Genomic DNA, 57,671 nt, shown 5'->3' on the forward strand with positions numbered 1-57,671 from the left:
AAAATCCCGATCTGCCGCAGGCTGGCTGCATCATTTTTGACGAATTTCATGAACGCTCGCTTACAGCAGATACCGGACTGGCGCTTTGTCTTGAAAGTCAGGCGGTTTTGCGTCCTGATCTGCGCATTCTGGTTATGTCCGCCACGCTTGACGTTCAGGCCGTTTCCGACCTGATGGGACATTGTCCGGCAATTCAATGCCAAACGCGCGCATACCCTGTGGAAATACGGCACATACCCCCGCGCGCCCGATCAGGGCGGATTGACGGGGCAGCGGCTGGTCTGGCGGGCGCTTTTACCCTGTGGCAGCATATGGCCCATGTGATTCTTGCGCTGCTGCGTGAAGAAAAGGGCAGTCTGCTGGCATTTCTGCCGGGCGCTGGCGAAATACGGCAGGTCATGAATCTGCTGGAAGATCGCCTGCCGCCGGATGTGCTGCTCTGCCCCCTATACGGAAACCTGTCGTCCGCCAGCCAGAATGAAGCCATAGCGCCTGCCCCGGCGCACAAGCGCAAGGTGGTGCTGGCGACCTCCATTGCCGAAACGTCGCTGACCATTGAGGGCGTCCGCATGGTGGTTGATGCGGGGCTGGCCCGGCTGTCACGGTTTGACCCGTCCAGCGGTCTGTCAAGACTGGTGACGGAGCGCGTATCTCTGGCAGGGGCGGCCCAACGCGCCGGGCGTGCCGGAAGAACAGAACCCGGCATCTGCTGCCGCCTGTGGCCCGTTGAAGAAGAAAAAGGCATGCGCACGCATATCCGGCCGGAAATTCTGGATGCCGACCTTACGGGCCTGCTCCTGCAGTTATCGGCTTGGGGTGCTTCTGACCCGGCCGCAATGGCATGGCTGGATGTGCCGCCCTCGGCGCATCTCGCCGTGGCGCGCCAGTGCCTTGAATTTCTTGAGGCGCTTGACTGCGCAGGAAAGCCCACGGATATGGGCCGTCGCATGGCAAAGCTGCCGCTGGCTCCACGAACCGCCCGCATGCTGCTGTGGGGCGCAGCGCACGGGCACGGTCCCCTGGCATGCTGCCTGGCGGCATTGCTTGAAGAAAGGGACCCTCTTGCCGTTGCCGCCGCGCCTGGCGGCCAAAAGCACGCTCTTCACAGCAGACAGGATTGCGATCTGACGCGCCGCCTTGATTGGCTGTGCCGCCAGCCAGACAGCCACCGGACAGACAGCTGGGAGCCGCGCCGGGACAAAGATGACCGGGGGCAGCAGGGACTTCGCCAGCGTATTCGCCGCCAAAGCCTTCGGCTGACCCGTTACGCAGCCACCGGTGAACCCGGTTCCGCATCCGATGTCCCCGATGATCGCCCGAATGGCGCTACGGATGTGTTATTTGCTGCCTCCCTTTCGGATATGGAATCAGTGGGCATGCTGGTTGCCGTTGCCTGGCCGGAGCAGGTGGCCATGCTCCAGGCGGGCAGCCTCAACACCGTGAACAGCGCGGGTTCGCCCATGGCTGCCTACCGCATGCGCAACGGGCGATCGGCCCTTGTTTCGCAAACGGACACACTGGCCCGTCAGGACTTTCTGGCGATTGCGCATGCGGACGGCGCGTTGCCGCACGGCCGCATCCGTCTGGCTGCGGCCCTGGATTCAGAAACCATCGACAGCCTTTTTGCACAGCAAATCGTTGAGAAAGACACGGTGCGCGTCAGTGACACAGGCCAGGTATCGGCACGCCATCAGCGAACGCTGGGCGCACTGCTGCTTGAGGATACGCCCCTGCCCCGCCCCAAGCCGGAGCAGGCGGCAACGGCCCTGTGCGCCTACGTGCGCGATCAGGGGCTGGACTGCCTGCCCTGGGACGACCCAAGCCGTCAGTGGCGAGCCCGAGTGAGCCTGTTGCGGCAATTGGACGGCGACCCCTGGCCGCTCATGGACGATGCCGCCTTGCTGGACAACCTTGAAGACTGGCTTGCGCCTGCCTTGGGTGGCTGCTCGTCGCTGGCGGGCCTGACAACTGCCGCATTTTTTGACGCCCTGTGCGCACTGCTGCCGGGGCATCTGCGGCGACAGCTTGAAACACTCGCCCCTACGCACTGGCAGGTTCCTTCCGGCGCGCAAAAAGCCATAATATATGATGAGGAAGGCGGCCCTGCGCTTGACGTGAAGTTGCAGGAAATGTTCGGCAGCAAGGAGACTCCAACCATTGCCCAGGGGCGTGTGCCACTGCTCCTGCGCCTGAATTCTCCCGCAGGGCGGCCATTGCAGATCACGCGCGATCTGGCGCATTTCTGGCGCAACGGCTACCCCGCTGTGCGCAGTGAAATGCGCGGCAGATACCCGCGCCATCCCTGGCCTGAAGACCCCTTTACAGCCACGGCCACAGGCCTGACCAAGAAAAAACTGGCGGCAAAAGGCAAGGGGTAGCAAAGGTTTTCGATGACACTATACCCTGACGGCTGCTCGATCTGGCATTCACCGTGCTGACGTGGCGCGTTTTATTCATGCTGAAACTACCTGGGGCAAGCGCGAGGCACGTTCTGGAACCCCCGGGGTATTTTCAGTTGAAAATGCCCTGCTCCATGAGACCACGCACAAAATCCTGCGCGCGCCGTTCGCTGTGGTACATGCCGCCAGCCTGGACAAAACCCACGTGCCCGCCATGGGCTGAAACTTCAAGAAACAAATGTCGGCTTGAGTGCGCCGTGTCCCACGGGTAGCAGGAAGGCGCGCAGAAAGGGTCGTCCGCCGACAGCAAAAGATAGGTGGGAACGGTAATGCGCGGTAGGTCGGGCAGTACCGTGTTTTTTTCCCAATAGTCCTCCGCTGAGGAAAATCCGAATGTCGGGGCGGTAAAACGCCTGTCAAACTCGGCAAACGTGCGGATGGACTCCAGACCCTCCACAGACGGATATTCAGGAAAACGGGTGGCCTTGTAGCGTACTTTTTCGCGTAGTGTCCGTAAAAAATACCACATATAGATGCGGCAGGCAGGGCCATCCATAACCGGTGCGGCAGCAGCGAGATCGCACGGCACCGAGATGACTACAGCCGCCTTGACCTGCGGCGAAGCCGTATTGCCGCCAAGGTAGCGGCATATCTGGTTGCCCCCCATGCTGAAGCCCGCCAGCAGCAAGGGGCGGTTGAAGGCCTCGGCAAAGCGCACGACCGTGGAAAGGTCTTCGGTTTCGCCCATATGGTACAGACGTGACGTGCGATTGGGCTCGCCGGAGCAGGAGCGCATGTTCCAGGCCAGCACGTCAAAATCCAGGGCCCGCAGCGCAGTGGCCATGCCAAGGACGTACTTGCGGCGGCTGTTGCCTTCAAGACCGTGGGACACAATGGCAATGCCCCGACCCATGCCGAATCTTCCACCTGGCGCGTACGGAGCCGGATGCAGGTCAATGTCCAGAAAATCGCCGTCAGGCGTATCAATGCGCTGTCGTGACACCTTGGGCGTAACAGGGGGCTGCAGCCGGAAAAGCGACGGCCACATGGTGTTGACATGGGCATTGGTCATAAACCTGGGGCAGGCGTAGGTTGTGGCAAGTACTGGCATGATCCTCTCAATCCGTGAGCATTTTTCTTGTCAGCCCGGGGCACGTCCTGCCAGGCGCACCATGGGACGCCTTGGCAGACCTTGCGGACTCGTATATTTTTATTCCATGCAGACAACTCATTTACATAACGCTCCACGAAAAGCGCTGTCAAATTTCAGTGGCGAAACACCGTCCGCGCTTCCCACTTCCCTGCGTCATCCGCACGCCCATGACGGGCGCAGCCGTCACACTGGCAAGGGCGCCACAGACGTGCTGATCCTGGGGGCAGGAGCCTCCGGGCTCATGTGCGCCAGAGAAGCTGCCGGGCGAGGCCTCAAGGTGGTCGTGCTCGAACGAGGTGCGGCCCCTGGCCGCAAACTGGCCGTCAGCGGGGGCGGCAAGGCCAATTTTACCAACCGTCGGGTTGACATGGCGAGCTATCGCTGCTGCGGCGCGCCGGACAGCAATTTTTGCGCCCCTGCCCTGCGGTCTTTTACCCCGGCACACATGGTGCGCCTTGTGCGCCAATGGCATTTGCCTTTTGAAGAGCGGGAACACGGGCAACTTTTCTTGACGGTTCCAGCGCAGAAGCTGGTCAATGCCCTGCTGGAAGATTGTCGTCAGCGCGGATGCCGCGTGGAATGCAAAAATCCTGTGGAATCCGTCACCATTGTTGACGGCATGTTTGAAGTGCAAACAGCTTCGGGTGTCTGGCAGGTAAAAAATATCGTCCTTGCCATGGGCAGCCCGGCGTGGCCGCAAGTTGGCGGCAGCGGTCAGGGGTACAGGCTGGCCCAGAGCCTCGGACACAGCCTGGTGCCGCCGCGCCCGGCCTTAAGCCCGCTGATTCTGCCGCAAAGCCACCCTTTGACGGCCCTGACGGGCATCAGCCTGCCGGTGTGCATTTGCGTGGAGGAACGGCAGTGGCAGGACCACCTTCTTTTCACCCATGAGGGATTGAGCGGGCCAGCCGCACTCAAGGCATCCCTGTACTGGGAAGAAGGAATGGAGGTGTGCATCGACTTTCTCCCTGATCAACAATTCAAGGCGCTTCTGGACAATCACGAGTCTGGCAGACAAACCCCACGGGCTTTACTGGCCCGGCTGCTGCCGCAACGACTGGTTGACGCCCTGTTGCCGCAGGAAAGCGCACGACGTAAGGCGGCAGAACTGTCGCGCGCTGTCCGCGCTTCACTGCAAGAGGCTGTTCACAGGTACAGGATCCTGCCCGCAGGCGTGGCCGGACTGAAAAAAGCTGAGGCATGCCTTGGCGGCATAGCCGTCAGCGAAGTAGACCCGCAGACCATGGCCAGCCGGTGCTGCCCCAATCTGTATATTACGGGAGAAATCCTTGATGTGGCCGGTCTGCTGGGGGGGTACAACCTGCATTGGGCCTGGGCCAGCGGTATGGCCGCTGGCAGAGCAGTGGCCGGAGTCGGCCCGCAAACTGCCAGCCTGCATCCAGAATAAAGCTGATTTCAGATTCTGTTGCAGTACACGTTTTCCAAAAAGCTTTCCATGGCGTCGTCAGCCTGCTTGATATATTTCTGCAAGGGGAATTCCGCCTTGCAGGACGGGCAGCGCATGAATACTTCATGGCAAGTGCGCGTGATATGAAGTTTATCAGCGCAGTTGGGGCAGGCAATGGTAGTTTTGGCATCGCGGGAAGCTGAAAAAGCCATGATGACTCACAAGGTAGCATGGTGAAAAAATGGCGGCAGTGCGCCTGTGCAAATGTGCCTGTGGGCAATGTTCACGAACCGTGGAACAACATTGCCCAAACACGCTGACCGAGATGTTTAACCACTGCCTGGTCCTTGTCAAATATGCCGTCTGCCAGTCCGCCACCACGCCAGCGCAATTCCCCTCCTGAGACCACGCTGGCAGTTGTGTGAAAGGCGTTCGTCATGGAGGCGTTTGCGTGTTTACCTGCGGTGTTACGCGCCGGATTTTACGTGTTAACGGCTCCAGAGCATTTTACCTTTGATAAAGATTAAATCTTCTAATACCCCTGCAGTGTTGACATCACGGGCCGCAGGTTTGTGTGGTTATGCACTCGGCCCCGCAGCCTCATGCCCCACCGGGACTTGCTGTTTTGCATGAATTTGCAGTATCATTAAAGAAGTGATGACTTTCCTCAACTTTAATCAGGAGGCCGTGGCATGCAGCGGCGCGCATATCTTCCTCTCACCATACTTCTTGTGGGCAGCCTGCTTTTTTCAGGCTGCACCAGCCGCTACGGCGAGCAGAAAACCAAGGTAAATTACTACCCCCAGTGCTATGAACCTGTAGCCCAGTTGCGCCAGGACGAAAACAGCACCGGCAAAAGCACGGCGGCTGGCGCTGCTGGCGGCGCGCTGCTAGGCGCGCTTATCGGCGGGCTCGCCACAGGCAAGGTGCAGGGGGCGCTGGCTGGCGCAGTGGCCGGTGGCGCCGCAGGCGCTGTTGGCGGCAACATCTACGGCAAGTCGCAGGAAAGACAGCGTGACGCTGACTATCTGGCGCAATACAACCGCCAGATGGGAGCCGATGCTGCCAGCATGAATCGCGCCACAGCCGCCGCCAAGGTGGCTACCAAGTGCTACGACCAGCAGTTCAAGCTGGCGGTCGATCAGTACAAGGCTGGCCAGCTCACCCGCTTTGACCTTCAGGACCGTTATAATGAAATCCGCAGCGGCCTTGAAGAAACGGCTTTCATTCTCAAGGACACGTCGGCTGCCATGGCGCAAAAAGACAGTGAATACGAGCGCGTGCTGGCTGGCGAATCCGCCAAGGAACAGCCGGTTGCCTCTTCACCCGCGTCTGGCTCAAAAAAGTCCAAACCCGTTGCCAAACAGGCCACTTTGAGCCCGCAGGCGTCAGAATGGAAGTCCTCACGCAACGATCTTGAAAATACGCGTACCGATGTGGACGCCCGCATGAACAGCTACGAACAAACCGTCAACAACCTGCTTGGTTAGTCGCCCGTTCGCGTTGCCCTGCCCTTTTTCGGGCAGGGCGCGCGAACATTTTTTGCGGCTGTGCGCCGCGGAGTCACCATGAGTCAAACGCCCAGTCCCGCTGCCCCGGAGCAGGAAAAGCACAACGGAACGCTGCCAGCCTCCGTAGTGCCCTGGTATCGCCGTCCCCTGTTTTGGGGACTGTTGTTCTTTTTGGCCCTCCTGCTTCTGGCCGCCTGGCTTTTCTGGAAAGAATGGCAGACGGCGGAGAACCTTAAAGGACAAATAGCGTCCGAAACCGCCGCGTTGCAAAAGCAGAACCAGGCCCGTGAAGATTTTCTCGCGCGCTTGCGTCAGCTTCTTAAAGAAGAACCCTGCGAAGTGCAGCGCAAGCTGCCCCTTGTCTCGCCACCGCCAGGCATCGCTTGGCCTCCTCTGGCCAATGACGCGGCAAGATCTGGCGGCGTTCTGCCTGAAGCCTCCGAACCGGCCGCACGCCCCACCCCCGCAAGCCCGCAGGCTTCGCAGCCTGCCAAGACGCCGCAGGGCTTTGCCGCCCTTATGGAGCAGGCAACTGTTCTTGTGCTGGCCTTGCGTGAAGAAGGACTGTCAATGGGTTCCGGCTTTTTTGTGTCTCCGGGGCATGTGGTGACCAATGCGCATGTGGTCGGGTCTGCGCAAAAAGCGGTTGTGGTCAACAAGGCCACAGGCGCTCCCCTTTCTGCCCGCGTCCTGAGAGCCGTGCAAAGCAATGGCCGTGATTTTGCCCTGCTGGAGGTTGAGGGCGGGCCTGCCATCACGCCTCTGACGCTGTCCACTGACGTCTGGCGTACGGAAAGAGTCAGCGCATGGGGTTTTCCGGGCGCAGTGACCAACGACGATCCCCAGTTTTCGGCCCTGCTCAAAGGCAACGCTGCGGCGGCCCCCGAAGTGGTATACACCGACGGCGTGGTCAGCGTCATTCTTGAACGCAAGCCAGCCCTTATCGTCCATACGGCGACGGTTTCCCAGGGCAACAGCGGCGGCCCGCTTGTAAATGACAAGGGCGAGGTTGTGGGCATCAATACCTTCATCAAGCTGGACGACGAGTCCTACAGGCAGTCCAGCCTGGCCATTGTAAGCGCCAGTCTGGCAGAATTTTTGAAGGCAGCCGGAGTGCCCGTCACCATGGCTGCGCCGTCTGGCCCGGATCAGGGGGCATCACAACCGGCCGTCCAAACCGATGGGGCAAAGCCCGCGCAAAAGTCCGATCAGGCGCAAACTTCGTCTGACGGGGTCAAGGGCGCGCAAGGAGGCAAGCCATGAGCATACGCATAGCCGTAAGCCAGCGCGGGCCCATGCGGGCGCTTGCCAGCCAGGGAATCCTGGCCACTGACTGCCACGCCCAGCTCAAGGCCATTTTGCTGCAAAAACTGGGACCGGAACACGCGGCCCTGCTGGCCGAGCCACAGCACGATGCCGACGGCAATACGGTAGACTGGTACGCCGAGGGACAGGGGCAGGCGACCCCCCTCAAAGACCTTACGGATACCGAAGCCAATGCCCTTCGCCTCAAGGCTGCGGCCCTTGCCCGGGACATCGCCGCCCTGGCGCAGAATCTTACCGCCGATGTCCAGGCCCGACAGGCCCTTTCTGGGCAGTTGCTGCAACAGGCATTGCAGCATCCCTCGGATGAAGACGTCTGGTCTGTGAACGGCCAGCCTGTGCTGATCAACTGGGGTTTTGCCCCTGGCAGCCCCGGAGCCCAGCCCCAGGACCTGACGCGACTTGGCGCTGCGCTTCCGCCTCCGCCACCTGCGGCCCCGGTCATTCCGGTCGCTGCCCCTGCGAGGGGCGGCTGCCTGCCCTGGCTGCTGCCGCTATTGCTGCTTTTACTTTTGCTCTGGCTTCTGGGCGCGGCGCTCGGTTTTCTGCCTTCTCCCCTGCCTGCGGGCTGCATGCCGGTGGACCGCCAGAAACTCGCTGCTGAAGAGCAGCGTGCCGCCTCTCTGGATGACGAACTGGCCCTTTTGTGGAATCAGCTTCAGGATCGGGCCGCGCTGTGCAAGCCCGTGAAACCTGTGATTCCCCCGGTGGAGGAAAAGAAGCCCGAACCGGTGGAACCTGCGCCGGAACCGGAAATGGTGGAGCCTTTCCTTGGTGAGACCCCGGTGGCTCCGCCGCAGCCCGAAAAGCCCAAGGAACAGCCCAAACAGCAAAAGCCGGAGCCCAAGCCCGAGCCCAAGCCAGTTGAGCCGCCCAAGGAGCCGGAAAAGCCCAAGAAAAAGAATGAAGATTTGACCATTCCCGAGGACGCGGCCAAAAAGAACGATCTGAGCTTCCTTGAAGGCTGCTGGACCAGCGAGACGGGTCTGTATTCCCATCCTTCCAATGAGCCCATCATTGCGGAGTACTGCTTTGACAAAAAGGGCAGCGGCCGCCGTTTTGTGCGAGAGCGCAACGGTCAGGTGTGCAGCGGCCCCGCCTCGGCCCGCTTCCAGGGCAACAGGCTGAATTTTGAATCCGGACAGGCCAAATGTCCTCGCGGCGGCGTCTATGTTCCCCAGAAGGTGGAATGCACCGGCAGCGAAAACACCACGCAGTGCAAAGGCAGAGAGCAAGGCGCGGGCAACAACAAGTGGGACGCCCGCTTCAGAAGGAAATAAGCAATGAATGGCATACCGAGCTACCTTTCCCCTGTAAGCATCATTCCCGGGGGCTGCCCGCAGTTTCTGGACTTTTCCCTGCGTGAGGAGTCCATCCGTCGGCTGCGGCGGTATTTTCGGGAAGAAAAAAAGAATCAGGGCGATCCCGACGGGCGCTATACCCACTATCTGCGCTGCCTGGCCGAGACGGAAAACGGATTTATCGACCAGCTGACGGGCCAGCCCTGCGATGAGGACTACAGCGTTGAAGCCCGCCGCGCCGTGACCGCATGGGACGGCCACTGGTTGCCCATTCCCTTTCTGCGTACCCTTGACCAGGCATGGCCTGACGGCGGCAAGCGCTTTGAATGCGGGCCGTCCAACTGGGCACGTGCGCGCGTCATGCAGTCCGAACGGCACCCGGATCAGTTGCGCGTCGTTCTGGCCTTTGACACCAACGTGGAGCGACGTCCGGCCGAAGGGGATCGCTATCACGCCCTGTCGCCTCAGGACGTGGCCGCCCACGGGCATTTTATGCTGGCCCATCTTGTTCGTGACAATTCATGGTTTCTCAATGAAGCCTGGGTTGACGAATGGCTCTGTGGCATCTTCGACCTCTGGCGGCAGTCGCAGCACCGGGGCCGGGGTTCCTGGAAGGACGACACTCCCTATGTGCTCGAACATCTCGCCAACTATCTCACCTGGCTGGATGTGGTCCGCATGGCCCTCAACGATCTTGCGGCGCAGGTCATCAACCCTGACCGCGATACGCCCGTGGATGTGGACCTTGTGCTCGACATCGGCAATTCACGCACCACGGGCATACTTGTGGAAACCCTGCCGCAGCGTGTGACCAACCTCAACGACAGCTATCTTCTGGAATTGCGCGACCTGAGTAATCCGGAAAACATTTATTCCGAACCCTTTGAAACAAGGGTGGAATTTGTGGATGCTGCCTTTGGCAACGATGCTCTTTCTCGACGTTCCGGCAGGCAGGCCCCGGCTTTTGCATGGCCGTCCGCCGTGCGCATCGGCCCCGAGGCCGCGCGTCTGGCGACCCAGGCCGTCTGCGCCGAGGGCACCACGGGCATGTCCAGCCCCAAGCGCTACCTGTGGGACGAGCGCCCCTGGCAGCAAAGCTGGCGCTACAATACCGGCGGCAAGGCTGAACCCATGGTCAGTCGCGGGCTTTTTCCACGGCAGCTCAATCCCTTGGGCACGCCGCTGGCCTGCTTTGACGATCCGCTGTTCAAAAAAAGTCCTGCCCTGCAAAAACAGCAGGCTGAACCCATTTTTGAATCCCTGTTCACGCGCTCGTCGCTCATGCTCTTCATGCTGGGCGAAATTCTCACTCAGGCCCTTGTGACCATAAACTCCCCCGCAACCAGGGCGCGCCGTGAACTGCCCAACCTGCCCCGCCGCTTGCGCAGGCTCATTTTTACCGTGCCCACGGCCATGCCTGTGGCGGAAAAACGGATATTCCGCCGTTGGGTTGTATGGGCTGTGCGCGTCGTCTGGACAGCTTTGGGCTGGGGGCAATGGTACACGCCCAAGGCGCTGGCGCGCGGGCAGAGCGGCGACTACCGCCAGAGCCCGCAAGTGCGCTGTGACTGGGATGAAGCCAGCTGCTCGCAGCTTGTGCTGCTCTATAATGAACTGGCCGTCAAACAGCACGGTGACGCCCACCATCTTTTTCGCCTTTTGGGCAGACCCCGCGCCTCATGCCAGGGGCATCCCTGCGTCCGCATGGCCTCCATTGACATAGGCGGCGGCACGACGGATCTGTCCATAACCACCTATGAACTGGCAAGCGGCGAAGGTGACACGGCGCGCATCGTGCCGCATACGGAATTCAGGGATGGCTTTAACATCGCTGGGGACGAAGTTCTGCGCGAAGTGGTGGCCAACCATGTAATCCCCGCCATAGGGCAGGCCCTTGTGCAACAGGGGCTGGCCGAGCCCCGCGCCCTGCTTGGGCAACTTTTCGGGCGAGACTCCATCGGCATGTCGCAGGAAGACCGCAACACGCGCGTCCGCCTGGTACGGCAGATTGCCGTGCCTGTGGCCCTGGGCCTGCTGGCCGCCTGCGAAAATCCCGACATCCGCCATGCCAGCTACACCTGCGCCATACGGGATTTTTTTGAACCCGACCCTCTGGAATCTGCCAGTGACGCTCCTGGTGCGGGCGGCAACGGGGCTGGCCCGGGTTTTGAACCCGCGACCCTTGCCCCCCGTCCGCAGCCAGCCATTCTGAAAGCGGTGGAAAATATGGTGCGCAGGGGAGCCCCCCTCATCCAGGACTTTAACATTCTGAATGTCCCCATTACGGTCAGCCCGGCTGCCGTGGACGTGACCATACGTTCCACCCTGGGGCCCACGCTGTCTGCCCTGTGCGAGGTTGTGCACATGTACGACTGCGACGTTTTGCTGCTCACGGGGCGGCCAAGCGCCTGGAACGGCGTGGTTGCGTCCGTCCTGGCCAAACTGCCCGTTCCCCCGGACAGGATAATCCCCATGCGCAGTTACCACGCCGGATCGTGGTATCCCTTTGCCGACGCGCAGGGCCGCATCACCGACCCCAAGACCACGGTGGTTGTGGGGGCCATTCTTTGCGCCCTGGCAGACGGACATCTTGAGGGCTTCTCCTTTGACACCGGGGCGTTGCATCTTACCTCAACGGCCCGCTACATCGGCGAGATGGACATCAACAGCCAGCTCAAAAAACCCAAGGTCTGGTTTACCGTTGATGTGGACAGCAATGAGGGCACCGAGCAGACACGCAAAGTTGCCTTCAGCGGCCCCTTGTCCATCGGGTACAGGCAGCTGGATGCCGAACGCTGGCCCACCACCCGCTATCATCTGCTGGCCTTTGCCAATGAGGACGCGCGCGCCAGAGCTTCTGGCCGTCTGCCCTATGAAGTGGAAGTTCGCCTCACCGTTGATGATGTGTGGGATGATGCCCCTCGAACGGATGATGAAAAAGACCGCAGCGAGGGCGAATTCAGCATCATTTCCATTGTGGATAATCAAGGCCGTGGCGTTGACAGGCGTGATCTCGAGATCCGCCTGCAGACGCTGAAACTGGATGAAGGCTACTGGCTGGACACAGGCATTGTGACTGATGCCGGTTAAGTGAGGCAATATATGGTTATGCAGCAAGATATGGACCTCGCCCGGCAATGTCGCCAGCTGGCGGATACCGCCCGCAAGGCCGGAACCTGGCTTCAGGATAATGCCGACATGGTGGGCGGCGAAAAAGCATCCCTGCTCAAGGATATGCGCCACGCGGGCCGTTTTTTCAGCAAATGCAGCCAGGCTGCGGAACGCAAGATGTGCGCGGGCGTCTTCGGGCCCAGCCAGTCGGGAAAATCCTACCTTATCTCCGCTCTGGCAAGCGACGCCAACGGGGTTTTGCTGGCCGACTTTTGCGGTGAAAGTCAGGATTTTCTCAAAAAAATCAATCCTGAAGGCGGCAAGGAATCCACTGGGCTTGTGACGCGCTTTACCACAACACAGCCAGAAGGCCTCACGCCGGAGTTTCCCATTCGCCTGCGCCTGCTGTCTGAAACGGACGTGGCCCGCGTGCTGGCCAATACCTACTACGCCGACTGCGACCATCAGGACGCCCCCAGTGCCGAGGCTCTGGTAAAAACCCTTGACCAGCTGGAAGCAAGCGCTCCCGCCGCGCCCGTTGAAGGCAGCCTGGACGTTGACGATGTTGAAGACCTGCGCGACTACGTGAACAAGAACTTCAGTTCCCGGCCGCGCGTGCAGATGCTTCAGAACGGCTACTGGGCACGGGCTGCGGCTCTGGCGCCACGCCTGGGCCTCGAAGGGCGCGCCCGTCTGTTCGGCCTTGTGTGGGACGAAGTTGACGAGTTTCAGTCAGTCTATCTGCAATTGTGCGGCGCGCTGCACAGCCTTGGCAGGGCCGCCGAAGTGAACTGCCCACTTGATGCCCTCATTCCGCGTGAGCGCAGCATCATTGACGTGGAACGCCTGCAAGGCCTGAAACACCCGACGGACGACTCCCTGCCGATTCTTGCTCCCGGCGGCGTCAAGGTCAATTTGCCAAGAGCCGTGATCACGGCCCTGACGGCAGAAATCACCATCTTCATGCGTGAAAAGCCCGATGACTTTTTTGACCACACAGACCTGCTGGACTTCCCCGGCTACCGCTCGCGCTACAAGTTCACTGATCTGCGCGCGGCGCTGGACAGCAAGGAAGAAATGCTCAAGGAGCTTTTTCTGCGCGGCAAGGTGGCCTATCTTTTCGAGCGCTACCGCGAAGAAAAAGAACTGACCAGCATGCTTCTTTGCATTGCGCCCGGCCCGCAGGAAGTTCATGACCTGCCCCACGCCGTTTATGAGTGGATTTGCTCCACGCACGGCGAAAAACCCTCAAGCCGCGCGGGCAAAGCTCCTGCCCTGTTCTTTGTGCTGACAAAGATGGATATGGAGTTTGAAAAAAAGAAGGGCTCGCCCTCTGTGGAAACACGCTGGACCACCCGTCTTGAATCTTCACTGGTCAAGTTTTTCGGCCAGGTGCACGACTGGGTTGATAACTGGGACGGCATCCACCCCTTCAACAACGTCTTTTTGCTGCGTAACCCCAACTTCACCTGCGAAGCCATTTTTGATTACGACGGCGGGCGTGAAACAGGGGTGCGTCAGGATCAACTGGCTTTTGTGGAAGAGGTTCGCCAGTCTTTCTTGCAGTCCCCCCTGGTACAGCGACACGTGGCCTCGCCCGACAAGGTGTGGCAGGCGGCCATGACGCTCAATGACGGCGGCGTCAGCCTGTTGCGCGACTGTCTGCGCCCCCTTTGCAATCCGGAACTGAAACGCCAGCAGATCCGCGTAAGCCTTGACGAAAGAAAAGAGCAGATCGTTACGCGCCTTTCCCCATTTTACCGCACGGACGATCGTGAGGAGTTACGCCGCCAGAAGGAGCAGCTTTCGCGCAGCTTTGTGACGCTTCTGGCCAAATTGGCCGAAAAACAGCTTTTTGGCGAGTTTCTGCGCCGCTTGCAGGTGCGTGACTACGATCTTTACGAACTGTGCCTCAATGCCCGCCAAATACCGGAACAGGGCCAGACCGCAGCAAGTCTGCAAGTGGTGGGAACCCGCGTTTCGGCTGACGACATTCTGGGTGACATCTTCGGCGAAAGCACGGAGAGCGCTCCCCCGGCACAGGAAAATGACGAAGCACAGGCCAGAGATATGGCTGGCGTGTTCGCGTCGCTCGTCATGGAGCACTGGATAGGCCATCTGCGTGATCTTGGCGTTTCTGGCGAAGCACGCGCCCAGCTTGGCTTGCCGGCACTGGAACTTGACCAGCTGTGCCATGAAATCATACTGGCCGCTTCACGGTGCCGCTTGCGCGAAAATCTTGAGGACAGCCTGCGGCGCAGCATGTCCTACAGCAATATCGCCCGTGAACGCCTGATCTGGAAGCAGGTCAGCCTTGCCGCCGACGCCATTAACGCCTTTGTGGACTGGCTGGGTTTTGACCCCCGCTTCAAAAACCAGAGCCAGCGCACCATTCTTTTTGGCGGCAAAAGCGTCAGCCTGTTTGATCCCCCGCCGGTTATCTCCGGCGAGCCGCACATAGCCGAACAGGAAGCCCCGTACGATCGTTTCTGGTATACGGACTGGCTGCGCGCCCTGGCCTACAGCATCATGGCCAATGTGGATTTTGACGGCCAACAGACTCTTGACCCTGAACAAAACAACCGCCTGCGTGATATTTTGCAGGCTTTCAAGGGATAACTATGCGCGCCAGCATCGCAGTGGACCCCGTACGTGGCCCCGGCTACGGCATTATTGAATTTGAAGGTGTGGGCGAGATGTCTTCGCCCGTGTTTGTGCTGCAACGGGCTTCGGATGGAAAATGCCTCTCGTCCGGCGGCTGGCAGGAAAGTGAAAGCGCTGTCACCCCCCAGGACTGGAGCGCCGTTGATGGCAGCCTTCGTCTTAATGTGGGCCCTGAAGTCGTCGATGAACTGGACAGTCTGGACGCCTACCGCATCACCCTGCCCGGCTACGGGGCCTGTGCCATGAGCGTGGGCAAGATCATGTATTCCCATATCAGTGGCGGCCAGGGCATGGCTGGCGGCTACCGCGCGCCTGAAGCGCCGGCAACCCGCCCCGACCCCGAGCCTGACCCCATGCCGGTGACGCCCCCCGAAGAAGCCCCCGCGCCAGACCCGGAACCCATCCCCGCACAGACCGAACCGCCTCTGCAAATGGCGGAAAACTCAGTGCCCTCGGACGGTGGTTCAGGAAAGCGCATGGCGCTCATTGCGGCCATTGTTCTTCTGCTCTGCGCGGGATTCGCCCTCTGGTGGTTTATGCTGCGCACACCTGAAACCCCGCCCTTGCCCGCAGCGCCGGAGCCGCAGAGTTCTTCCGCCGCACCCGCCACGCCAGCGCCTCAGGGAGCCAACGGCGGCGCGGCGGAAAAATCGCCACTGGCCAGCGCCCGCGAGCAACTGCGTGGCGAGGCTCTGCCCGATGTCAGTCTGGCCATGGCCAAGCCCATGCGCAAGATGGACGCCAGCCCCGAAGAATGTGACGCCGCCTTCCTGCTTCTGGAAGACGCGGCGCAAAAAGGCAATGCCGAAGCCATGTTCCTTGTGGGGCAGTACTATGATCCCACGGCAACGCTGCCCAGAGGCAGCATCCCGTTGGATATGACCCAGGCAAAACGCTGGTATGACGAAGCCCTGCAAAAGGGGCAGGACAAGGCGCAGGCGCAAAGTTCCCTGGACAAGCTCAAGGAATACGCCAAGGCTGAAGAGGCCAAGGGCAACGCCGAAGCGCGCGCCTTGCTGCAAACGTGGAAATAACGTCCAAGTGATTGTGAGGATATATCATGCGCCCTGCCCTGACTCCATATACCCTGCGTGCCCCGTTCATCCTGCTTGCCTGCGCGCTGACCGTGCTGTTTGCAGTGGGAACGGGCGTGGTCTGCAGCACGTCCGCCGCTCAGGCTGCGCCCCTGCTGCTTGAAGGCAAAAAAACGCTTTTTCAGCGGGTAGTCAGCCACCCTGGAGCGCGCCTTCTGGCGACCCCCGGTACGGACGCTGCCGTGGTGAAAGAAAGCGTGACGCCGTTTACCGTGTTTTACGTGTACGCTCGCACCAACGGCTGGATTCAGGTGGGCACGGGCACGGCTTCTGCCGAGGGCTGGCTTGAGGCAGCGAAAGCCACAGAGTGGAACCAGTCCCTCACCCTGCTCTTCACGCCGCGAACAGGCCGCGAGCCTGTGCTGTTTTTTAACACGGAAAAAGCCTTGAATGATATCTGCGCGGCTCCTGATATGGACGCCCGTCTGGACAAGCTCGGCGCCGAGGCCTCCACACTGTTGCAAGGCGGCAAGACGCCCCCCGCCGATTTTCCCGTGCTGGCAAGCGAACCCGCTGACGCAGCCGGGGCCGTGTCGGAAAAACGCTTTTATCTCATGCCCATTCTCGACATGAAGGATCCCTTTGACGGCGTGAAATTTCTGCGGGTGGCCTCCATTGACCCCGGCAGTCTTGGCAACGGTCAGGACGGCAAGGGCGGTCCGCCAAAAACAGGCATTGCCCTTGTCATTGACACCACCATTTCAATGAAGCCCTATATCGATCAAAGCCTTAATGTTGTCAGGCAGATATATGACAAGATCGAGCAGGACAAGCTGGAAGACAACGTGGGCTTTGCTGTGGTGGCGTTTCGCAACAGCACAACGGCCACGCCCGGCCTGGGGTATGTATCTGAAGTGGTGAGTGACTTTGCCACGGCAAAAGACCGTAAAAACCTTGAAGAAAAACTGGGTAAGGTTCAGGAAGCCACGGTTTCAAGCCACGACTTCAACGAAGACTCTCTGGCGGGCGTCTATAAGGCTGTGGAGTCGCTCAACTGGAGCGGCTATTCCTCACGCCTCATTCTGCTCATCACCGACGCGGGCCCCCTCAAAAGCACAGACAAATATGCTTCCGTGAGCATGGGGCCCAACGAACTCAATGACTTTGCGCGGCAAAAAGGCATCTGGATAACGGTACTGCATATTAAAAGCCCTGGCGGGGCAAAAAACCATGCCTATGCCGAACAGAGCTATCGCGCTCTGAGCAAGCTTTCGGGCAACCGCTCCAACTATCAGGTTGTGGCCGCACCCACGGCCGCCGCTGGGGCCAAACAGTTTGCGGAAGTCGCCAAGGTTCTGGCCACAGGCATGGTTGACATGGTCAAAAATACTGCTGCGGGCAAGATCATGACCAAACCCAAGGACGAAAAACCGCAAAAACTCACTGCCGAAGAAGAGGCCGCGCGTCTTGCCGCAACGCTCGGATACGCCATGCAACTGGAATATCTTGGCAGGGCGCATGAAAATCAGGCCCCCAGCGTCGTCAGTTCCTGGATCGCAGATATGGACCTCAAGCGGCTTGCCAAAAGCGAGCAAAGCCCCAGTGTTGAGGTTGCCGTACTGTTGACCAAAAACCAGCTCAACGACCTCAGCGCCCAGATAAAGGCCATCATCGACAGCGGCGAGCGCACCAAGAAAACGGATTCCCGCGACTTCTTCCAGGGGGTGCTTTCCGCATCAACCCGCATGGCGCGCGATCCCAACATGCCCACGCAGGGCAAGAACCTTGCGGAACTGGGCGTTCTGGCCGAGTTTCTTGACGGTCTGCCCTACAAAAGCGACATCATGCTTCTGCGTGAAGAAGACTGGTACCGCATGAGCGTGGGGGAGCAAACGGCCTTCATCAATCGCCTCAAGTCCCGCCTTGCCCGGTATGAAGAATATGACCGCGACAGGGCCAACTGGGAAAGCTTCGGGCAGTCCAACCCCGGCGACTGGGTATACCGTGTGCCCCTGAGCATGCTGCCCTAGAGCAGATTAACTTTGAAATGCAACACATTTCAAAGTTTTCATTCAGCCGAAAAATGTAATTTTCGGCTGAATCCACGCCACGTTGTGGCGCGCTGCACTTTCGTGCAGCCTTAGAGCATTTACACTTTTTCAAAGTTAAAATGCCCTAAAAGGATCGGCATGAATGACCTGGTTTTTTCATTACGCAATGTGGGTAAAAGCCGTCCCGGCGCGGATGGCTTTCGCCTGCATATAGACGGCCTTGATGTTGTCCGTGGCAGCCTGCAGGCCCTAGTGGGGCCAAGCGGCTGCGGCAAGAGCACCGCGCTGGATCTGCTGGCTGGCATACTGCGCCCCGATGCGGGAGCGACTGAAGGCGCGACGCGGCAGGACACTGTGAAACTGGCGGACACTATGGCGCGGCAGGACAGTACGGAACCTGAGGAAGCGCCTTCACGCCGGGAACGCCGTTTTCTATTCAGCCCCACCCCCAATGCTGCCAACGACATACTGGTAAAGTGGCGTAAAAAAGACCTGAACTCCCTGGCCCGCCTGCGGCAGCGCCATCTTGGCTATGTACAGCAGACAGGCGGCCTGCTGCCCTTTCTGACTGCCCGTGACAACATCATGCTGCGTTGCAGCAGTCTGGGTTGCGTGACAGAACGCAGCCAGCAGATTCAGGGCATCGTGGACGGTCTCGGCATAGGACGCCTGCTTGAGCAATACCCCGCCACCCTTTCCGTGGGTGAGCGCCAGCGGGTCGCCATTGCCGCCGCCCTGGCGCATGCGCCCGAAATGGTGCTTGCGGACGAACCCACGGCGGCCCTTGATCCAGTGCACGCGCGCAATGCCCTGCGGATTTTCGCAAATCTGGCCCAAAAGATGAATATTACCGTGCTTATGGTGACGCACAGTCTTGAAATGGCTGTGGAAGCGGGCTTCAGCCCCATCCGGGTGACGCTCGACCAGGGCGGGGCGGACGCCATATCCCGCATCGATCACAGGATGGATGACAGCCCCGCTGCTCCCGGCTTCGAACTGCAAGGAGAACGGGCATGAGCACCCCAGCCGCTCCTGTGCGCCGCACGAGGACATTGAGGCAGATGCTGCGCCTCTCCTGGCGGGATTACGCCTATGAAAAGCTGCTCTCGGCCTGCGCGATCCTGGGTCTGGCCGCCGTGCTCACCCCCCTGCTGGTTCTCTACGGCGTCAAATTCGGAGTGATGCAAACCCTTACGGACAGGCTGCGCAGCGAACCACGCACCCTGGAAATCTCCCCTGTGGTCAGCGGCCGTTTTTCAATGAAATATCTTGACGAGCTTGCCGCGCATCCTGACGTGGCCTTTGTGCTGCCGCGCACGCGCTCCATTGCCGCCACCATGGATCTTGTGGCAGGCCAGGGCACAGACCGCACAACCCTTGTGGCTTCACTGGAACCGACAGGTCCGGGCGATCCGCTTCTCCAGCGTTATGGGGCGACCGAGCCTGTCATGCCCGAACACCCCGACAAAGAGCCCATTGGCGTGTCCCTGTCAGCCTCGGCTGCGGAAAAGCTTCATGCAGCCATGGGCGACACCATCACAGGCCGTGTGGAGCGCCGCTATGCCGGGCAGATGCAGAGCGTGCGCGTTTCCTTGCGCGTTGTGTCCGTGCTGCCCCTTGCGGCGCAGCAGAAGGATGTGGCCTTCATTCCGCTGCCTCTGCTGGAAGCCACGGAAGACTACCGCGATGGCCGCGCTGTGCCCGAGCTTGGCACAAACAATGGATGGACAGGCGAAGCCCGCCCGCAGGAGGCCCGTTTGTACCCCGGTTTCAGGCTGTACGCCAGGGATCTTGATGCCGTCATGCGCCTGCGTCAGGGATTTGCGCAGCAAAAGCTTGATGTGTACACCCATGCGGAAGAGATTGAGCAGATCAACAGCCTGGCCCGCGCCCTGAATCTTGTTTTTGCCCTCATTTGCGCCGCCACGGCAGCCGGATTTCTGGCCTCCACCACAAGCAGCACCCTGGCCAGCGTCAAACGCAAGGAACGCACGCTCGGCCTGCTGAACCTGGCAGGCTTCACCACTGGTGAGCTCATGTTGCTGCCCCTGACGCAATCCCTGCTTACCGCCCTGTTGGGCACTGCTCTGGCATCGGGTCTGTACACCCTGGCAGCCTTGGCCATAAACCAGCTTTTCAGTTCCAGCCTCAGTGGTATGGAACAGGTCTGCCGCCTGCTGCCGCAACATTTTCTGCTGGCATTCGCCGCCGTGGCAGGACTTGCTCTGGCGGCAGCCCTTGGGCCTGCCTTGCGGGCCGCGCGCATAGAACCTTCGGAGGTTATCCGTGAAGTTTAGGTACTGCCGTCAGGCAAGTCTTTCCCTGTTCAGGCTGGCGCTGCTTTGCAGCCTGTTTTGCCTTATGGCATTGCCGTCTCCGGCCACTGCGGCACTGGCCCGCAAAGGCGAACTCAGCCTGGCGGACGCCACCAATCCCAAACCCGCAGATGACGACATCATACTGCCCATGCCCTGCAACTTGACCATGGCGTTCAAGCTGGTGGCGGTGCCCGCCAAAGGCCTGCTGTGGGACATGCCCATGCGGCCGGGCATTGACGACAGCGCCAATGCCGATCGGGCTTATTATGACCGCCGGTACAACACGGCCCTCTCAGGGGCGTTTTCCCTTGAAGATCTGCCGCCGGACTGGCGCAAACTGGCCCCCAAGGGGCAAAACTATTTTTATTTTGTCGCCAAATACGAGGTTTCCAACCTGCAATGGCAGGCCGTCATGGACAATGCCTGTCCGGCAACGCAGCCTCCCTCGGCCGAAGCCGCAAAACCCGTTACCGACATAAGCTGGTACGCGGCCGTGGACTTTACGCAAAAATACACGGCCTGGCTTTTGCAGAACTCGCCCCAGTCGTTGCCGCACTTTTCAGGCGACAACCGCAACGTGGGTTTTGTGCGCCTGCCCACGGAAACAGAATGGGAGTATGCCGCGCGCGGCGGCCATATGGCAGGCAGCCAGCAGCTTCTGCAGGAAGACTTTTTTGCCTTGCCCGCAGGGGCCAATAAAGAGGACTATGCCGTGTACCGGCCCGAAGGGTCTGCTCGCGTTGAAGACACCGCCAACATCGGGTCACGCAAGCCCAATCCTCTCGGAATTTACGACACCGCTGGCAATGCCGCAGAAATGGTGCTGGACGCCTTTCGCTTTTCGCTGGCTGGCCGCCTGCACGGCTCCGCTGGCGGTTTTGTGCGCAAGGGCGGCTCCTTCCTTTCCGGCGAGGCCGAAATCTTGCCAGGACGCCGTGAAGAAACCCCGTTCTTTATGGCCGATGGTCCCGCGCACGCGCGTGATATGGGTTTTCGCCCTGTCATTTCCGGCATTAATACACCTGGCGGCAGCCGCCCGCAGGAATTGCAGGCAGAATGGAGCAAGGCTGGCGAGTCAATGACCGCTGCTGGCTATGACACGCAGGCCGCGCGCAATCCGCTTGAAGAACTCGACCGCCTGCTTGTGTCCGCCCCCAATGAGGCCGTGAAAAAAAATCTTCAGGAACTGCGCAATACCATTAAAGAAAACAATATCATGCTCGAGCGGCAAAAGCAGCTTGAGGCGCAATCGCTCTTGCGCACCGGCGTGTACATGACTGAAACTATCCGCAATTACTCCAGCAGGCGCAAATCCCTGCAATCCCAGCTTGAGGGCATGCAGCGGGACAGCAAGACGACCAAGGGGGCCGAGCTTGAAAAACTGCGCCAGATAATGGATACTGCCCACAGAGGGCTTGTCATGCTGGATACCAGCCTGGACAAGTCTTTGACCTTTTACCGCAGCAAGGTGGAGGACGGCGCGCAGTTGACGCCGGAAACACTGTCGGCTGCCTATGACTCTCTGAGCAAAGACTTCAGCGGCAGTGACCCCTTCAACGAAAACATGCGGCGCAACCTTGAGTTGTACCGAAAGCATGTGGACTTGTTACGCAAAAACAAGGTGCTGTCGCGTGAGGCCATGCAGAAGGAAATTTTGGAACGTCGCTTTCAGTAGCCAAAGGAGTTTTTATGGCTGATAAAATGCGCATTGGGTGGATTGGCACTGGCGTTATGGGTTTGTCCATGGCGGGGCATCTGCAGGCCGCAGGTTACCCCCTGACCGTATACAACCGCACACGCGCCAAGGCTGAACCGCTGCTTGCCAAGGGGGCGCAATGGGCTGATACCCCGCGTGAAGTAGCGGCCAAATCCGATGTTGTCTTTACCATTGTGGGCTACCCCCGCGATGTGGAAAGCGTTATTCTTGGCGAAAACGGCGTCTTGCAGGGTCTGGCCTCTGGCGGCCTTGTGTGCGACATGAGCACGTCCAGCCCCGTTCTTGCAGAACGCATCGCCGTGGTGGCCCTGCAACAGGGCTGCGTTTCACTTGACGCTCCCGTGACGGGCGGCGATATCGGCGCCCGCAACGCAACCCTCTCCATCTTTGTGGGCGGCGACAAAGAGGGGTATGAAAAGCTTGAACCCTGCTTCAACGCCATGGGCAAGAACATTCTGCACTGCGGTGCGGCCGGATTTGGTCAGAAGGCCAAGCTTGCCAATCAGGTGGCCATTGCCGGCGTCATGTTCAGCGTGTGCGAATCCTGCTTTTTCGCGCAGGAAGCGGGCCTTGACGTAGCCAAGTGGATGGAACTGGTGATACCTGGATCTGGTGGCAGTAACGCCATGAATACCTTGGGGCGCCGCATCCTCAAAAGTGATTTTGCCCCTGGTTTTTTCATCAATCACTTTATTAAAGACCTCGGCCTCTGCCTTGACGAATGCCGCCGCATGCAGATTGTGCTGCCCGGCATAGGTCTGGCTGAACAGCTGTACCGCAGCATGCAGGCCAGAGGACAGGGCGACCTGGGCACCCAGGCGCTTATTGACTGCCTTGCCACCCTTTCCGGCAAGCAGTGGCGCTCGCACAGCTAGCACAGCCTTTCCCCGCCCGGCAGTAACGTCTGCCGGGCGGTTTTTGCCTGCATGACGCGTCTGCACCCCCTCTCCTTGGGCGAACCAGTTCGTGGAGGCCGCCATGACCCTGAACTTTCCCCAAAATCCCTTGCAAGACCCTGAACTGGAGTCCTACCGCTCCTTTCTGCTGTCTCGAAGCGACAGATTCACGACAGAAATGGAGCGCATACAAAGCCTCCACAGTTCCTTGCGCTCGTATGCCAACCTGCACGCCACCCTTGGGGCGCACGAGGCCAAAGACGCTTCGGGGCAGCCCGTATGGCGACTGCGCGAATACATGCCCAATGCAGACGCGGTATGGCTGACCACAGACAAGCTCAACTTCCAGCGCCATGCGCGCTATCAGTATCAGCGCGTCAAGGACGGTTTTTTTGAACTCGTCCTGCCGCAGGACGCCTTGCAGCACGGCACCTATATGGAATTGCGCGTCCAGGCCGATGGAGGCACAGACGAAGACCCGCAAACCCGCGCCCTGCGCAGGGTGCCCGCCTTCGCCCAATGGGTTGAGCAGGACAAGACCATGCCCGGGCAATGGTGCGCCCGCCTCTGGCAGCCGGATACGCCGTTTCGCTTCAGGCACCGCAGGCCGCGCCTGGAGGCTTTTCCCCGGATTTATGAGGCGCATGTGGGCATGGCGCAGCCAGCCCTGAACCGCAGCGCCGACAGTGTGGGCAGCTACGCCAGTTTTACGCGCCATATTCTGCCGCGTATCCGTGAATGTGGCTATACCGTTGTGCAACTTATGGGCATCCTTGAACACCCGCTGTACCGTTCTTTTGGGTACCAGGTCAGCAGCTACTTTGCGCCTTCGTCGCGCTATGGAACGCCGGACGAATTCAAGGCCCTGGTTGACGCCGCGCATGGGCTTGGTCTTGCCATTGTGCTTGACATTCCGCACGGGCACACCTGCCCCAACACCGAGCAGGGGCTGGCGCAGTACGACGGAAGCAATTATTTTTTCACCAGTCAGCTTAACCAGTGGGGAACACCATCATTTGACTTCAGTCAGGAAATGGCGCGCCGCTTTCTGCTTTCCAACTGCCGGTACTGGCTTGAAGAGTTCAGGGTTGACGGTTTTCGCTTTGACGCCGTGGGCAACATTCTGTATCGCGATCACGGCAGGGATGACGACTTCATCCACGTCAGCCACTGCTTTTATGATCGCGTGGGCCTGCCGCGTACCGATGAGGACGGTGAACTATATCTGTGCCTCGCCAACACGCTTATCCATCAGCTTTGCCCCTCCGCCCTTTCCATTGCGGAAGAGTTTTCGGGCATGCCGGGTCTGACCTGCCAGCCGCAAGACGGTGGACTTGGCTTTGATTACCGCTTTGCCATGGGCATACCCGACTACTGGGCAAAGTGTATTGAAGAGCCGCGCGACATGGGCAGCCTGTGGTACGAAATGACCAACTACCGCCCGTATGACCGCACCATCAGCTATGTGGAATGCCACGATCAGTGCATCAATGGCGATGACGCCATGATCTGGCGGCTGCTCGGCAATCGCATGCACAGCCACATGTCTGTTTTTACGGATGACTGGCACGTGTCGCGCGGTCTGGCCTTTTACAGACTCATGCGACTCATCACGCTGGCCACTGCCGATGCTGGCTATCTGAACTTTATGGGCAATGAATTCGGGCACCCCGAATGGTTGGACGCAGAAGCTTACGCCCACAGGCAATGGCAGTTGGCCGATGCGCAAGACCTCAGATACAGCCTGCTGGCGGCCTGGGACAAGGCGCAAATGCTTACGCTTGTGCGCCCGCACCTTGAAAGCTTTTGCCAGAAGCCCATATTCCGCTTTATTCATGAAGAAAAGCGCCTGTTGGCCTTTGAGCGCGGCCAGTTACTTTTTGTTTTTAATTTTCATGAGCTTGAGGCGCAAAAATCCCTGACCTTTGCCGTCACTCCCGGCAAGTATGTGGAGATGATGAGTTCTGACGAAAAACGCTTTGGCGGGCACGGCAACCTTGATACAGAGGGGCAGGTAACGGAGCATTTTACCACCCCGCTGCCCGACAGACAGGAGGCCGATATTCACCTGTATCTGCCGCCATTAGTGGGACTTGCCCTGATTCGCCAAAAATAATTTAGAAAATGTGTTGACAGACCAAGTGGTTCAGCGTAGTTATCTTCCTCGCGTCGGGATGTAGCGCAGCCTGGGAGCGCACTTGAATGGGGTTCAAGGGGTCGAAGGTTCAAATCCTTTCATCCCGACCAGCTTAAAAGCAAATGAAAAATGCCGTTTAGGGTAAAACCTGAACGGCTTTTTTCATTATAAAACATATCAGCACGTTACGCATGCTGAAGCGGATTATGGTCATGACAAGGCACCCTACTCACGGTATCATGAAACTATGGCTAGCCTTAACTGCGTACAAGACCGAGTTGACATATACACAGGCTATCAGAGATGATCTTGCGACAATGGGAACCAAGAGCGCTTCAAGATAACCACCTATTTTTCCGATGATTTAGCCTCTGCCTGGTATTTCCTGAGTGGGTTGTCCACAGAACACCCGGAAGGGAATACCCGGAAGGGCCACGTTGATTTTGCTCTGTGGTCGTATAGTTGTGTATTGCTATTTGTGAGGACGGGGATTTTAGCTATGAAAAAAAGCATGTTGGTTTCCCCTGTACTCAAATGGGTGGGTGGCAAACGCCAACTGCTGGACGTGCTAAAACCACTGTTGCCTCAGAGGGTTACTACATATTGTGAACCATTTGCAGGCGGCGGCGCATTGCTTTTTAATTTGCAACCAAAAACCGCCTATGTGAATGATATTAATAAGGAATTGATTCGCGTCTATGAGATTATACAACGTGACGTTGAAGCCCTTATAGCCGCATTACAAGACTTCAAGAATGAAGCTGATTTTTTCTATTCTGTTCGCGACTGGGACAGAGACAGGGAAAAGTACTCTTCGTTAACTGATGTTCAAAAAGCCGCCCGCATTCTTTACCTTAACAAAACGTGCTATAATGGTTTGTTTCGCGTTAACAGCGCGGGGGAATTTAATTCTCCGTTTGGGAATTACCGTAACCCCAATATCGTTAATGCCCCGACGTTGCGGGCGGTGAGCTCATATCTGAACGCTGCCGCAATACATTTGACTTCAATCGATTACGCTGAAGTTCTGCAAGCATTGCCGAAAGGGACATTTGTTTATCTTGACCCACCTTATGACCCAGTTTCAAATACTTCCAGCTTTACAGGTTATGCAAAGGGTGGGTTTTCTCGTGATGAACAGATACGACTCCGCAAATCCTGTGATGCATTGCATAGACGTGGATTGAAGTTTATGCTTTCGAATTCTGCAACGGATTTTATCAAAGAGCAGTACGCTGCTTATAACATTACCATTGTACAGGCAAAACGGGCGATAAATTCCGACGCGACAAAACGTGGGGGAATTGATGAGGTGGTGGTGAGAAACTATGAGTAACGCACCAAAAACCCAAAACGACGCAACTTGGGAGCACCTCTTCACCAAGTATGACATTCTTAACCGCATTGCGTCGCACGGGCGTTTTGAGGTTTCTGCCTTGCAAATTAAAGAGTTCAGAGAACCGCGCCTGATGGCAAAATTTGACCATGCAATTGACCTTACCCCCTAAAAGTATGCCATTGAAAAGTTAGTGTTCCTGACATAGGAGCACAAGAATGAAACGTAGCAGATTCACCGGAGAACAAATTATTGCGTTCTTGCGGCAAGCCAAGGCTGGAGTGCGCGTTGTCGATCTGTGCCGTCAGAATGGCATTTCGGATGCGACCATTTACAAATGGCGCAGCAAGTTCGGTGGGATGTTGGAAAGGCTGTATCCCAGCAATCGCAAATAGTTCCGCATCTGGCGTACGCCGAGAAAAGGCCACTCTGTAAAGGCATGGTCGATTTCCCGCATCAGCGCATGGTTTATGCCATGTTCGTCTTTGGGCGTATAATACAGGCCAGTGCGGAGCGTTTATCTCAGGCGCGTCCGTCACCGTGAAGGTCGTGCAGACCGCTGTGCCCCGGATTTTCAGAATGGCAGAATCTGCCGGACTGCTTGTTCCTTCTGGGACTGTGGAGATTCCACTGGTAGAGCCCCACCAGAATGCCCCCGCCAATGATGTTGCCCAAGGTGACGGGGATAAGATTTTTAATCAAAAAATTCCACCAAGTAAGTTCTGAAGTAAGCGCATGGGGGGACGCCAGTTTGGCCGCCACTTCCGGCGGCATAATCTGACCGCAAATGATGCCCATGGGAATCATGAACATATTCGCTACACTATGTTCAAAACCACAAGCGATGAACAGTCCCACAGGGAGAAGGCAAGCCGCCATTTTGTCCAGCAACGAGCGCCCGGCATAGCTCATCCATACACCAAGACAAACCATAAGGTTGCACAAGATACCCAGGAATACAGCTTCCACAAATGTATGATCAAGCTTGTGCGCGGTGGTGTTAATATAGAACAACGCCACATTGCCGCCGCTTTCCCACGGATGTCCACTAAGCAGCACAATCGTGACCAGCAGAATGCTGCCCACAAAGTTGCCGGCGTAAACTACGCCCCAGTTAACAAAGACCTGCCGCCAGGTAACTGAGCCGTGGGCGCGGGGAATAAGCGTCAGAGTCGATGACGTGAACAGGTCGCCGCCGCACACCACAACCAGCATCAGCCCCAAGCTGAATACCAGACCGCCCACAATCTTCCCCGCGCCGGCCACATTAGCCATAGCGCAATAAACAAACCCCAGCCCAATGAATACCCCGGCCATCACTGCGGCCAGGAAAACCTTGCGCTGATTTTTTATGGCCTTTTCTTCCATGACGGACAAAGCTTTTTCATACAGTTGCGCGGCGTTAAGCGCCTCAAAAGCGATATGATTCATGATCTACTCCTTAAGCATTACCCGTAATGCCGCTTCTTTTTCTATAAAATAGAGTAAGATGCTTCATAATTTGTTCATAAATGCATTTTTCAATAAAACAAAACAGTATGAAAAAAATTGATAAAGCACACTGAAATATGAAAGTTCTTACGACACTAGCAGGATTCAATGGTAGCAAACGCATTGTGCGCATGTATGGATTCAGCGCTTTCCACCTCAACCCTGAAATGGGATATATTTAGATTTTCAGACAAAGCCGCAGCCACATTACGCACGACATCCTCTACAAAGACGGGCCGCGCAAAAGCATGTTCAGTAACAAACTTCTCATCCTCACGTTTAAGCAGCGTATATACTGGCGATGAGCCGGAGGATTCGGCTATATCAATCAACTCTTCAATCCACACCCATCCGGACATCTGCACTGTCATGCGCACTTCCGTACGCTGGGTGTGGGCTCCGACATCGCTGATGGCTTTGGAGCACGGGCAGACGGTCATGACCGGGACAACGACTTCCATAGAGTGCCGCACATGCCAGGGTGGAGTCCGGTTGGAAGCCGGCACGGCTTCTCCGGCCAGACGACAGGCATAGTGCATGGTAGAAACAATGCCGCTGGCCGGGGCCTTACGGTCCAAAAAATATTTAAAGCCGAAAGACGCGAAAGATCGTTCCGCTCGCAAGTGGTCACGCATCTCTTCAAGTATTTTACTGATTACATTGTAATCCAAGCCCAGGCCGGCATGTCTCTGGATAGTTTCCACAAACCGACTCATATGCGTGCCTTTGAATGTGGGGGGAAGATCCACGCCCAGTTCCACATCGGCCACCGTATGTTGCGGCATATCAGAACCACGACGACGCACCAGCATGGGCATGGATATGCCCCGCACGCCCACCCGGTTTATGTGCAGAGGAATGGCTGCGGGGCCGATTTGAACATCTTCCATGGAAACCTCTTGGCAAAGGCCCCCATTGGCAGACGGGGGCCTTCGCGTGACGCAGGAGGAGGGAAAGGATTAACGCTTAGGAGCCCAGTGCAGCATTTCTTTGAACTTAGCGAGTTCATCCGGCTTCATGAAGACCGTATGTTCCGGGCCGGGGTAAGTCTCATCCCGCACCTCATCAAAGTACTGTGTGTACACACGCTCCATGATGGGGATGAGGTCTTCATATATTTTTGAATGCCGGGGCACATGGGGTTCATACAGGTGGAACAGGTCGGACCCGATGATATGCACGCCATCAGCTTTGTTTCCGGCACCCAGTGAAATGACCGGCACAGGCAGGGTTTCGGCCAAGTACTGACACAGCTCGGAGGTGCACACTTCGCACATGATAGAGAAACAACCGGCGTCAACCATGGCCAGAGCGTCGTCAATAAGCTCTTTGGCGCGATCAGAGGTTTTCCCTTGAGCGGAAAACCCGCCAAGCTGCGGCATACGCATAGGGGTAATGCCTATATGCCCCTGAACGGGGATGCCCGCCCGGACAATGGCTTCAATATTTTTGCAATGATACTGGTTACCTTCACACTTCATCACTTCGGCGTTAGCGCGATGCACAAACTGGGCGGCGTTGTCCACGGCCTGCTGGGGAGAAAGATGAAAGCTCATATAGGGCATATCAACCATGCGCAGGCCGTACTGCGAACCGCGGTCCACGGCCTGCGCCATCAGCATGACTTCTTCAAAGGTAACAGACGTGGTGTTGGGGTGCCCGAACAGCACCATGCCGCCCGTATCAGAAACGCACAGGATGTCCGCGCCGAGACGGTCCGCCACACGGGCGTTGGCGAAATCGTATACGGCGAGCTGGGTAATTTTTTCTCCGGCCTGTTTTTTCTTCATCAACATGGGAATGGTGACGTGCTTACGCTTTTGGGGAGTGGGGGCCTGTGTTTCAGCCATGGGTAATCTCCTTTGTTTTTTCGCCTGATATGGCGATAACGGTGACGGATACGGGCAGATTCACACCAGTTCCTGTTGACGCTCATAGCCTTCAAGAAAGTCTTGAACAGCTCTGCTGCCGGATGAAAAAGCTTTAAGCGCCTCTGCATGGAGCAGCTCCAGCGCGTCCCTTTTGTAGCGCTGCACCTTGGAAGAAAGCAGGATTTCCTTTTCCCTAGGACGCGGTAAATCTATTTTTATCTCCTTGATAATCCTGCCAGGGGCATTGCTCATGATGAGCAATCTGTCGGCCATAAAAATGGCCTCATCAATTTCTGAAGTAATAAAAAGGACAGTACCTTTCTGTTCTTCAAGCAGACGAACAAAATATTCCTGCATGATTTCCCTTGTCATGGCGTCTAGGCCACGAAAAGGTTCGTCCAGCATCATGACCTTTGGCATGTTGGCCAACATGCGCGCCAGCTCACACCGCCGCTGCATGCCCCCCGAAAGATGCGAGGGATACTTGTTGCGAAAGTCTTGAAGCCCCACTTTTTCAAGCAAGGCTGAAACCCGTGCCTCTACCTGCGCTGCAGCTATTTTCCGCTGTGCAAGGGGACCAAAGGCCACGTTGGAATAGGTGCTCATCCACGGGAAAAGCGCCGTTTCCTGAAAAACGACCAGGCGATCTCCGCCGGGTCCTTTCACTTTCACGCCGTCCAGCGTTATGTTTCCGGAATCCGGCATTTCATAACCGGCAAGCAGATTGACTAGGGTGCTTTTACCACTTCCGGACGGACCGATGAGAACCGTAATTTCTCCATCCCGCAGGGTGAACGAGCAGTCTTCCAGAATAATCTTTTCCTTCTGCCCATATCCGTATGTCTTACGGAGGTCGCTGACGACCATTTCAGAGGAGGCCATATTCGCTCCTTGGTGTTTACGCGGCTCTGGCAAAGCCTGGGGGAATCCGCGCGGAAAATTAGCCGTTGCCGCACGACACGCGCAACGTCCCGGATTTTCCATGACAGACAGGTTTAGAATGTTCTTGTCCAGGGCATACAATAATGGCCGAGCTTGCGGATGGCGGAACTGGACAGATAGCCCACCACGCCAATGCTCATCATGCCGATGACGATCTGCGGGTAGTTCCCGCCGACATAGGACGACCATGTGAGATAGCCCAGGCCGGATTTGCCGGCTATCATCTCTGCGGCGACCACCACTTCCCAGGTGATGCCCATGCCGACCGCCATGCCGGTGAAAATGCTGGGCAGGGTCGCGGGCAGCACAACTTTGCAAAAGATGTCCCAGCGACGCGCCCCCAACGAAATGGCCGCGCGGGTAAGACGGGCATCAATATTCTTGGCGCCGCCGACCACATTGAGCACCACGGTGTAGAATGCGCCCAAAAAGATTACAAAGGTAATGGACATTTCCGTTGTCGGCCAAAAGATGATGGAGATGGGCACCCACGCCAAAGGCGGAATGGGCCGCAATATTTCAAAAGAAGGAAAGACAATGCCGAAAAAGGTACGGCTCGCCGCCATGGTCAGACCCAAGGGAATGCCGACGATTTGTGCAAACAAAAAACCTTTAAACACGCGATAGATACTTGCCATCCAGTTTTGCCAGTACGATGGATCGGCCAGAAGCCCGCCGAGCACCCCTAGAACCTCATGCGGGGCCGGCATAGATTCCAGCATGGGGAACTTTAAGGAGCGTCCTACTTCCCAAATGACGATGAGCGTGGTGATGGAAATGACGCCGCGCTGGAATTCGATGGTTTCCAGCCTGGCCAGCAAGGGAATTTTTTTCTTGCTCATGGCTGCTCCTTTTAAGCGAGCTCGCGCTCACCGGCTTCAAAAGCCTTGTATGCTTCTTCATGCACGGCATTGACGATGAGGCTTTTGAGCTCGCAATACCGTTCGGATGTCTGCACCTTGATGTCGCGGGGGCGAGGGATATCTACGTTGATCATCTGCTTTACACGGCAAGGTCTGGTGGTCATCACAACTACTTTGCTGCCGAGCAGGATCGCCTCTTCCAAATCATGCGTGATAAAAAAAATGGTTTTGCGCACCCGGTCATAAACCCGCAGCAGGAACTCGTGCATAACGCCCTTGGTCACGGCGTCCATGGCACGAAAAGGCTCGTCGAGCAGCAGAACCTTGGGGTCGTTCATGAGCGCGCGGGCGATTTCCACACGGCGCTTCATGCCTGACGAAAGCTCCCCGGGATAACTGTTGGCCGTGGCCTGCAAGCCCAACTCCCCCAAAAGGTCCATGGCCCTCCTGCGTGCCGAAGATTCGTCCTCTCCCTGCACCACAGGGCCGAACGTGGTATTTTCAAGCACGGTGTACCAGGGGAACAGAGCCCCGTTCTGAAAAACCACAATGCGTTCCTTGACGGGGGGCGTTTGTTTGTTGGCAGAGCAGAGAAGCTGGCCGTCCAGATATATCTCGCCCGAAGAAATGTCGTGAAACCCGGCAATGGCATTGAGAAGCGTGGTCTTGCCACAGCCCGAAGGGCCGACGACCATGCAGAACTCACCCGCGTCCAGCTCCAGGGAACAATTGTCTATTGCGCAGACATTGAGACCATCGGGGTCATAAATTTTGGTCACATTACGGATACTGATTTTGCCTTCACTGGACATGACTTACCTCACCGTCCAACGCATGAGCTGATTGCCGACCATGCGGATAATCGCGCTGCAGAAATAGCCAATGAGCCCAAGCGTGGCCATGCCGATAACAATGACGGGATACTGGCTCAGGACATAGGAATCCCAGATCAGGTAGCCAAGGCCGTATTCCCCAGAGAGCATCTCGGCCGCCACCAGCGAAAACCAAGCCACGCCCATACTGATCTGCAACCCCGTGAAGATGAAAGGCAAAGCACCAGGGATAACCACGCGTGTGAACACATTCCGCTCGGAGGCGCCCAAGCACATGGCGGCGCGAAAATAAACCTCGTCGATGGAATCGACGCCCAGCAGAGTGTTCAGTACTGTGGCGAAGAAAGAGGCCAAACAAGCCAGGAATATGATGGGAGCCTCGCGCCCTGAAAACATCAGGATAGCCAGCGGAACCCACGCCATTGTGGGAATAGGGCGCAACAGTTCCAGTACGGGGAAGGCATAATCGCGCACTTTTTTCTTCCAGCCCATAAACAGGCCCAAAGGGACGCCGAGACAAGTGGCAATAGTGAAGCCGGCAAGAATGCGCAGGCAACTCCACATGATATGCATGTAGTATTGCGGCGTGAAAATGGACGTGCCAAAGACTGGATCACGTGATATAAATTCGTTCCAACACAACACGGGCCCAGGCAATTTTTCAAATCGGGGCAATTTGAGCTTTTCCGTGGCCAGCCACCAGAAAAACAGGAACCCTACAGTGCCGATAAGCCCCAGCAGCAGACCTCTTCTCGAATCTTTGTTTGTCAGGCTATGCAGGATCCGAACGGCAATACTGTTCTTTTTCTCCACGGGGACTTCGCCCGCAGACGCGGCGACTTCAAGCATGAACCATCCTCCTCAGGGTGTGTTCAAACATGAACAGGGGCGAGGGGGCGTTGCCGCCCCTCTCGCAATATTGTGCCCGCTATTTGGGCAGATTGGCCGTGGAGATATCCTTGGGCACAATGACGCCCAAGGGCACATGGACATTCAGTTCCTTTGCGGCCTTGACGGCCAGTGAGTCGTCAATGGCGCCGGCGGGCGCATGATCGACGTCGATGATCTTGTTTTTGAAAAGGAAGGTATATGTGCCTTCCAGCAGATTGTGTACGGCAGGCGTGAAAATGTAAGGCTTGGTGTCGCGCTCGGGTGCGCCGCCACATTGTGCCGGGATCTGCCCGTAGATGGAAAACCAGGCCATAAGCGGCGTGATGCCGGTAGCCTGCGCTGAAACAAGCTGGGCTACCTCGTTCCAGTTTTTGGGATCAAGAATGTATTGCTGCGCTTCCAACTCGGCCTTCAACCAGGCCAGAGCCAAGTCGGGGTGCTTCTGGAGAAAGTCTGCACGCATGGCGACGAATCCGGCATCAGGGGTACCAAACGTATTGCCGGTGGCGACAACACGAGCAACGCCCTCACCGGCGAGATCGCTGATGCGGCTCACCGTGGGTTCCCACAACACGGCGGCGTCAATCTTTTTTACGCGGAAGTTGGTGGCGATAACTTCCAAAGATTCGTTAAGGATGGTCTTGGGCTTAATGTTGCTGTGCTCCATGACGGTGCGCAGAAAACGCTCGGCACAGCTGCCTTTCGGCGTCGCGATCGTTTTGTCGTCCAGCCATTTGACGGCGTCTTCAGGCGAAGCGAATTGGGGGGCGTCCGCGCGCACCATGATCACATTGCAGCGCTGCCCGGCGGAAAACCCCAGGGACGCCACCAGCTTGATGGGTGCGATATTGGTTTTGGTCGTGCAGACTACGGCGGGCATGTCGCCCAGATAACCGATGCTCTGTTTGTCCGCGAGCATCGCATTCACGATGACGGAACCTTGCAGAGCCCCTTCAAACTCCACCTCGGTTCCCTGAGGCATGTATTTTTTCCAAATTTCCTTGGCGCGAATCACTATGGCCGAATAAGAAATGGTGTCGTACGGCTGGTAGCCGACCACAATTTTTTCGGCAAAGGACGGCGTCACCATGCCGAAGCAAAGGACAACGGCAAAAACCCACACGAGAAGTTTACGCATAATGAACGCTCCTTGGGAATAAAAAGGTCCTGATCCACACAACGTTCTCAACCAATATATTCATAATGAAATAGTTGCGCCAAAAAGCCTGTTAAACCTAGCCGGAATACTCCCTAATCACGCCCCGGCGATCCCCAACTTCACTAGGTAAAATCTGACGCTGCCATGGGTAGAAATACCGTATGGGGGCGGCACGCCGACGAGCGGGACCGGCCCCTTGTTTCCGTGAAGCCGTGCAGTGCGGCGAAAATGCATTCATAAAGCCAACCGAACCCTGTACGACTCGCTCCTGGCTTTACCCGCAAGGCGACGATTCGGCCCCATGATGAAGTTGTTTGCGCAGCCGCCAAAGCGTCTCAACCTCGCAGGACACCCTATGGCCGCAGATGCAGCCATGCGGATCTGATGGTGTTTTTCATAAGCATGGTAATGGTCATGGGCCCAACGCCGCCGGGTACGGGGGTGATTTTGCCCGCCACCTGTCTGGCTGCTTCAAAATCCACATCACCAGAAAGAATGGGTTTACTTGTTTCTTCATTGAACCCTACGCGGTTAACGCCCACATCAATGACCGTGGCCCCAGGCTTTATCCAATCCGGTTTGACGAGGCCGGGCACTCCGGCGGCCACAATCAGGATGTCCGCCCTCCGGCAATGGGCGCCAAGCTCTCGAGAACCCGTGTGCACCAGGGTCACTGTGGCGTTGCCCCCCTTGCCTTTCTGCCCCATCATGACGGCAATGGGCTTGCCCACGATGTTGGACCTGCCCACCACTACGACTTCGGCGCCGCTGGTTTCCGTCCCGGACCGCACGATCAGTTCCTGAATGCCAGCGGGAGTGCACGGCAGAAAATTGACTGCTTTGCCGCCGATAAGCAGACGGCCAAGATTCACAGGGTGAAATCCGTCCACATCTTTCTCCGGGCTGATGGCGTAAAGCACCTTTGTCGCGTCAATATGCCGCGGTAGAGGAAGCTGCACTAAAATGCCGTGAATGGACGGGTCGTTGTTATACCTGTCAATAAGGGCCAACAGTTCCGCTTCGGTGATGTCTTCGGGCTGGTTGTCCTGTATTTCATGGAAACCCAAGCTGTTTGCCGTCTTTATCTTCAGCGATACATAGCTGACAGAAGCCGGGTTACTGCCAACAAGAATGGTTACAAGGCCGGGTACGCAGCCATGTCTGCTGCGTATGGTAGTGACTTCATCATGTAGTTCAGCCAGCATTGTAGCGCGCAGTGCAGTGCCGCTGATTATTTCAGCTGTCATACGCATCCCCCCAAAATGTAAAGTTTACTGTGATATTAACGTCCTTGTCCTTGCATGGCGCGTGGTTCTGCAGACCATTGCAACCTTAAAAATACGCCGGCCAGGTGCCTCTTGCAGGCTTTTGTTTTACTTTGGGCAAGAGCAGCCGTTTGCCCCCTTGCGCGGGAAGCTTGCCCCTGCGCCATGCCCCGTGGTCGCCCCAGCATTTCACCGATGAAATGCTGGGGGGCATTTGCGCCGCGCCCGTCACAAAGGCGCAAACGCAGCCTGGCTGCGCGAGCGCCAAGGTGAACATCATAATAATGTTGGGGGTTGCACTTTTAACATTGCAAGGAGTTAAAAGATGCCGTGCACGCGGCCCGTGGCTGTATCCACGTCTACGCGCCTGAAGGAGGGATTGGATCCGGTTCCCGGCATGAGAGAGATTTTCCCGGCCACTGGGACCACATAGCCGGCGCCGCCGTACAGCAGTACGTCACGGATGCGCAAATTCCAGCCACGCGGAACCCCTTTGAAGTCCGGGTTGTCGGAAAGAGAGTACTGCGTCTTTACCATGCACAGGCCAAGTTCTGCGGCGTCGGGGCGCTGCTGCATTTTTTCAAGCTTGTCCAATGCGTCCCCCAAGTACTCTACACCGTCCGCGCCATACACAGTTTTGGCCACAAGCTCGATTCGGTCCTTAAAGGGCATGTCCCAGGAATACAGTGGCTTAAATACCGTCTTTTCCTCGCAGGCGTCGAGCACGGCCTCAGCCAGCTCAACAGCCCCCTCGCCGCCCTTTTCCCAATGACGGGAAAGGGCCACGCGCGCGCCTTCAGCCTCGCATAGCTCGCGGATTTTTTTGATCTCAGCGTCGCTATCGCTGACAAAGGCGTTGATGCAAACCACAGGTGACACGCCGGAGCTTTTGACGGTGCGGATGTGGTGCAGCAGGTTGCAGCAGCCTTTTTCCACAAATTCCACATTTTCCGACCTATATTCTTCGGGCAAAGGCCGGCCCGGCACGGGCACAGGCGCGCCGCCGTGGCTTTTGAGAGCGCGCACCGTGGCCACAATGACACTAGCGTCGGGGGTCAAGCCACTGTAGTGGCATTTAAGATTCCAGAACTTTTCATAGCCGATGTCTGCGCCGAAGCCGGATTCCGTCACATGGATATCGGAAAGCTTCAGGGCCACCCGGTCCGCAATTATGGAACTTTGCCCGATGGCGATATTGGCAAACGGGCCGGCGTGCACCAGCACGGGTTGCCCTTCTATGGTCTGGATCAGGTTGGGATTGACGGCGTCAACCATCCAGGCGGTCATGGCGCCGGCCACTTCCAGGTCGTCGGTCGTCACCGGATTGCCCAGGCGGTCATAGGCCACGATGATCTTGCCCATGCGTTTCCGCAGATCTTCAAGATCCGTGGCAACGGCCAAAATGGCCATGACTTCGGAGGCAACGGCTATATCGAAGCGGGACTGCATCATGAAACCGTCCGCCTTGCCATTGTTGCCGGGAATGCCGGTGATGATGTTGCGCAGTTCCTGGCAGCAGAAATCGATGACCCAACCCATAGGCACATTGGTGGGGTCAATGTTGAAGCGGCGCATGTGCGACAGGCTTTCCAGCTTGTCGTCGGTATAATTGCGCTCGTGCTGCATCCGCGAGGTCAGCGCCACCATGGCTAAGTTGTGTGCGTTCATCACGGCGTTGATGTCGCCGGTGAAACCCAGAGAATACTTGGTCAGAGGAATGCACTGGGAAAGGCCGCCCCCGGCGGCGGACCCTTTGACCCCCATGGTCGGGCCGCCCGATGGCTGGCGGATAGCTGCGGAGGACTTTTTTCCCAGCTTACCCAGACCCTGCACCAAGCCTATAGTGGTGGTGGACTTGCCCTCGCCCAGGGGAGTGGGCGTAATGGCCGTAACGTCCACATATTTGCCGTTGGGCTGGCCGCTCAGGCGTGTCAGGACTGCACTGGCGTCAATTTTGCCCATGCTGTGCCCGTATGGCAGAAGCTCCCTTTCTTCGAGCCCGATCTCCCGGCCCAAATCATAAATGCTTTTCATACGGGTTTCGGCATCCTGGGCGATTTCCCAGTCGGCGTGCTGTACAGGGTTGAGCATGGTTACTTCTCCTTAAGGTAGCCGCCGTCGAACAAGCCGCACCATGCGACTGCAATCCGACTTTATACGGACACCTTGTTGATTATCGCGCCCCAATGCCTGCAACTAGTCGGAATATCCCGCAAAAATAATGAAGTTACCCTAAAAGCTTCTGGGTACATCCCGAACTAATTCTGGGTACTCTTGCCTAGTGCAGTAAGTACTTTTTTGGGGCAAGATAAATGAAAGGAGAAGAATGGGGTGTTTATACTGCCCCCCATTAACAAGGCCGTCCTGTTAAGGTAGTTTTCTTCCAGCCCTGGAGGAAACATGAAACGCCGTATCTGGGACAGTAAAAGCAAAGCTCGCATCGTGCTTGAAGGATTGCAGGGGCGTTCTGTGGCAAGCCTTTGCAGTGAGTATCAAATCACTCAGAGCATGTACTACCGCTGGCGAGATACGTTTTTGGCCAATGCCGCCCAAGCCTTCGAAACCGGCACGACAAACCGCCGGGAAGAGCGCCTCACGGCAGAGAACCAAAAACTTAAGCAGGCCGTTGGCGAGTTGACGCTGGAATTAAAAAAAAACGACTGGTAAGCGACAGGCGGCGAACCGGCCAGACTCAGCTTCAGCGCGATGCCGAGCTCTTGCCGCTGATCGAAGCCCTTAAAATGGAGCATCCTTTTTGGGGCTACCGCCGCGTGTGGGCTACTCTCCGGCATAAAAACGGCATGAACGTCAACGCCAAACGTGTGGAACGCTTGATGCGTCTGCATGGCCTGGGCGTTAGGAGAGCAACCTTGCGAGCAAAGCGAACCCCCGGCGGAAGCAAGCCGCGTCCTGTTCGGCCCTGCCAGTGGTGGGGCATCGATATGACCAAGGTCATGACGGAAGGTGGCTGGGTGTATGTTGTTCTGGTAGTGGACTGGTTTTCCAAAAAGATCGTCGGCCATCATGCTGGCTACCAAAGCCGAAGTCATGAGTGGCTGCAAGCCCTGGAGATGGGCATTCAAGCGCACTTTCCCGAAGGCGTCCGAGAACAGGGCTTGAGCCTGATGAGTGATAACGGCTGCCAACCGACAGGAAAGGCTTTTGTGCGTGAATGCGCGACATTAGGCATCACACAGGCATTCACCAGCTACAACAATCCCAAAGGAAACGCGGATACTGAACGGACAATGCGCACAATTAAGGAAGAACTCTTTTGGTTGCGCGAATGGCGCAGCCTTGAGCACCTGGCCGACGAGCTTTCTGACTGGATAGAACTTTTTAACACCACGTACCTGCACTCGGCGCTTGGCTGGAAGACCCCGCAATGCGTGCATCAGCAGGCTCGTAAAAACCGGAAGGATACTCCCTTAAAGGCTGCTTGATCCATGGGGGGCATTACATGTTGACGACCGCTGTGGAACCCACGGAAGACGAATTCCCCAGCTATCGGTCCTGGCTTCTGCCGTTGTACGCGGTTTTGATGCTCGGGGGATTCCTTTTCTCAATGATGACTACACCGGATAACGACAAGGCCAATTACCCGGAGTATGGCAATCATTCCGTCTGCGCTCAGGAGGGCGTAGTCTATCGGTTTGCCGTTCATCCTCTCTACAACCCCCGCCGATTGTTCAGCGTCTTCATCCGCATGATGGACAAAATTAACAGCCAGGCATGCGGCTTCAAAGTCCGGCTGGTGGCTTCGCGCAATTACCAAAGCTTCGAGGCCCGGACCCGGAAAAACGACTTTGAAATAACGCTCTCTAATCCTTCACAGGCGCTGCAAGCCGTGAAACACGGATACCGTATCATTGGAAAGATGGGGGATGATTCGCAGTTTTGCGGCATTATTTTTGCGAGAAGGGACTCTGGCATCACAGACATCACGGACCTCAAGGGGAAGGTACTGGCTTTCCCTTCGCCCACGGCCCTGGCCGCCACCATGATGCCTTTATATTACCTGCACAACCGGGGACTTGATATTAAAGATACGGATATGCATTTTGTGGGTTCACAGGAGTCTGTCATCATGAATGTTGTGTTGGGCAATGCCGATGTAGGCGCCACATGGCCCATGCCATGGCAGATGCTTATGCGGGAGCGCCCGGAATTCAGCAATATACTGAAAATACTCTGGGAAACTCCACCGTTGGTAAACAATGCTATTTTGGTGCGTGACGATATGCCGGAAAAAGATGCGCGCATTATCATGGACGCTCTTGTGGATTTAGTAAATTCTCCGGACGGAAGAGAAATTCTTCATGAGCTCACTCTTTCGCGTTTTGAGCGATGTACTGTTTCCGCATATCAACCCGTGGTCACTTTTCTTAAAGACTACATATCCACTTTTCCCAAAGAGCTTAGCGTGCTTCAGCCATGAATAAAAATAACACATTAAGTGTCAGAACAAAACTTGTAGTAAATGTAACCCTTGTTCATTTTGTCCTGATGTCAATTTTTATAGTGGATGTATATCAGCGCCAAAAGGTATTCCTGTCTACAGAGGCGGAATCCTCAACCGTAAATTTTTCACGTCTTATTGCCGAGAACATGTCCTCATGGCTGCTTTCTGAAGATATTATGGGAATGGATGAAGTACTGCGGGCAAGCGTCAAAGACTTCACAGCCACCTATGCCGCCGTGGTCGAGACTGACGGTCGGGTGCTGGTCCATTCCAACCCTTCGCAGCAAGGGCGTTACATTACCGGCCCCGATGCCTTAGTCCTGCTGCGCGGCAAAAAACAAGCGCACATCTGGCGAAAAGATCCCACGTCCATCCACGCCGCGGCCCCGGTGATTATAGAAAATCGGCACTTAGGGTGGGTGCTGTTGGGCACGGATATGAACAGAGTCTCGACCCAATTGCAGACTCTGCGCAACCAAGGTATCGCGTACACCGTGCTTGCCATGATCATAGGCGGGTTGGCGGCATGGCTGCTGGCATCCTCCATATTCCGGCAGATACACCGCATTATGGAGGGCGTGGCCAGGTTGCGGTCAAACCAGTTGACCAGTCACATACCAATTATCGCCAACGACGAAATCGGCCATATTGCTTCAGCCCTGAATGGAGCTATGGACTCGCTGCAAAGCAGCCGTAATGAACTGCAACGCGAAATCAGAGAACATTTGAAGGCAGAGGAACGCATCCACCATCTGACCAGAAATATCATGATGGGCAACGAGGAAGAACGTCGTCGCATAGGTCACGACCTGCACGACGAGTTTGGCCAAAGCGTTGCGGGCTTTGTCTTCGGGCTGCACACTATGAAAGATCTTATCGTTAAGGACCGTGATGGCGCTTCGGAACTGTGCGCCAAATTGGCGGAATGCGCGGAGCGGCTGGGAGAAGATATCCGACGCGTGGCGGCGCACCAGTACCCTGTGGCGCTGGAACACCTGGGGCTGCCGCTCATGATCAAGGCCTTCTTGCAGGAACATGGTCAGCAGCACGCCAACCTCACCTTTACCTCAAAAATAACCACCCTGGAAAAAAGACTTGCACCATATATTGAACTGACGGCATTTCGCATTCTGCAGGAAGCCATGAGTAATATCATTCGCCATTCTGAAGCTACAGAAGTCTCTGTCACCCTTGCCGTAATGCACGAATGGATTTTTTTGTGCATCAAAGACAACGGCAAAGGCTTTAGACAACAGACGGAATACGACCTCCCTCGTGGTGACGTTACCGGCATCGGTCTTCTCGGCATGGCAGAACGCGCCAGTTCTGTGGAAGGTTACCTGGAAGTAACCTCAGCCCCGAATCAAGGTTGTACTGTTGATGTTTTTCTTCCTCTTCTTTTTGTTACAGAAAAAAGAATACAAGGAGAGCGTCATGGGTGACAAAATTCGCGTTCTTATCGCTGACGATCATTCTATTGTTCGCGAGGGTGTACAACGTATTGTCAATAGCGAAGAAGATATGGAGGTAGTGGGTGGCGTCGAGGACGGCAGCCATGTGCTTGATGCGGTACGCACGCTTAGACCAGATGTACTGGTGCTGGATATCTCCATGCCCGACATTTCCGGGATAGAGCTCCTGCCTATTTTGCGGCGTGAGGTGCAAGATGTGCATATTATTGTTTTGTCCATGCACAAAAAGGATGTTCTGGTGCAGCAGGCTTTGGATCAGGGCGCGTTGGGCTTTGTACTCAAAGCATCGCCGCCAAGCGACTTATTGGCCGCCATCCGCACCGTCAACCGGGGCCGTTTTTTCCTGAGTTCGCAAATACAGGCCAACGTAATCAACGGCTACCTGGGCCGCCGCCATTCCACTAAAAATGCTACTACACTTTCCGAAAGGGAGCGCCATGTACTGAAAGGAGTAGTGGCCGGGCATACGACCAAACAGATAGCCCTAGAGCTTTTTCTAAGCCCGCGCACAGTGGAAAAACATCGCGCCAGCCTTATGCAAAAACTCGGCACCAAAAATCTGCCTGAGCTGGTATTCTACGCCATACAAGAAAAGCTGATCTTACCTCTGCACTTTGAGGACGGAGAATGAATCCTGATACCGCCCTCTTGGAAACGCCGCGCTCCACACGGCTGCACATCGGCATCTTCGGCCGGCGCAATATCGGCAAATCCTCTTTGCTGAACGCCATAACAGATCAATATGTCGCCATTGTTTCAGCCATGCCGGGCACTACCACGGATCCTGTAAGTAAGCCGATGGAGTTGCCGGGGCTTGGCCCCTGCCTGTTGACAGATACGGCCGGCTATGACGATCCCTCGGTCCTCGGCACGCTGCGCGTCGACAAGACTGCCTACACTGTGGACCACACGGACCTCGCCGTTCTGGTTACTGATGTGGAGCTCCCCGAAAAAGACGCGGACTTTGCGCGGTCATTGGGGGGATGCCGCTGGTCGTGGTTATCGGCAAGGCGGACGCCTATTCTTTTGCAACGTTACCAGCGGCAAAAAACGGATACGAGAAAAGCTCGGAAAGACTCCCTTGGCGTGCAGCGCAAAAACCGGCGCCGGCATTGCCGACCTGTTGGCGGCCATTGCCAAAAGTGCGCCAGACGGTTGGGACACGCGACCTTACCCCACTGCGTATACCAGCGGGCTTCAAAAGTTTTTTGAGAGCACATCCTTCAGGACGACAATATCAAGAGCCTGTTCGCCTACGAATCTTTTCAGTCGGGCATTCTCATCCTCCAACTGGCGCAACCGCTTTGCATCAAAAATGTCCATCTCACCGGACTTGCTGCGTCATTTGTAAAAGGTCGCATCCGAAATGCCATTCTGACGGCACAGATCGACAACGCGCACTCCAGCCTCGCCTTGCCGCAAATCGCAACAATTTGTTCTTCGGTGAATCTGCTACGTTTCATTCTTGCGCTCCTATGTCAGGAACACTAACGTTTCAATGGCATACTTTTAGGGGGGAAGGTCAATGGCACAAAGCTACAGGGCAACAGAAAAGGGGCTTACGAATTTCTTCGTAAGCCCCTGAACTTTCTGGTCGGGATGAAAGGATTTGAACCTTCGACCCCTTGAACCCCATTCAAGTGCGCTCCCAGACTGCGCTACATCCCGACAAGAAAAAAATAAAACAATTTCACAATATAAGCAATAAAAAATCACAAGCCTCCTGGCAAGCACTTATGCTTAGAAGTGACAGCGGTTTGATTTTTTATTTAATATGCCATAAAAAATAGCTTTCGTGAATATCACAAAATACAAAAGGAAACTGACGGCACAACCTGCGCTGCCCTTGAGCGCTACTCCAGGCGCCATTTTAAGATAACCGCAAAAAAGAGCACTTATATGGGATGCGCCCAGGATCTGATCACTGTAATTATTCCGGCGTATAATTCTGGCAAATATATAAAATTTGCTTTAACCAGCCTTGAAATGCAGTCACATGCAAATTTTGAGGCTCTGATTATTGACGGCTCAACTGACGACACATCAAACCTGATTGCAGATTTTGTCCATTCTGATCATAGGTTCAAAACCTATAAGATACAAAACTTAGGCCCCGGCTTTGCACGAAACTTTGGAATAGACAAGGCGACAGGAAAGTATGTAACTTTTATGGATCATGATGACATAGCTGCTGAAACCTGGTTAAGCAAGCTGTATGCCATCTCCCAAAAAGAAGAAAATGAGATTACTTTTTGTTCAGGATTTGATTTTTCGGGTGAGACTGTTTCCCCTTTAAAACTGCCAATAATTACAAATTCTGTTTATACTCTTAATGATACAATTCGCAAACAAATAAGTTGTATATTTATTGCACCATGGCTGAAACTCATGCCCTTAGACTTTATTAAAAAAAATAGTCTCAAATTTTCTTTGGATAATAAATTTGATGACGTATTGTTTCATTTTTGCGCAATACATGCTGCCCAAAAAATTGCTTTTACTGAAGAAAGACTCTATTATCATCGTGTTCACGCCTGCTCCATAAGCAGTGAATATTTTGCAAATAAAGATTTATTTTTCTATCATTTCAAAACACTATATGATTTAATTTTGCATAAACATGACAAAAAAATTATAAATAGATTTATGTATTTTTTGAACTTGTATTCCGAACATGTTGCATCAGAGCACGTCTACATAAAAACATACAATAAAATAACTGAATATTTAGATCAAAACAATCACGATGCAATACTCAATGCAATTAAATCTCTATTTTTCTTTTCTTGGAAGCTTTTTTTGGACAAACCGATAAAATTCAACTGAGCAGGATTACGTATATGAATCCGCCCGTTCTTAATATCACCATACCTGTCTTTAATCGGTTTCATTTTACGCAAAAAACAATTCTAGCCTTGCGAAAAACGGCCACAAGCATTCCTTTTACCGTGACCGTTGTTGATAATGGAAGCGAACCTGCTTTACGAGAACGGCTGGTAGAATTGCGCAATCACGGCTTGATTGACAATCTTTTTTTGCTCCCCTGCAACATGGGTATTTCTTGCGCTTGCAACATTGGGTGGAAATCTGTTGATAGCCCATTCTACATGAAAATTGATAACGACATTGAATTTATTGATCCCAACTGGCTGGACAAACTCTTTCAACTCTGGTCACACGGGCATCCATTGTCTACCCTTGGCCCCGCATTAACCCCTGCACGACTTAGGCAGAATCCAGGGACCATTGAAAGCCCGGATGGTATTTTGGGTATTTGCACTGAAAACTTGCCAGGGGGCGCCATTATAATACCCAAAACGGTCTCAGATGTTCTGGGCTACTGGAGCGAAGACTACGGCCTTTACGGGGCAGAAGATGGGGACTACGGGGCGCGTATGAACTGCGCTGGTTTTTTTCAGTATTATTATGATGACCGAGATTTTTTCATACACCACGGTTCCTATGGAAACACGGAGTACGAAGGAACAGGGCTGGACAAGTCAAAAGAGCATAGGAACCTGTTTAGGGATGAGGCTGGTGGCGCTGGCTTATTTGTTTTGAACAATTATCTCTATAACATGTGCATACGAAACTGGAATGTGCCTTTGCGCTACCGCATAAAAGACATGAATGGATATAATGTCGTGTTGGAAGAGAATCCGGAATATGCACATGTGCAAACAGCATTGCAGCGTAGCAAAAAATTATTGGATGGACTGCGCAATACAGGTCAAAATTACAGCATGTTTTCCGATGCCGTGGTGTCTCGTCTAAAAAAAATATGGGAATCTTGTGGCCAAGCGTGCTCAATGCAGCTCACTACCCCTTCCCTTTAGAGGAAATCAACCTTCAGAATGCACTTTTTTTGCGTTGTTGCCGCCTCAGCATCAGCGCTTAACAGACCAACAAACGGCGCCTGAGTCTTCACCGGCAATGTCGCTCTCCTTTGCGGTAGCTGGATACATACGTAATGCCAGTTTGAACAGTTTTGAGCACGCGTAAAAAGCCGTCAAAAAAAGAACTTGTCTGAATCTCTTTCTTGCTACCCAGAATTTTACGAATTAAATAAGCTGATTATGGATTTGCGCTGTTCCCTGCCAAGATCGAATCCGCGCCTGTCATGCGTCAACGCCCACAAGTGTATACTGCTGACGGCCAATCTCGAGTGATTCGGCGTAATCCAGCAAGTGTACCCCATTGCGGGATTCAATACGCTCGCGCAATGAAACGCTTTTTTCGCTGTCAGCGGCGTAAATAAGGTCAACGCAGGCCCGATCCAGGGCCACAGGGTCAAAGGACGCCAGAACGCCAATGTCGTCCAGTTCTGGAGGTGCAGGGTTCTTGTCGCAGTCACAGTCAATGGACAGATTGTTCATCAGACTGACATAAACGATTCTGTCCGTACCCAGTGTTTCAACTACTGAACCTGCCGCTTCTGCCATTGATTCCAGAAACAGTTCTTTTTTTACCTTGTAACATCGGATGAATTTGCCAAGGGCCCGCGTTTCTCCGCCGGTATGAATCCACATTTTTCCTTCAGCGGAAGCAATGCCGATGGCCACATTCTTGATAGCCCCTCCAAAACCGGCCATGGAGTGTCCCTTAAAATGGGATAAAATCAAAAAGGAATCGTACCTGGCAAAGTGCGCGCCAACGAAATTTTCATTGATGTGTTTGCCCCGCGCAAAAGGCAGACTGATGGAGCCGTCTTCGTCCAAAATATCAACCGGAGCAATATCCGTAAAACCGTGTTCCTTGAGCGCGACCATATGGTCTGCCGTGGTAAAGCGCTTTCCTGCATAGGCGGTATTGCACTCAACAATGGTTCCGCCCACAGACTGCACAAGATCTTTGATCAACGCTGGCGCGGGATAGTTCTGGCCACCCGGTTCTCCAGAATGCAGCTTCACCGCCACCCTGCCCGGCAACGAACGGCCCTGCATCAAATGGCCATAGATTTTTGTCAGCCCGCTGGAGCTGATGTCTCTGGTAAAATATACTGTTGCGCCTTCCGCCGCGTTGGTCAAAAAACCTTTGCCTGTCATGGCCACTGCCCGCAACATTGCCGCGTCCTTTTCAGTGAGGGCGCGCCTGGAACTTGAGCTATCCATTGTATTTTCCTCGCCCTGTAAAATCAGACCGGTTGCCCGCAGGGCAAGGCTTCGAGTCTTCAGCTTTGGCCAAAGGCCATTTTACGCTGAAACTGCCCTGCAACCGGATACACAGGCGCTCACCGTGAAGAAGTGGCAGGACGTCTGCGCGCGGCTGCTCCATGGCGGGATAAGCCGTAACCTGTGAATGCCTGCTTTTAACGGTAGCCCGCGCCAAGGGCGCATCCAGCCCCAAAATGGCCATGGGGCCATTGTGCTGACGCGCGACGGCCCCAACCTGGATAAAAAACGAGGCGCTTATGCTTCTGTGTACAGTTAACGTACCCATCGAAGCATAAGCGCCTTTTATTTTTGGCACTTAGTTTGAAGCGCCCATACTATCCTGGTAGCAAGGGAGGGATTTGAACCCCCGACACTGCGGGTATGAACCGCATGCTCTAACCAACTGAGCTACCTTGCCGTGTGCCGCCCTCAGGCAGCGCGACGATTTAAATATAAGATTTGCCCTGCCTTGGCAAGCAAAATTTTTCCAACACCCTGCCCCCTATCAATTTTCATCCTGAGGCATTGGGCAGATGAGGTGACGTGTGGCTCAGTTCACCATAAAATAATACACAAAAGGCGCGATGAGCAGCCGGTAAACGGCAAAGGGCACCAGGGTCATGCGCCCCACCAGAGCAACAAAAACCTTCACCGCCATTAAGGCCGACACAAAGGATCCGATCATTCCCACAAGAAAGAAGGGGATGTCGGCAGAAGTGAACATGCTCAGGTTTTTCAACAAATCGTAGCCAGTGGCCGCCACCATAATGGGCACAGCGGCAATAAAGGAATACTCCGCCGCCAAAGGCCTTTTGGCCCCCAAAAGCATGCCGCCCATTATGGTTGCCGCTGAGCGCGAAAAACCGGGCCAGAGGGCAAGGCACTGAAAGCAGCCTATGCCCAGAGCCAATTTTGGCGTCATATCGTCAAGGGTGATGCAGGTTGTCTTGAACTTGCGCTTTTCAACAAAAATCATGCACAGAGCGCCCACAACCAGAGCAAAAAGCACGGTGGCCGGACGGAACAGGTATTCCTTGATGTAGGAATGCAGCAGAAGGCCAAGAACGCAGGCAGGCAACGATGTAATAATAAGCAGCGTAATGCCGCGCATGCCCGCAAAGCGGACATAGGGCTGAGGGCGAACCAGGCCCCAAAACCGCTTCCAGTAAAGCACCACAACCGCAAGAATGGCCCCTAGCTGAATAACAACGTCAAAGGTGGCCGCCTTTTCACCGGCAAAACCGAGCAAATCGCCAACAAGAATGAGATGGCCGGAGGAAGATACCGGCAAAAATTCTGTCAGTCCCTCAACAATGCTCAGAATAAAGGCAGTGAGCAAGTTGTCCATAGCTGGCCTCTGTATTGCGCGCCGTGCGGCGAATCGCTGGCTTGGGCGTGTAGGCGCGTGGCGGGCACCGCATACTCGCGTATTGATGTTCCGTTATTGCCAAAAAACGGTCAAACGGTTATTGGTGAAAAAAAGGACGTATGCCATGAATACCATTATGCCGCAGGGCGAGCTGGTACGTAAAGCCGCCGCTTACCTGTCGGAAGAACGCGCGCGCCATCCTCATAAAAGCCTGACCACACTGCTGGATGAAACAGGCATGCGCTTCAACCTTACGCCGCTGGATGCCATGGCCCTGGAGCGTCTGTTTCAACAAAAGCCCTGCAGCAAGGCGGACTGATCCGCCCGGCCTACCGGGAACCGCGTCAACCACGCGATCAGAGCTACTTTGAAATGTTCCGCATTTCAATTGGTCATTCTGCCTCAAAATACGTTTTTCGGCAGAATCCACTCCACGTTGTGCGCGCAGCACCCTCGCGCAGCGTCAGAGCATGCCCTTTTCAAAGGTAACATGCTCCAAGCCGGGCACTACGCTATTTCACTGCCGTTGGGAACGTCGGAATCCAGCCCCAGCAGGGTCAGGGCCGAATCATTGCCAGCCGTAAGCACCATGCCATGCGACATGAGACCGCGAATCTTGCGCGGCTCAAGGTTAAGCACGGCGCAAACACGTTTTCCCACCATTGCCTCAGGTGAATAGTGCTCGGCCAGGCCGGACAGGATCTGGCGGGGCTGCCCTTCACCAAAGTCAATTTCAAGACGGAGGATGCGGTCGGCATTGGGATGCTTTTCAGCTACCAGCACCGTTCCTATACGCATGTCCAAAGCCTTGAAATGGTCAAAATCTATGTTCGGCTTGCCGGCTGCCGCGCCAGCCTGATCCGCCACAGCCTGATCCGCGCCGATGTTCACGGCCTGCGGCTGGCTGTTGGCCGCGTTCAGCTGCTTGGCGGCTTTCTTTTCCGCCTTGGCGGCCTTGGCTTTTTCGGCCTCGCCGGAGTCCTTTTTCACCTCGATGCGCGGGAAAAGATTTGAGGTCTCGGCCACCACAGTGCCTGGCGCCAGCCCGTCAAAATTGTCCATCTCGGCTTCCAGAGCATGCACGGGAGGCATACCGGGCTCCACAGGCTGGCCGAGCTGTTCCAGCATCTTTCCACAAGCCACCGGCATAACGGGCCACAGACACACTGCCGTTTTGCGCATGGCCGCCAAAAGCACATACATGACAGTGGCGAGGCGCTCCATATTGCCCTGCTTGTGCAAGGCCCAGGGCGCCTGACTGTCCACATACTTGTTCAGGGCGCGCACCAGTTCCCACAAAGACTCAAGCCCTTGGGAAAACTGCACGTTGTCGAAAAGCTGACTGAAGTTGCGCATGGCCGTGGCGGTCAGTTCAATAATGGCTTCGTCCGACTCGTCAAAACCCTTGGGGGCGGGAACCCGGCTGCCGAAATACTTGGCGGTCATTGAGAGCACCCGGCTGAAAAGATTGCCCAAATCATTGGCAAGGTCAGCGTTGATGCGGCTGGTCAGGGCCTCATCGCTGAAGCTGGCGTCCGACCCGAAGTGCATTTCACGCAGCAGAAAATAGCGGAAGGCGTCCGCGCCAAAGCGCTGGCTCATGGCTTCGGGCTCAACCACATTGCCAAGTGATTTTGACATCTTGGTGTCACGCACAAGCCAGTAGCCATGCACATCAAGATGCTTGTACTGGGGCAGACCAGCCGCCTTGAGCATGGTGGGCCAGAACACGGCATGGGGTTTGAGGATATCCTTGGCAACAAGGTGCTCGCCCGGCCAGAAACGCTCAAAGTCCTTACCGTCAGGCCAGTTCAGCGCGCTTATATAGTTGATAAGGGCGTCAAACCAGACATAGCACACATAATCCTTGTCAAAGGGCAGCTCTATACCCCAGGTCAGCCGCGATTTGGGCCGGGATATGCACAGGTCTTCCAAAGCGCCGGATTCCAGCATGGCCAGAACTTCCGAGCGGTAGCGCTCAGGCCGGATAAAGGACGGATTCTGTTCAATGTGCTCCTTGAGCCAGGGCAAATATTTGGACATGCGGAAAAAATAGTTCTTTTCGCTGATGAATTCCGGCTTGACCAGGTGCTGCGGGCAAAGGCCGTTTTCCAGTTCCTTTTCGGTATAGAAGCGTTCACAGCCATAGCAATAGTAGCCGCCGAACTCGCCGAAATAAATGTCCCCTGCATCGTAAACTTTCTGCATAAACGCCTGCACCGAGGCCTTGTGCGCCTCATCGGTGGTGCGCACAAAACGGTCATTGGCAACATCCAGCTTGGGCCAGAGAGACTGAAAAAGGGCGCTGATGCCGTCCACAAATTCCTTGGGCGATTTACCTACTTTTTCAGCAGCCTGCACGATCTTGTCGCCGTGTTCGTCCGTGCCCGTAAGAAAGAGCGTGTCCTGCCCAAGCAGCCTGTGAAACCGGGCCATGGCATCAGCTACGACAGTGGTATAGGCATGTCCCAGGTGGGGCTTGGCATTGACATAGTAAATGGGCGTCGTGATAAAAAAGGTGTTCACTCAAGGCTCCGTAGGCTTGCTTGGCTATTTTGTTCTCTATATCAGAGCATTCTCGCTGAACCGTTCGGGCGACCGCATGGCTGGCGCTGGCGTGAAGGCGCGAACTCAATGCAACCGCGTGGCCACGTCAATGGCGTGGTCAGGCGCCGCAACGAGCGAGATCGCAGACCTTATGAACGCGCTCTAAAATTACTCTGCCCTGAATTACTCTGCCCTGCTGTGCGGCTTGCGACGCCGCTTGCGGCGCGGCTTGCCAGGGTCACCCTGCCCGCCGCCAGCATCACCATTGGCAGCGTCATGGCTGTGGGCGAGTCCCGCATCATCAGGATTGCCATTTTCCTGACCGCGCGGCGAATCAGGCTCTTCATGCGGGAAAAGCTCATCCATCATATCAAGCTGATCAAGATTGTCCGGCGCGGCGGAAACTACCAGCAGGCCGTCACCAACCTGAGGCTTGGGGGTCTGACGTGGCTGATTTTGCGGATTTTGCACGGATTCGGGCCTGTGCGGCGAAAGGGCCTGCCACTCCTCAAGCGTGAGCTCAAGCTCTTCATTGGCCTCGGTAAGCACGGCCAGCGAGTTGCGGAACATATTGGCCCGCAGCACCTTCATGGCGCCTTTGTCTGTCTGGTATTTCTTGCCGAGCCGGGGGCAGTTCTTGTGGAAGTGATCGTAATTTTCCTGCTCATACGAAAGACAGCAGAGCAAACGGCCGCAAATACCGGATATCTTGGCTGGATTGAGAAAAAGGTTTTGCTCCTTGGCCATGCGGATGGTCACGGGCGCAAATTTTCGCAGGTAACGGCGGCAGCAGCAGACCATTCCGCAGTTGCCCACAGCGCCGACCATCTGGGTTTCGTGGCGAACGCCGATCTGCCGCAGCTCAATGCGGGCGCGGTACTCGCGCACAAGGTCCTTCACAAGGTCGCGAAAATCAATGCGCGAAGGCGCTGTGAAGTAAAAAATGAGTTTGCTGCGGTCAAAAAAAACTTCCACATCCACAAGCTTCATATCCAGATCGCGCTGGCGGATGCACTGACGGCAAAAGGCTTGCGCCTCCCTGCTCAATTGCTCGTTGGCCTCACCGCGCCGCACGTCTTCGGGACTGGCCAGCCGTAAAATCTGCGGCAGCGGTTCTTCCTGATTGGACAGCGGATGAGCCGGGCCAGAGACAATGACAGCCAGCGCATGCCCCTGTTCGGCTTCAATAAGCACATGTTCCCCCGGATTGAGACCGGCAGGACCACTGTAATAGCTTGTCTGGCCAAGCGCTCGAAAACGCAGGCCATATATGGGCATTGAGGTCACGGTGCAAAACCTTGTGAAACGATTTCCAAAAAAATTCTTTTCGGTCATAAAAAGCCCGCTGTCAACCGTACCCCCCCCCGAACAGGGCATATGACAAGCCATTACGGGCAGAACTACCGCGCTTCGGAGACAGGCTGGCGGCGGATCGCCAAACAGGGCTTGGCGGAGTTTAGCCCTGCAATGCCTACTTGTGCAAGCGCATCGGCAAAGCGGACGCACTTATGGGGAATGGTCGCGGATATGTTACCATTGCACGACGAAAGGGGGCAACACGCTGGCCCGACTTGCCTTCACCCCTGCCCTGCTTTACATTACGGAGAATACAGGAGCTATCATGATGATACAAAGAAATGAAGCTTTGCAGCTTCTCGCTGCCCATGCCACACCTCCGTCCCTCATGCAGCATGCCCTGGCCACGGAGGCCATCATGCGGGCACTGGCGCGCCATCTGAACGAAGATGAAGATGTCTGGGCCATTACTGGCCTGCTGCACGATCTGGACTACCCGACCACGGCGGAGAACCCGCAGCGTCACGGTCTGGACAGCGCCGACCTGCTGGCAGACAAGTTGCCCGAACCAGCCCTTGCCGCCATACGCGCCCACGCTGCCGAGATGAACGGGGGCAGAGCCGAGAGCCGTTTCGACTATGCGCTGCGCTGCGGCGAAAGCGTTACCGGCCTTATCAGTGCCGCAGCCCTCATGCGCCCCACGGGCATTGAAGGCATGGAAGTAAAAAGCGTCAAAAAAAAGATGAAAGACAAGGCCTTTGCTGCCAGCGTCAGCCGCGAGAATATACGCCAGTGTGCCGAAGCCGGGCTTGAACTGGACGCCTTTCTGGCTTTGGCCATTGAAGCCATGCGCGCCCACGCCGATGAGCTTGGACTGAGCAAATAACTTACCGCGAGGCCCACATGAACAAAGAATGCACCCTGCATACAGGCATCCACACCCTCGGCCCCTGCAAGCTGGATTCTCACCTGCCCTACCGCACCTGGGCCGATGACAAATCCATACAGATATTCGTGGATGAAGAACTGACCGAAGATGCGGGCGAGCCTTTCAGTGTTTGCCTCGAGGCCGCCGGGCCGCGCCGCAAGCTCTATTTTGACACCACGCGGGCCAAGTGCGCCATAGTCACCTGCGGCGGGCTGTGCCCAGGTATCAATGACGTCATACGCGCCATTGTTATGGAGGCATTTCATGCGTACAACGTGCCTTCAATTCTGGGCATTCCCTACGGCCTGGAGGGCTTTATCCCCAAATACGGGCATACCCTCCAGGAACTGACTCCCAAGAGCGTGGCGGACATTCACCGCTTCGGCGGCACCATGCTCGGCTCTTCGCGCGGGCCGCAGTCCGCCGAGGAGATTGTGGATACGCTGGAACGCAGCAACGTCAATGCCCTCTTTGTCATCGGCGGCGACGGCACGATGAAGGCCGCGCGGGCCATCAGCAATGAGGTGCATGCCCGCAGCCTGAAGATTTCCGTCATTGGCATCCCCAAAACCATTGATAATGACATCAATTTCATTCCGCAGTCCTTCGGGTTTGAAACGGCTGTCTTCAAGGCCACAGAAGCCATCGAGTGCGCTCATACGGAAGCCTGTGGCGTGCCCAACGGCATTGGCCTTGTAAAGCTTATGGGCCGGGAATCGGGATTCATCGCCGCCAGGGCCGCGCTGGCCCTGAAGGAAGTGAACTTTGTGCTCATCCCTGAAGCGCCGTTCTCCCTTGAGGGTGAGGGCGGCCTGCTGCCCGCACTTGAAGAACGCCTGAAATCGCGCGGCCATGCCGTCATTGTCGCTGCCGAGGGCGCGGGCCAGCACCTGCTGGCAGAACAGAGCGGCACGGACGCTTCGGGCAACCCCGTGCTTGGCGACATTTCCGAATTGCTGCGCATGTCCATCAATACCTACCTTGACGCCCGCAACATGGCCCATTCCATTAAATACATTGACCCAAGCTATATCATTCGCTCCATCCCTGCCAACGCCAATGACAAGGTGTATTGCGGCTTTTTGGGCCAATACGCCGTACACGCGGCCATGGCTGGCCGTACGGATATGGTGGTGGGAAAGATTCAGGACCGCTACGTGCATCTTCCCCTGGAACTGGTCACGCGCAAACGGCGCAAGCTGAACATCTATTCTGATCTGTGGCGGGCTGTGCTTGAATCAACGGGTCAGGGCATGCTCAAGGGCATGCTGCCGCCCATATAGCTTCCATGCAGCATTTACGACAAGTCAAAGCATCCGCCGGATCGGGAAAAACCTATGAACTGACGCGCTGCTTTCTGCAACGCCTCATCAGCAGCGGCGCTCCGGGCAGAGCGGCCTCTCCTGCCTGCGCCCTTGTGTATGGCGGCCCCTGCGGCTGGGGCGACATTCTGGCTGTCACCTTTACCAATGCCGCTGCCACCGAGATGCGCGAGCGCGTGATCAGACAGTTGAAAAGCGCGGCGCTGGGCTACCCCATGCAGGGGCTCGACCTTGACCCGGCCACGGCCAGACGCTGGGTTGACGCCATTATGCGCGACATGAGCGCGCTGAACATCCGCACCATTGACAGTCTGCTGCACCTCATCGTGCGCGCCGCCTCCCTGGAACTCAAGCTGCACCCGGACTTTCAGCCTGTTTTTGCCACTGAAGAGGCGCTGACGCCCTACCTCGACCTTTTGCTGGAAAAAGCCTGGCAGGGTGACGAAGGCATGCGCGAGCTCTTGCGCCAAGTCTGCCGGGCCATGGTCTGGCACGGGCAGAGCAAGGGCTTTCTAGCTGGCGAAAAGCTGCTGCACCAGTTGCGCCCCCTGCTGGACAGCGCCCTTTTGGGCGATTTTGGCGAACTTTCATCGTATGACGAGCTTGATGCGCGGCTTGCCTTTCTCAACGAAACCGCAAAAATGGCCGCCGCACGTTTGCTGGAAGAGGCCCAACGGCAGAACCTGCCCTGGCTGGCAAACGCGCTGAAGGCCATTCAAGCATGGGCCAATGGCGATTATAAGCCCTCCGCCTATCTGACCAAGGACGAAGCTGCCCAGGTTTTTAAAAAGGGCGCGAACATCGATGCCGAGGTGGAGCGGGCCTATGTGGTCTTTTCCCGGGCAGCCGGGGCATGCCTCGCGGACGGGCAGATCCTGCGTCAGGCCCTGCGCCTTGAGCCTTCCATCCGCATGGCCCGCATCCTGACATCGGCCTTTGCGCACAATCAGGAGCAGGAAGGCGCGCTTCCCGGCCTGCTTATTCCCCATCTGGCGCGGCAGGTGCTTGAAAGCGATTACGGCGTGCCGGACACGCTCTGCCGCCTGGGCACCCGCCTCAGTCATTTTCTTGTGGACGAATTTCAGGACACCAGTCAGGAGCAATGGCGCGCTCTTCGCCCTTTGGTGGAAGAAGCCCTTGCACACGGCGGCTCACTGACCTGGGTGGGAGATGTGAAGCAGTCCATCTACGGCTGGCGTGACGGCGACCCGGAACTTTTTGACGGAATCCTTGCCGACAGGGGCCTCACCGCCATTGCCGCGACTACCTGCCGCGACAGTCTGCCTTTCAACTGGCGCAGCAGCCGACAGGTGGTGGAACACAACAACGCCCTCTTCTCTCCGCTGGAACAGCCGGAGACGGCACGGGCGGTCATGAGCGCTCTTTTGCCGGGCGATATGCCGCCAGACCTGCGCGAAGAAATCATGAATTCTTCTGTGGCGGCGCTGGTCAGCGCCTTTGAGGGCACCACCCAGCAGTGCCCGGAACATGCGCCTCAAGGCGGCCTTGTGCAGGTGGAGGATGTGGCGGCCGACTCCGCCGATCTTCTGCGCGGCGCGGTCTTCGCACGGCTGAGCACGATACTGCACGAAGACATAGCCCCGCAGCGCCCCTGGTCTGACGTGCTGGTTCTGGTGCGCAGCAACGATGGGGCCGCGCGCCTGGCCGACCATCTGGTGCGTCAGGGCATTCCCGTCATTACTGAAAACAGCCTCCTCCTTGCCGCCCATCCCCTGATCATACAGACTGTGGCCCTGCTTGCCTTTCTTGACAGCCCTGACGACAATATCGCGTTTTTGACGCTGGTAACGGGCAATATGTTCCATGACCATGCGGAGGCCGCCGAGCTTGCCAACGCCAATCTGGACGGCTGGTGCGCCCAACAGAAAAAAGGCCTTCTGTACCAGAACTTTCGTCAGCGCTGGCCCCGCATCTGGCAGGCCCTGCTGGCTCCGTTCTTCAGCCAGTCCGGCCTGATGACGCCCTATGACACGGTGCTTGAATGGTATGCGCGGCTTCAGGTGGAGCAGCGCTTTCCCGAATCAGCCACCTTTTTGCGCCGCTTTATGGAAGTATTGCACAGCGCCGAAGAAAAAGGGCTTGCCACATTGTCCACCTTTCTTGAACACTGGAACGCCAAAAATCACGAAGAAAAAGTTCCCATGCCGGAAAATATGAACGCCGTGCGCATCATGACGGTGCATAAATCCAAGGGGCTGGAAGCTCCCGTGGTTTTCGTTCCCTTTACCGGCCTGAACATCTCTGTTTCCGACAAGCCCATGCGCGAAGAGCGCCAGGGCCTGAGCATGATGGTGCGTAACCAGAAAGCCCTTGGCCGCCCGTATTACGAAGAACTGGCCCGCCAGGCGCGGGAAAGTCTCAATCTGCTCTACGTGGCCTTTACCCGGGCCAGAGACGCCCTGTATGTCTTTCGCACAGCGGCAAAACAGCAATCGCCTGTTCTGGCGGGGCTGGACATTCTGTGGGATCGCGCGGGCTGGCAGCCACCCTATACGCTGGGCAGCCTGCCCCCTGCCCCGGAAGCTGGCGCTGTCAGCAGCGCGGAACAGCCGTCCGGCGCTCCCATAATTGAAGACTCCCTTTGCGCGCACGCCAATGAGAACGCATATGCCGTGCAGGCAGCGTCGAATGAACAGGCCATTGCTGCGCTTGCCCCTGCTCCGGCTCCGTCCGTTCCTGAAGACTGGCGGCCCATGCAATGGCTGCCGCGTCTGAAAATTTTCCGCAATCCGCTGGAGGCCTTTACCTTCAGGCCCAAGGACAGGGGCAACTTGCTGCATTTTTGTCTGGAACACCTGCGCATCACCGACAATCCACAAAAGGACGCGCAGGCCGCCCTGCACTTCGGCCTGCGCCACTATCCCCTGACCGTGCCGGATGAGGCGGACATCCATCAGGGCGTGACCGAAGCGTTGCGCTGGTTTGCCAGTCAGCCGCAGTCCGCCCGCTGGCTGGCAAACGGCTGGCCGGAACACTCCATCATGACCGACGACGGGCGCCTTTTGCGCGTGGATCTGCTGGTGCGCGAACACTGGGGAACACTCGTTCTAGACTACAAAAGCGGGCAGCCCGACGCCGAGCATGTGGAGCAGGTGCGCAAATATCTCGCCAGCCTGAACCGGGATGCTGAAAAGGAACAAACGTCTGCCAGGGGGCTTCTGGTGTACCTTGATCAGCAGCGTTTTCGCCTTGTGACGCTGGACACCGCTTCGGAACTGGTTTCAGACTGCCAGGAAGTATTGCCCACGCAAGAAGGTCAGCCATGAGCGCCTCTCCTTTTTTGATTTTTCCCTGGCAGCGGCCCTTTTTGCCTGCCCTCAAGGATCACTTGAACGAGATCACCCATGGCCGCCCCGGATCGGCCCTGCTGCTGGTTCCGCACAACCGCCCCTGGCGCTATCTTGTGCAGCTCTACGCGGCCGACGGG

General features: G+C 56.3%; 45 protein-coding genes, 3 tRNA genes and 1 pseudogene (2 of these 49 cut by a window edge). 31 read left to right on the plus strand and 18 right to left on the minus strand.

Features of this window, described 5'->3' with window-relative positions:
* Positions 1–2,378, plus strand: the 3' portion of a protein-coding gene (hrpB, locus tag DESU86_RS00450; protein ID WP_179979252.1) for an ATP-dependent helicase HrpB. The gene continues 370 nt to the left of window position 1, outside the view; the window shows 2,378 of its 2,748 coding nt (coding positions 371–2,748); the start codon falls outside the window, past its left edge; the stop codon is at positions 2,376–2,378.
* 133 nt (positions 2,379–2,511) lie between these two features.
* Here hrpB and DESU86_RS00455 read toward each other — a convergent pair whose 3' ends face one another.
* Entirely contained in the window at positions 2,512–3,510 is a 999-nt protein-coding gene (locus DESU86_RS00455) for a YheT family hydrolase (RefSeq protein ID WP_179979253.1), read from the minus strand.
* A 106-nt stretch (positions 3,511–3,616) separates the two neighbouring features.
* Here DESU86_RS00455 and DESU86_RS00460 point away from each other — a divergent pair, with 106 nt between their 5' ends.
* Entirely contained in the window at positions 3,617–4,960 is a 1,344-nt protein-coding gene (locus DESU86_RS00460; RefSeq protein ID WP_179979254.1) for an NAD(P)/FAD-dependent oxidoreductase, read from the plus strand.
* Positions 4,961–4,968: 8 nt separating this feature from the next.
* On the opposite strand, the gene DESU86_RS00465 is transcribed toward DESU86_RS00460, so the two are convergent.
* Entirely contained in the window at positions 4,969–5,172 is a 204-nt protein-coding gene (locus tag DESU86_RS00465) for a dual CXXC motif small (seleno)protein (RefSeq protein ID WP_179979255.1), read from the minus strand.
* A gap of 480 nt (positions 5,173–5,652) precedes the next feature.
* Between DESU86_RS00465 and DESU86_RS00470 the strand changes: the two genes are divergently transcribed.
* From DESU86_RS00470 to DESU86_RS00545, 16 genes and pseudogenes are all read left to right on the plus strand, one after another.
* Positions 5,653–6,450, plus strand: a complete 798-nt coding sequence (locus DESU86_RS00470; protein WP_179979256.1) for a glycine zipper domain-containing protein — start codon at positions 5,653–5,655, stop codon at positions 6,448–6,450.
* Positions 6,451–6,528: 78 nt separating this feature from the next.
* The gene (locus tag DESU86_RS00475; RefSeq protein WP_179979257.1) at positions 6,529–7,734 is read left to right on the plus strand and encodes a S1 family peptidase; all 1,206 of its coding nucleotides are present in this window, start codon (positions 6,529–6,531) and stop codon (positions 7,732–7,734) included.
* Positions 7,731–9,074 (plus strand): SrfA family protein, encoded by a 1,344-nt coding sequence (locus DESU86_RS00480; RefSeq protein ID WP_179979258.1) that lies wholly within the window; start codon positions 7,731–7,733, stop codon positions 9,072–9,074. The genes DESU86_RS00475 and DESU86_RS00480 overlap by 4 nt, the downstream gene beginning before the upstream one ends.
* A gap of 3 nt (positions 9,075–9,077) precedes the next feature.
* Positions 9,078–12,185: a virulence factor SrfB gene (locus DESU86_RS00485; RefSeq protein ID WP_179979259.1), complete on the plus strand. Its 3,108-nt coding sequence runs from the start codon at positions 9,078–9,080 to the stop codon at positions 12,183–12,185.
* Positions 12,186–12,197: 12 nt separating this feature from the next.
* Positions 12,198–14,825 carry a putative virulence factor gene (locus tag DESU86_RS00490; protein ID WP_179979260.1) on the plus strand — a complete coding sequence of 876 codons (2,628 nt, stop codon included), beginning with the start codon at positions 12,198–12,200 and terminating at the stop codon, positions 14,823–14,825.
* A gap of 2 nt (positions 14,826–14,827) precedes the next feature.
* Entirely contained in the window at positions 14,828–15,904 is a 1,077-nt protein-coding gene (locus tag DESU86_RS00495) for a sel1 repeat family protein (RefSeq protein WP_179979261.1), read from the plus strand.
* A gap of 26 nt (positions 15,905–15,930) precedes the next feature.
* Positions 15,931–17,934: a vWA domain-containing protein gene (locus DESU86_RS00500; RefSeq protein ID WP_232088204.1), complete on the plus strand. Its 2,004-nt coding sequence runs from the start codon at positions 15,931–15,933 to the stop codon at positions 17,932–17,934.
* 159 nt (positions 17,935–18,093) lie between these two features.
* Positions 18,094–18,972 carry an ATP-binding cassette domain-containing protein gene (locus DESU86_RS00505; protein ID WP_179979262.1) on the plus strand — a complete coding sequence of 293 codons (879 nt, stop codon included), beginning with the start codon at positions 18,094–18,096 and terminating at the stop codon, positions 18,970–18,972.
* Complete coding sequence (locus DESU86_RS00510; RefSeq protein WP_197957523.1) at positions 18,969–20,252, plus strand: FtsX-like permease family protein; 1,284 nt, start codon at positions 18,969–18,971, stop codon at positions 20,250–20,252. Before DESU86_RS00505 ends, DESU86_RS00510 begins: the two co-directional genes overlap by 4 nt.
* A complete protein-coding gene (locus DESU86_RS00515) occupies positions 20,242–21,948 on the plus strand; it encodes a formylglycine-generating enzyme family protein (protein ID WP_232088205.1) in 1,707 nt (568 codons plus the stop codon). Before DESU86_RS00510 ends, DESU86_RS00515 begins: the two co-directional genes overlap by 11 nt.
* A gap of 14 nt (positions 21,949–21,962) precedes the next feature.
* The gene (locus DESU86_RS00520; RefSeq protein ID WP_179979263.1) at positions 21,963–22,865 is read left to right on the plus strand and encodes an NAD(P)-dependent oxidoreductase; all 903 of its coding nucleotides are present in this window, start codon (positions 21,963–21,965) and stop codon (positions 22,863–22,865) included.
* Between the two features lie 103 nt (positions 22,866–22,968).
* On the plus strand, positions 22,969–25,002 hold the full coding sequence (locus DESU86_RS00525) for an alpha amylase C-terminal domain-containing protein (protein WP_179979264.1): 2,034 nt from the start codon (positions 22,969–22,971) through the stop codon (positions 25,000–25,002).
* A gap of 54 nt (positions 25,003–25,056) precedes the next feature.
* A tRNA-Pro gene (locus DESU86_RS00530) sits at positions 25,057–25,133 on the plus strand.
* Between the two features lie 389 nt (positions 25,134–25,522).
* Complete coding sequence (locus tag DESU86_RS00535) at positions 25,523–26,359, plus strand: DNA adenine methylase (RefSeq protein WP_179979265.1); 837 nt, start codon at positions 25,523–25,525, stop codon at positions 26,357–26,359.
* The gene (locus tag DESU86_RS00540) at positions 26,352–26,531 is read left to right on the plus strand and encodes a type II restriction enzyme (protein ID WP_179979266.1); all 180 of its coding nucleotides are present in this window, start codon (positions 26,352–26,354) and stop codon (positions 26,529–26,531) included. Before DESU86_RS00535 ends, DESU86_RS00540 begins: the two co-directional genes overlap by 8 nt.
* A gap of 46 nt (positions 26,532–26,577) precedes the next feature.
* Positions 26,578–26,721 (plus strand): annotated as a pseudogene (locus tag DESU86_RS00545) (transposase); the annotation flags it as partial.
* A gap of 160 nt (positions 26,722–26,881) precedes the next feature.
* Here the strand turns inward: DESU86_RS00545 and focA are convergent.
* From focA to DESU86_RS00595, 10 genes are all read right to left on the minus strand, one after another.
* On the minus strand, positions 26,882–27,790 hold the full coding sequence (gene focA, locus DESU86_RS00550) for a formate transporter FocA (RefSeq protein ID WP_232088206.1): 909 nt from the start codon (positions 27,788–27,790) through the stop codon (positions 26,882–26,884).
* Between the two features lie 155 nt (positions 27,791–27,945).
* Positions 27,946–28,740, minus strand: coding sequence for a GTP cyclohydrolase FolE2 (folE2, locus tag DESU86_RS00555; protein ID WP_179979267.1), 795 nt, complete (start codon positions 28,738–28,740; stop codon positions 27,946–27,948).
* A 69-nt stretch (positions 28,741–28,809) separates the two neighbouring features.
* Positions 28,810–29,700 (minus strand): 3-methyl-2-oxobutanoate hydroxymethyltransferase, encoded by an 891-nt coding sequence (locus DESU86_RS00560; RefSeq protein WP_179979268.1) that lies wholly within the window; start codon positions 29,698–29,700, stop codon positions 28,810–28,812.
* A gap of 60 nt (positions 29,701–29,760) precedes the next feature.
* Complete coding sequence (locus tag DESU86_RS00565; RefSeq protein WP_232088207.1) at positions 29,761–30,744, minus strand: ABC transporter ATP-binding protein; 984 nt, start codon at positions 30,742–30,744, stop codon at positions 29,761–29,763.
* Entirely contained in the window at positions 30,717–31,505 is a 789-nt protein-coding gene (locus DESU86_RS00570; RefSeq protein WP_179979269.1) for an ABC transporter permease, read from the minus strand. The genes DESU86_RS00565 and DESU86_RS00570 overlap by 28 nt, the downstream gene beginning before the upstream one ends.
* An 11-nt stretch (positions 31,506–31,516) precedes the next feature.
* Positions 31,517–32,338 carry an ABC transporter ATP-binding protein gene (locus DESU86_RS00575; RefSeq protein ID WP_179979270.1) on the minus strand — a complete coding sequence of 274 codons (822 nt, stop codon included), beginning with the start codon at positions 32,336–32,338 and terminating at the stop codon, positions 31,517–31,519.
* 3 nt (positions 32,339–32,341) lie between these two features.
* Positions 32,342–33,208 carry an ABC transporter permease gene (locus tag DESU86_RS00580; RefSeq protein ID WP_179979271.1) on the minus strand — a complete coding sequence of 289 codons (867 nt, stop codon included), beginning with the start codon at positions 33,206–33,208 and terminating at the stop codon, positions 32,342–32,344.
* Between the two features lie 79 nt (positions 33,209–33,287).
* Positions 33,288–34,388 carry an NrtA/SsuA/CpmA family ABC transporter substrate-binding protein gene (locus DESU86_RS00585; RefSeq protein ID WP_179979272.1) on the minus strand — a complete coding sequence of 367 codons (1,101 nt, stop codon included), beginning with the start codon at positions 34,386–34,388 and terminating at the stop codon, positions 33,288–33,290.
* Positions 34,389–34,762: 374 nt separating this feature from the next.
* Positions 34,763–35,656, minus strand: coding sequence for a bifunctional methylenetetrahydrofolate dehydrogenase/methenyltetrahydrofolate cyclohydrolase FolD (gene folD / locus DESU86_RS00590; RefSeq protein WP_179979273.1), 894 nt, complete (start codon positions 35,654–35,656; stop codon positions 34,763–34,765).
* A 336-nt stretch (positions 35,657–35,992) separates the two neighbouring features.
* Positions 35,993–37,765: a formate--tetrahydrofolate ligase gene (locus DESU86_RS00595; RefSeq protein WP_179979274.1), complete on the minus strand. Its 1,773-nt coding sequence runs from the start codon at positions 37,763–37,765 to the stop codon at positions 35,993–35,995.
* Positions 37,766–38,074: 309 nt separating this feature from the next.
* Here DESU86_RS00595 and DESU86_RS00600 point away from each other — a divergent pair, with 309 nt between their 5' ends.
* The 6 genes from DESU86_RS00600 to DESU86_RS00625 are packed head-to-tail and all read left to right on the plus strand — an operon-like array spanning position 38,075 to position 42,820.
* Positions 38,075–38,341, plus strand: a complete 267-nt coding sequence (locus tag DESU86_RS00600) for a transposase (RefSeq protein ID WP_179979275.1) — start codon at positions 38,075–38,077, stop codon at positions 38,339–38,341.
* Positions 38,335–39,117 (plus strand): IS3 family transposase, encoded by a 783-nt coding sequence (locus DESU86_RS00605; RefSeq protein WP_232088390.1) that lies wholly within the window; start codon positions 38,335–38,337, stop codon positions 39,115–39,117. Before DESU86_RS00600 ends, DESU86_RS00605 begins: the two co-directional genes overlap by 7 nt.
* A 17-nt stretch (positions 39,118–39,134) precedes the next feature.
* Entirely contained in the window at positions 39,135–40,112 is a 978-nt protein-coding gene (locus DESU86_RS00610) for a phosphate/phosphite/phosphonate ABC transporter substrate-binding protein (protein WP_179979276.1), read from the plus strand.
* Positions 40,109–41,578 carry a sensor histidine kinase gene (locus DESU86_RS00615; RefSeq protein WP_179979277.1) on the plus strand — a complete coding sequence of 490 codons (1,470 nt, stop codon included), beginning with the start codon at positions 40,109–40,111 and terminating at the stop codon, positions 41,576–41,578. The genes DESU86_RS00610 and DESU86_RS00615 overlap by 4 nt, the downstream gene beginning before the upstream one ends.
* Complete coding sequence (locus tag DESU86_RS00620) at positions 41,571–42,239, plus strand: response regulator transcription factor (RefSeq protein WP_179979278.1); 669 nt, start codon at positions 41,571–41,573, stop codon at positions 42,237–42,239. Before DESU86_RS00615 ends, DESU86_RS00620 begins: the two co-directional genes overlap by 8 nt.
* The gene (locus DESU86_RS00625) at positions 42,236–42,820 is read left to right on the plus strand and encodes a GTPase (RefSeq protein ID WP_179979279.1); all 585 of its coding nucleotides are present in this window, start codon (positions 42,236–42,238) and stop codon (positions 42,818–42,820) included. The genes DESU86_RS00620 and DESU86_RS00625 overlap by 4 nt, the downstream gene beginning before the upstream one ends.
* Positions 42,821–43,199: 379 nt before the next feature.
* On the opposite strand, the gene DESU86_RS00630 is transcribed toward DESU86_RS00625, so the two are convergent.
* Positions 43,200–43,276: transfer RNA gene (locus DESU86_RS00630), tRNA-Pro, on the minus strand.
* A gap of 231 nt (positions 43,277–43,507) precedes the next feature.
* Here DESU86_RS00630 and DESU86_RS00635 point away from each other — a divergent pair.
* Together DESU86_RS00635 and DESU86_RS00640 are read left to right on the plus strand one after the other, a co-directional pair.
* Complete coding sequence (locus DESU86_RS00635) at positions 43,508–44,434, plus strand: glycosyltransferase family 2 protein (RefSeq protein ID WP_179979280.1); 927 nt, start codon at positions 43,508–43,510, stop codon at positions 44,432–44,434.
* Positions 44,435–44,448: 14 nt separating this feature from the next.
* Positions 44,449–45,444, plus strand: coding sequence for a glycosyltransferase (locus DESU86_RS00640; protein ID WP_179979281.1), 996 nt, complete (start codon positions 44,449–44,451; stop codon positions 45,442–45,444).
* A 282-nt stretch (positions 45,445–45,726) separates the two neighbouring features.
* On the opposite strand, the gene DESU86_RS00645 is transcribed toward DESU86_RS00640, so the two are convergent.
* From DESU86_RS00645 to DESU86_RS00655, 3 genes are all read right to left on the minus strand, one after another.
* On the minus strand, positions 45,727–46,719 hold the full coding sequence (locus tag DESU86_RS00645) for a DUF362 domain-containing protein (RefSeq protein ID WP_179979282.1): 993 nt from the start codon (positions 46,717–46,719) through the stop codon (positions 45,727–45,729).
* Between the two features lie 383 nt (positions 46,720–47,102).
* Positions 47,103–47,179 (minus strand) — tRNA-Met (locus DESU86_RS00650).
* A gap of 132 nt (positions 47,180–47,311) precedes the next feature.
* Complete coding sequence (locus tag DESU86_RS00655; RefSeq protein WP_179979283.1) at positions 47,312–48,109, minus strand: undecaprenyl-diphosphate phosphatase; 798 nt, start codon at positions 48,107–48,109, stop codon at positions 47,312–47,314.
* 145 nt (positions 48,110–48,254) lie between these two features.
* Between DESU86_RS00655 and DESU86_RS00660 the strand changes: the two genes are divergently transcribed.
* Positions 48,255–48,449, plus strand: coding sequence for a hypothetical protein (locus DESU86_RS00660; RefSeq protein ID WP_179979284.1), 195 nt, complete (start codon positions 48,255–48,257; stop codon positions 48,447–48,449).
* A gap of 188 nt (positions 48,450–48,637) precedes the next feature.
* Here the strand turns inward: DESU86_RS00660 and metG are convergent, their stop codons facing one another.
* Positions 48,638–50,656: a methionine--tRNA ligase gene (metG, locus tag DESU86_RS00665; protein WP_179979285.1), complete on the minus strand. Its 2,019-nt coding sequence runs from the start codon at positions 50,654–50,656 to the stop codon at positions 48,638–48,640.
* 204 nt (positions 50,657–50,860) lie between these two features.
* Positions 50,861–51,955, minus strand: coding sequence for a PSP1 domain-containing protein (locus DESU86_RS00670; protein WP_179981656.1), 1,095 nt, complete (start codon positions 51,953–51,955; stop codon positions 50,861–50,863).
* A gap of 346 nt (positions 51,956–52,301) precedes the next feature.
* Here DESU86_RS00670 and DESU86_RS00675 point away from each other — a divergent pair, with 346 nt between their 5' ends.
* The 4 genes in view from DESU86_RS00675 to DESU86_RS00690 are tightly spaced (at most 17 nt apart) and all read left to right on the plus strand, a layout consistent with a single transcriptional unit that may run on beyond the window.
* A complete protein-coding gene (locus DESU86_RS00675) occupies positions 52,302–52,859 on the plus strand; it encodes an HD domain-containing protein (protein ID WP_179981657.1) in 558 nt (185 codons plus the stop codon).
* Positions 52,860–52,876: 17 nt separating this feature from the next.
* The gene (locus tag DESU86_RS00680; RefSeq protein ID WP_179979286.1) at positions 52,877–54,184 is read left to right on the plus strand and encodes an ATP-dependent 6-phosphofructokinase; all 1,308 of its coding nucleotides are present in this window, start codon (positions 52,877–52,879) and stop codon (positions 54,182–54,184) included.
* A 5-nt stretch (positions 54,185–54,189) separates the two neighbouring features.
* Positions 54,190–57,510 (plus strand): UvrD-helicase domain-containing protein, encoded by a 3,321-nt coding sequence (locus tag DESU86_RS00685; RefSeq protein ID WP_179979287.1) that lies wholly within the window; start codon positions 54,190–54,192, stop codon positions 57,508–57,510.
* Positions 57,507–57,671 carry the 5' end (the start) of a PD-(D/E)XK nuclease family protein gene (locus tag DESU86_RS00690; protein ID WP_179979288.1) on the plus strand. The gene runs 2,805 nt beyond the window's last position, so the window shows 165 of its 2,970 coding nt (coding positions 1–165); it begins with the start codon at positions 57,507–57,509; its stop codon lies off the right edge, out of view. The genes DESU86_RS00685 and DESU86_RS00690 overlap by 4 nt, the downstream gene beginning before the upstream one ends.

The sequence above is a fragment of the Desulfovibrio sp. 86 genome (assembly GCF_902702915.1).
Classification (GTDB): domain Bacteria; phylum Desulfobacterota; class Desulfovibrionia; order Desulfovibrionales; family Desulfovibrionaceae; genus Desulfovibrio.

What these genes read in the sequence shown, in the direction of transcription:
- DESU86_RS00455 (WP_179979253.1), bottom strand. Translation starts at nt 3,510, where the DNA reads ATGCCAGTACTTGCCACAACCTACGCCTGCCCCAGGTTTATGACCAAT.
- DESU86_RS00460 (WP_179979254.1), top strand. Translation starts at nt 3,617, where the DNA reads ATGCAGACAACTCATTTACATAACGCTCCACGAAAAGCGCTGTCAAAT.
- DESU86_RS00465 (WP_179979255.1), bottom strand. Translation starts at nt 5,172, where the DNA reads ATGGCTTTTTCAGCTTCCCGCGATGCCAAAACTACCATTGCCTGCCCC.
- DESU86_RS00470 (WP_179979256.1), top strand. Translation starts at nt 5,653, where the DNA reads ATGCAGCGGCGCGCATATCTTCCTCTCACCATACTTCTTGTGGGCAGC.
- DESU86_RS00475 (WP_179979257.1), top strand. Translation starts at nt 6,529, where the DNA reads ATGAGTCAAACGCCCAGTCCCGCTGCCCCGGAGCAGGAAAAGCACAAC.
- DESU86_RS00480 (WP_179979258.1), top strand. Translation starts at nt 7,731, where the DNA reads ATGAGCATACGCATAGCCGTAAGCCAGCGCGGGCCCATGCGGGCGCTT.
- DESU86_RS00485 (WP_179979259.1), top strand. Translation starts at nt 9,078, where the DNA reads ATGAATGGCATACCGAGCTACCTTTCCCCTGTAAGCATCATTCCCGGG.
- DESU86_RS00490 (WP_179979260.1), top strand. Translation starts at nt 12,198, where the DNA reads ATGGTTATGCAGCAAGATATGGACCTCGCCCGGCAATGTCGCCAGCTG.
- DESU86_RS00495 (WP_179979261.1), top strand. Translation starts at nt 14,828, where the DNA reads ATGCGCGCCAGCATCGCAGTGGACCCCGTACGTGGCCCCGGCTACGGC.
- DESU86_RS00500 (WP_232088204.1), top strand. Translation starts at nt 15,931, where the DNA reads ATGCGCCCTGCCCTGACTCCATATACCCTGCGTGCCCCGTTCATCCTG.
- DESU86_RS00505 (WP_179979262.1), top strand. Translation starts at nt 18,094, where the DNA reads ATGAATGACCTGGTTTTTTCATTACGCAATGTGGGTAAAAGCCGTCCC.
- DESU86_RS00510 (WP_197957523.1), top strand. Translation starts at nt 18,969, where the DNA reads ATGAGCACCCCAGCCGCTCCTGTGCGCCGCACGAGGACATTGAGGCAG.
- DESU86_RS00520 (WP_179979263.1), top strand. Translation starts at nt 21,963, where the DNA reads ATGGCTGATAAAATGCGCATTGGGTGGATTGGCACTGGCGTTATGGGT.
- DESU86_RS00525 (WP_179979264.1), top strand. Translation starts at nt 22,969, where the DNA reads ATGACCCTGAACTTTCCCCAAAATCCCTTGCAAGACCCTGAACTGGAG.
- DESU86_RS00535 (WP_179979265.1), top strand. Translation starts at nt 25,523, where the DNA reads ATGAAAAAAAGCATGTTGGTTTCCCCTGTACTCAAATGGGTGGGTGGC.
- DESU86_RS00540 (WP_179979266.1), top strand. Translation starts at nt 26,352, where the DNA reads ATGAGTAACGCACCAAAAACCCAAAACGACGCAACTTGGGAGCACCTC.
- focA (WP_232088206.1), bottom strand. Translation starts at nt 27,790, where the DNA reads ATGAATCATATCGCTTTTGAGGCGCTTAACGCCGCGCAACTGTATGAA.
- folE2 (WP_179979267.1), bottom strand. Translation starts at nt 28,740, where the DNA reads ATGGAAGATGTTCAAATCGGCCCCGCAGCCATTCCTCTGCACATAAAC.
- DESU86_RS00560 (WP_179979268.1), bottom strand. Translation starts at nt 29,700, where the DNA reads ATGGCTGAAACACAGGCCCCCACTCCCCAAAAGCGTAAGCACGTCACC.
- DESU86_RS00570 (WP_179979269.1), bottom strand. Translation starts at nt 31,505, where the DNA reads ATGAGCAAGAAAAAAATTCCCTTGCTGGCCAGGCTGGAAACCATCGAA.
- DESU86_RS00575 (WP_179979270.1), bottom strand. Translation starts at nt 32,338, where the DNA reads ATGTCCAGTGAAGGCAAAATCAGTATCCGTAATGTGACCAAAATTTAT.
- DESU86_RS00580 (WP_179979271.1), bottom strand. Translation starts at nt 33,208, where the DNA reads ATGCTTGAAGTCGCCGCGTCTGCGGGCGAAGTCCCCGTGGAGAAAAAG.
- DESU86_RS00585 (WP_179979272.1), bottom strand. Translation starts at nt 34,388, where the DNA reads ATGCGTAAACTTCTCGTGTGGGTTTTTGCCGTTGTCCTTTGCTTCGGC.
- folD (WP_179979273.1), bottom strand. Translation starts at nt 35,656, where the DNA reads ATGACAGCTGAAATAATCAGCGGCACTGCACTGCGCGCTACAATGCTG.
- DESU86_RS00595 (WP_179979274.1), bottom strand. Translation starts at nt 37,765, where the DNA reads ATGCTCAACCCTGTACAGCACGCCGACTGGGAAATCGCCCAGGATGCC.
- DESU86_RS00600 (WP_179979275.1), top strand. Translation starts at nt 38,075, where the DNA reads ATGAAACGCCGTATCTGGGACAGTAAAAGCAAAGCTCGCATCGTGCTT.
- DESU86_RS00610 (WP_179979276.1), top strand. Translation starts at nt 39,135, where the DNA reads ATGTTGACGACCGCTGTGGAACCCACGGAAGACGAATTCCCCAGCTAT.
- DESU86_RS00615 (WP_179979277.1), top strand. Translation starts at nt 40,109, where the DNA reads ATGAATAAAAATAACACATTAAGTGTCAGAACAAAACTTGTAGTAAAT.
- DESU86_RS00620 (WP_179979278.1), top strand. Translation starts at nt 41,571, where the DNA reads ATGGGTGACAAAATTCGCGTTCTTATCGCTGACGATCATTCTATTGTT.
- DESU86_RS00625 (WP_179979279.1), top strand. Translation starts at nt 42,236, where the DNA reads ATGAATCCTGATACCGCCCTCTTGGAAACGCCGCGCTCCACACGGCTG.
- DESU86_RS00635 (WP_179979280.1), top strand. Translation starts at nt 43,508, where the DNA reads ATGGGATGCGCCCAGGATCTGATCACTGTAATTATTCCGGCGTATAAT.
- DESU86_RS00640 (WP_179979281.1), top strand. Translation starts at nt 44,449, where the DNA reads ATGAATCCGCCCGTTCTTAATATCACCATACCTGTCTTTAATCGGTTT.
- DESU86_RS00645 (WP_179979282.1), bottom strand. Translation starts at nt 46,719, where the DNA reads ATGGATAGCTCAAGTTCCAGGCGCGCCCTCACTGAAAAGGACGCGGCA.
- DESU86_RS00655 (WP_179979283.1), bottom strand. Translation starts at nt 48,109, where the DNA reads ATGGACAACTTGCTCACTGCCTTTATTCTGAGCATTGTTGAGGGACTG.
- DESU86_RS00660 (WP_179979284.1), top strand. Translation starts at nt 48,255, where the DNA reads ATGAATACCATTATGCCGCAGGGCGAGCTGGTACGTAAAGCCGCCGCT.
- DESU86_RS00670 (WP_179981656.1), bottom strand. Translation starts at nt 51,955, where the DNA reads ATGCCCATATATGGCCTGCGTTTTCGAGCGCTTGGCCAGACAAGCTAT.
- DESU86_RS00675 (WP_179981657.1), top strand. Translation starts at nt 52,302, where the DNA reads ATGATACAAAGAAATGAAGCTTTGCAGCTTCTCGCTGCCCATGCCACA.
- DESU86_RS00680 (WP_179979286.1), top strand. Translation starts at nt 52,877, where the DNA reads ATGAACAAAGAATGCACCCTGCATACAGGCATCCACACCCTCGGCCCC.
- DESU86_RS00685 (WP_179979287.1), top strand. Translation starts at nt 54,190, where the DNA reads ATGCAGCATTTACGACAAGTCAAAGCATCCGCCGGATCGGGAAAAACC.